67 protein-coding genes, 1 other RNA gene, 1 pseudogene and 1 riboswitch (2 of these 70 only partly in view) are annotated in these 55,291 nt (G+C 42.9%); of the genes and pseudogenes, 51 read left to right on the top strand and 18 right to left on the bottom strand.

All coding sequences use genetic code 11. The annotated features are described in order from the left end of the window. The 8 genes and pseudogenes from dinG to AC0OMA_RS11265 form a co-directional block, all read left to right on the top strand. Positions 1 to 673 (top strand): annotated as a pseudogene (dinG, locus tag AC0OMA_RS11300) (ATP-dependent DNA helicase DinG) (it extends 2,122 nt beyond the left edge of the window). A 142-nt stretch (positions 674 to 815) separates the two neighbouring features. Beyond that, positions 816 to 986 carry a YpmA family protein gene (locus tag AC0OMA_RS11295; RefSeq protein ID WP_003225588.1) on the top strand — a complete coding sequence of 57 codons (171 nt, stop codon included), beginning with the start codon at positions 816 to 818 and terminating at the stop codon, positions 984 to 986. A gap of 8 nt (positions 987 to 994) precedes the next feature. Beyond that, the gene (tseB, locus tag AC0OMA_RS11290; protein ID WP_015383951.1) at positions 995 to 1,480 is read left to right on the top strand and encodes a cell wall elongation/penicillin-binding protein regulator TseB; all 486 of its coding nucleotides are present in this window, start codon (positions 995 to 997) and stop codon (positions 1,478 to 1,480) included. A 22-nt stretch (positions 1,481 to 1,502) separates the two neighbouring features. Next, positions 1,503 to 2,684, top strand: coding sequence for an aspartate transaminase AspB (gene aspB, locus AC0OMA_RS11285; RefSeq protein ID WP_015383950.1), 1,182 nt, complete (start codon positions 1,503 to 1,505; stop codon positions 2,682 to 2,684). A gap of 143 nt (positions 2,685 to 2,827) precedes the next feature. After that, the gene (gene asnS / locus AC0OMA_RS11280; RefSeq protein WP_004398777.1) at positions 2,828 to 4,120 is read left to right on the top strand and encodes an asparagine--tRNA ligase; all 1,293 of its coding nucleotides are present in this window, start codon (positions 2,828 to 2,830) and stop codon (positions 4,118 to 4,120) included. Between the two features lie 91 nt (positions 4,121 to 4,211). Then, a complete protein-coding gene (gene dnaD / locus AC0OMA_RS11275) occupies positions 4,212 to 4,910 on the top strand; it encodes a DNA replication protein DnaD (protein WP_004398499.1) in 699 nt (232 codons plus the stop codon). A gap of 18 nt (positions 4,911 to 4,928) precedes the next feature. Beyond that, the gene (nth, locus tag AC0OMA_RS11270) at positions 4,929 to 5,588 is read left to right on the top strand and encodes an endonuclease III (protein ID WP_015483371.1); all 660 of its coding nucleotides are present in this window, start codon (positions 4,929 to 4,931) and stop codon (positions 5,586 to 5,588) included. After that, positions 5,585 to 6,079, top strand: a complete 495-nt coding sequence (locus AC0OMA_RS11265) for a YpoC family protein (RefSeq protein WP_015383948.1) — start codon at positions 5,585 to 5,587, stop codon at positions 6,077 to 6,079. Before nth ends, AC0OMA_RS11265 begins: the two co-directional genes overlap by 4 nt. A gap of 75 nt (positions 6,080 to 6,154) precedes the next feature. Here AC0OMA_RS11265 and AC0OMA_RS11260 read toward each other — a convergent pair whose 3' ends face one another. Both AC0OMA_RS11260 and recU read right to left on the bottom strand, forming a co-directional pair. Beyond that, on the bottom strand, positions 6,155 to 8,905 hold the full coding sequence (locus tag AC0OMA_RS11260) for a transglycosylase domain-containing protein (protein ID WP_181219666.1): 2,751 nt from the start codon (positions 8,903 to 8,905) through the stop codon (positions 6,155 to 6,157). 21 nt (positions 8,906 to 8,926) lie between these two features. Continuing rightward, the gene (gene recU, locus AC0OMA_RS11255) at positions 8,927 to 9,547 is read right to left on the bottom strand and encodes a Holliday junction resolvase RecU (RefSeq protein ID WP_004399067.1); all 621 of its coding nucleotides are present in this window, start codon (positions 9,545 to 9,547) and stop codon (positions 8,927 to 8,929) included. 40 nt (positions 9,548 to 9,587) lie between these two features. Between recU and AC0OMA_RS11250 the strand changes: the two genes are divergently transcribed. Further along, a complete protein-coding gene (locus AC0OMA_RS11250) occupies positions 9,588 to 10,550 on the top strand; it encodes a DUF2515 domain-containing protein (RefSeq protein ID WP_015383945.1) in 963 nt (320 codons plus the stop codon). Between the two features lie 24 nt (positions 10,551 to 10,574). Here the strand turns inward: AC0OMA_RS11250 and sspM are convergent, their stop codons facing one another. Then, positions 10,575 to 10,679 (bottom strand): acid-soluble spore protein SspM, encoded by a 105-nt coding sequence (gene sspM, locus AC0OMA_RS11245; protein ID WP_003225606.1) that lies wholly within the window; start codon positions 10,677 to 10,679, stop codon positions 10,575 to 10,577. A gap of 198 nt (positions 10,680 to 10,877) precedes the next feature. Between sspM and AC0OMA_RS11240 the strand changes: the two genes are divergently transcribed. Both AC0OMA_RS11240 and AC0OMA_RS11235 read left to right on the top strand, forming a co-directional pair. Continuing rightward, the gene (locus AC0OMA_RS11240; protein ID WP_021481526.1) at positions 10,878 to 11,123 is read left to right on the top strand and encodes a DUF5446 family protein; all 246 of its coding nucleotides are present in this window, start codon (positions 10,878 to 10,880) and stop codon (positions 11,121 to 11,123) included. Positions 11,124 to 11,168: 45 nt separating this feature from the next. Then, a complete protein-coding gene (locus AC0OMA_RS11235) occupies positions 11,169 to 11,540 on the top strand; it encodes a YppE family protein (RefSeq protein WP_021481525.1) in 372 nt (123 codons plus the stop codon). 38 nt (positions 11,541 to 11,578) lie between these two features. Here the strand turns inward: AC0OMA_RS11235 and AC0OMA_RS11230 are convergent, their stop codons facing one another. Next, positions 11,579 to 11,767 carry a YppF family protein gene (locus tag AC0OMA_RS11230; RefSeq protein WP_003230690.1) on the bottom strand — a complete coding sequence of 63 codons (189 nt, stop codon included), beginning with the start codon at positions 11,765 to 11,767 and terminating at the stop codon, positions 11,579 to 11,581. Positions 11,768 to 11,953: 186 nt separating this feature from the next. On the opposite strand from AC0OMA_RS11230, the gene AC0OMA_RS11225 reads away from it, so the two are divergent. Further along, positions 11,954 to 12,331, top strand: coding sequence for a YppG family protein (locus tag AC0OMA_RS11225; RefSeq protein WP_014477159.1), 378 nt, complete (start codon positions 11,954 to 11,956; stop codon positions 12,329 to 12,331). Between the two features lie 20 nt (positions 12,332 to 12,351). On the opposite strand, the gene AC0OMA_RS11220 is transcribed toward AC0OMA_RS11225, so the two are convergent. Beyond that, positions 12,352 to 12,771, bottom strand: coding sequence for an Hsp20/alpha crystallin family protein (locus AC0OMA_RS11220; protein WP_014477158.1), 420 nt, complete (start codon positions 12,769 to 12,771; stop codon positions 12,352 to 12,354). Positions 12,772 to 12,908: 137 nt separating this feature from the next. Between AC0OMA_RS11220 and AC0OMA_RS11215 the strand changes: the two genes are divergently transcribed. The 9 genes from AC0OMA_RS11215 to AC0OMA_RS11175 all read left to right on the top strand — a co-directional run bounded on the left by AC0OMA_RS11215 (position 12,909) and on the right by AC0OMA_RS11175 (position 20,275). Then, on the top strand, positions 12,909 to 13,415 hold the full coding sequence (locus AC0OMA_RS11215) for a PTS sugar transporter subunit IIA (protein WP_015483368.1): 507 nt from the start codon (positions 12,909 to 12,911) through the stop codon (positions 13,413 to 13,415). Between the two features lie 102 nt (positions 13,416 to 13,517). Next, on the top strand, positions 13,518 to 15,767 hold the full coding sequence (gene mrfA / locus AC0OMA_RS11210; RefSeq protein WP_003246149.1) for an ATP-dependent helicase MrfA: 2,250 nt from the start codon (positions 13,518 to 13,520) through the stop codon (positions 15,765 to 15,767). A gap of 15 nt (positions 15,768 to 15,782) precedes the next feature. Then, a complete protein-coding gene (gene mrfB, locus AC0OMA_RS11205; RefSeq protein WP_015383940.1) occupies positions 15,783 to 17,024 on the top strand; it encodes a metal-dependent exonucleaseMrfB in 1,242 nt (413 codons plus the stop codon). Positions 17,025 to 17,124: 100 nt separating this feature from the next. Further along, positions 17,125 to 17,253, top strand: a complete 129-nt coding sequence (locus AC0OMA_RS11200) for a hypothetical protein (protein ID WP_003230707.1) — start codon at positions 17,125 to 17,127, stop codon at positions 17,251 to 17,253. An 83-nt stretch (positions 17,254 to 17,336) separates the two neighbouring features. Next, entirely contained in the window at positions 17,337 to 17,564 is a 228-nt protein-coding gene (cotD, locus tag AC0OMA_RS11195) for a spore coat protein CotD (protein ID WP_010886551.1), read from the top strand. Between the two features lie 88 nt (positions 17,565 to 17,652). Beyond that, the gene (locus AC0OMA_RS11190; RefSeq protein WP_015483367.1) at positions 17,653 to 18,198 is read left to right on the top strand and encodes an SLOG family protein; all 546 of its coding nucleotides are present in this window, start codon (positions 17,653 to 17,655) and stop codon (positions 18,196 to 18,198) included. Between the two features lie 75 nt (positions 18,199 to 18,273). Next, on the top strand, positions 18,274 to 18,570 hold the full coding sequence (gene gpsB / locus AC0OMA_RS11185) for a cell division regulator GpsB (RefSeq protein ID WP_003225629.1): 297 nt from the start codon (positions 18,274 to 18,276) through the stop codon (positions 18,568 to 18,570). 65 nt (positions 18,571 to 18,635) lie between these two features. Further along, an RNA gene (gene rnpB / locus AC0OMA_RS11180) (RNase P RNA component class B) lies at positions 18,636 to 19,017 on the top strand. Between the two features lie 100 nt (positions 19,018 to 19,117). Then, a complete protein-coding gene (locus AC0OMA_RS11175; RefSeq protein ID WP_015483366.1) occupies positions 19,118 to 20,275 on the top strand; it encodes a THUMP domain-containing class I SAM-dependent RNA methyltransferase in 1,158 nt (385 codons plus the stop codon). Positions 20,276 to 20,327: 52 nt separating this feature from the next. On the opposite strand, the gene AC0OMA_RS11170 is transcribed toward AC0OMA_RS11175, so the two are convergent. Further along, positions 20,328 to 20,480 carry a YpzG family protein gene (locus tag AC0OMA_RS11170; RefSeq protein ID WP_010327933.1) on the bottom strand — a complete coding sequence of 51 codons (153 nt, stop codon included), beginning with the start codon at positions 20,478 to 20,480 and terminating at the stop codon, positions 20,328 to 20,330. A gap of 163 nt (positions 20,481 to 20,643) precedes the next feature. Here AC0OMA_RS11170 and AC0OMA_RS11165 point away from each other — a divergent pair, with 163 nt between their 5' ends. Both AC0OMA_RS11165 and AC0OMA_RS11160 read left to right on the top strand, forming a co-directional pair. Further along, positions 20,644 to 20,835 (top strand): hypothetical protein, encoded by a 192-nt coding sequence (locus AC0OMA_RS11165; RefSeq protein ID WP_003246090.1) that lies wholly within the window; start codon positions 20,644 to 20,646, stop codon positions 20,833 to 20,835. Between the two features lie 102 nt (positions 20,836 to 20,937). Continuing rightward, on the top strand, positions 20,938 to 22,863 hold the full coding sequence (locus AC0OMA_RS11160; protein WP_474222121.1) for an ATP-dependent DNA helicase: 1,926 nt from the start codon (positions 20,938 to 20,940) through the stop codon (positions 22,861 to 22,863). Positions 22,864 to 22,904: 41 nt separating this feature from the next. On the opposite strand, the gene kduD is transcribed toward AC0OMA_RS11160, so the two are convergent. Continuing rightward, on the bottom strand, positions 22,905 to 23,669 hold the full coding sequence (gene kduD / locus AC0OMA_RS11155; RefSeq protein ID WP_047182786.1) for a 2-dehydro-3-deoxy-D-gluconate 5-dehydrogenase KduD: 765 nt from the start codon (positions 23,667 to 23,669) through the stop codon (positions 22,905 to 22,907). A 1-nt stretch (position 23,670) separates the two neighbouring features. Next, the gene (gene kduI / locus AC0OMA_RS11150) at positions 23,671 to 24,498 is read right to left on the bottom strand and encodes a 5-dehydro-4-deoxy-D-glucuronate isomerase (RefSeq protein ID WP_181219659.1); all 828 of its coding nucleotides are present in this window, start codon (positions 24,496 to 24,498) and stop codon (positions 23,671 to 23,673) included. A gap of 221 nt (positions 24,499 to 24,719) precedes the next feature. Here kduI and kdgR point away from each other — a divergent pair, with 221 nt between their 5' ends. The 14 genes from kdgR (at position 24,720) to exnP (ending at position 39,357) form a co-directional block, all read left to right on the top strand. Beyond that, complete coding sequence (kdgR, locus tag AC0OMA_RS11145) at positions 24,720 to 25,739, top strand: pectin utilization transcriptional regulator KdgR (RefSeq protein ID WP_047182784.1); 1,020 nt, start codon at positions 24,720 to 24,722, stop codon at positions 25,737 to 25,739. A gap of 37 nt (positions 25,740 to 25,776) precedes the next feature. Then, positions 25,777 to 26,751, top strand: coding sequence for a 2-dehydro-3-deoxygluconokinase (gene kdgK, locus AC0OMA_RS11140; RefSeq protein WP_047182783.1), 975 nt, complete (start codon positions 25,777 to 25,779; stop codon positions 26,749 to 26,751). Position 26,752: 1 nt separating this feature from the next. After that, positions 26,753 to 27,343, top strand: a complete 591-nt coding sequence (gene eda, locus AC0OMA_RS11135; RefSeq protein ID WP_015383933.1) for a bifunctional 4-hydroxy-2-oxoglutarate aldolase/2-dehydro-3-deoxy-phosphogluconate aldolase — start codon at positions 26,753 to 26,755, stop codon at positions 27,341 to 27,343. A 44-nt stretch (positions 27,344 to 27,387) separates the two neighbouring features. Then, positions 27,388 to 28,380, top strand: coding sequence for a 2-keto-3-deoxygluconate transporter (gene kdgT / locus AC0OMA_RS11130; RefSeq protein ID WP_015483365.1), 993 nt, complete (start codon positions 27,388 to 27,390; stop codon positions 28,378 to 28,380). A gap of 111 nt (positions 28,381 to 28,491) precedes the next feature. After that, the gene (gene ypwA / locus AC0OMA_RS11125; protein ID WP_047182781.1) at positions 28,492 to 29,997 is read left to right on the top strand and encodes a carboxypeptidase; all 1,506 of its coding nucleotides are present in this window, start codon (positions 28,492 to 28,494) and stop codon (positions 29,995 to 29,997) included. Between the two features lie 141 nt (positions 29,998 to 30,138). After that, positions 30,139 to 30,238, top strand: a riboswitch (purine riboswitch). Positions 30,239 to 30,328: 90 nt separating this feature from the next. After that, entirely contained in the window at positions 30,329 to 30,913 is a 585-nt protein-coding gene (gene xpt, locus AC0OMA_RS11120) for a xanthine phosphoribosyltransferase (protein WP_032726019.1), read from the top strand. Continuing rightward, complete coding sequence (gene pbuX / locus AC0OMA_RS11115; protein ID WP_474222120.1) at positions 30,910 to 32,226, top strand: xanthine permease PbuX; 1,317 nt, start codon at positions 30,910 to 30,912, stop codon at positions 32,224 to 32,226. The genes xpt and pbuX overlap by 4 nt, the downstream gene beginning before the upstream one ends. A gap of 72 nt (positions 32,227 to 32,298) precedes the next feature. Further along, on the top strand, positions 32,299 to 33,396 hold the full coding sequence (bpsA, locus tag AC0OMA_RS11110; RefSeq protein WP_474222119.1) for a type III polyketide synthase BpsA: 1,098 nt from the start codon (positions 32,299 to 32,301) through the stop codon (positions 33,394 to 33,396). A gap of 3 nt (positions 33,397 to 33,399) precedes the next feature. After that, a complete protein-coding gene (gene bpsB, locus AC0OMA_RS11105; protein WP_004398552.1) occupies positions 33,400 to 33,906 on the top strand; it encodes an alkylpyrone methyltransferase in 507 nt (168 codons plus the stop codon). A 70-nt stretch (positions 33,907 to 33,976) separates the two neighbouring features. Further along, positions 33,977 to 34,066, top strand: coding sequence for a Fur-regulated basic protein FbpC (gene fbpC, locus AC0OMA_RS11100; RefSeq protein WP_100069434.1), 90 nt, complete (start codon positions 33,977 to 33,979; stop codon positions 34,064 to 34,066). A gap of 175 nt (positions 34,067 to 34,241) precedes the next feature. Continuing rightward, positions 34,242 to 37,823 (top strand): dynamin GTPase, encoded by a 3,582-nt coding sequence (gene dynA, locus AC0OMA_RS11095; RefSeq protein ID WP_474222118.1) that lies wholly within the window; start codon positions 34,242 to 34,244, stop codon positions 37,821 to 37,823. A 64-nt stretch (positions 37,824 to 37,887) separates the two neighbouring features. Then, a complete protein-coding gene (locus AC0OMA_RS11090; RefSeq protein ID WP_015383925.1) occupies positions 37,888 to 38,145 on the top strand; it encodes a YpbS family protein in 258 nt (85 codons plus the stop codon). A gap of 74 nt (positions 38,146 to 38,219) precedes the next feature. Beyond that, on the top strand, positions 38,220 to 38,366 hold the full coding sequence (locus AC0OMA_RS11085; RefSeq protein ID WP_003230761.1) for a hypothetical protein: 147 nt from the start codon (positions 38,220 to 38,222) through the stop codon (positions 38,364 to 38,366). Positions 38,367 to 38,466: 100 nt separating this feature from the next. Next, positions 38,467 to 39,357 carry a 5'-3' exonuclease ExnP gene (gene exnP, locus AC0OMA_RS11080; RefSeq protein ID WP_015383924.1) on the top strand — a complete coding sequence of 297 codons (891 nt, stop codon included), beginning with the start codon at positions 38,467 to 38,469 and terminating at the stop codon, positions 39,355 to 39,357. Positions 39,358 to 39,364: 7 nt separating this feature from the next. Here the strand turns inward: exnP and sspL are convergent, their stop codons facing one another. From sspL to AC0OMA_RS11065, 3 genes are read right to left on the bottom strand one after another with little or no spacing between them, the layout of a single operon-like run. After that, a complete protein-coding gene (gene sspL, locus AC0OMA_RS11075; protein ID WP_003218255.1) occupies positions 39,365 to 39,493 on the bottom strand; it encodes a small, acid-soluble spore protein L in 129 nt (42 codons plus the stop codon). 41 nt (positions 39,494 to 39,534) lie between these two features. Beyond that, the gene (locus tag AC0OMA_RS11070) at positions 39,535 to 39,933 is read right to left on the bottom strand and encodes a reverse transcriptase-like protein (RefSeq protein WP_047182777.1); all 399 of its coding nucleotides are present in this window, start codon (positions 39,931 to 39,933) and stop codon (positions 39,535 to 39,537) included. After that, on the bottom strand, positions 39,933 to 40,622 hold the full coding sequence (locus AC0OMA_RS11065; protein ID WP_047182776.1) for a queuosine precursor transporter: 690 nt from the start codon (positions 40,620 to 40,622) through the stop codon (positions 39,933 to 39,935). Before AC0OMA_RS11065 ends, AC0OMA_RS11070 begins: the two co-directional genes overlap by 1 nt. An 82-nt stretch (positions 40,623 to 40,704) precedes the next feature. On the opposite strand from AC0OMA_RS11065, the gene AC0OMA_RS11060 reads away from it, so the two are divergent. Both AC0OMA_RS11060 and AC0OMA_RS11055 read left to right on the top strand, forming a co-directional pair. Beyond that, entirely contained in the window at positions 40,705 to 41,385 is a 681-nt protein-coding gene (locus AC0OMA_RS11060) for a ribonuclease H family protein (RefSeq protein WP_015483362.1), read from the top strand. Further along, the gene (locus AC0OMA_RS11055; protein ID WP_004399003.1) at positions 41,378 to 41,560 is read left to right on the top strand and encodes a zinc-finger domain-containing protein; all 183 of its coding nucleotides are present in this window, start codon (positions 41,378 to 41,380) and stop codon (positions 41,558 to 41,560) included. Before AC0OMA_RS11060 ends, AC0OMA_RS11055 begins: the two co-directional genes overlap by 8 nt. A gap of 27 nt (positions 41,561 to 41,587) precedes the next feature. Here the strand turns inward: AC0OMA_RS11055 and AC0OMA_RS11050 are convergent, their stop codons facing one another. After that, positions 41,588 to 41,857: a DUF2564 family protein gene (locus AC0OMA_RS11050; protein ID WP_474222117.1), complete on the bottom strand. Its 270-nt coding sequence runs from the start codon at positions 41,855 to 41,857 to the stop codon at positions 41,588 to 41,590. A gap of 155 nt (positions 41,858 to 42,012) precedes the next feature. On the opposite strand from AC0OMA_RS11050, the gene degR reads away from it, so the two are divergent. Further along, positions 42,013 to 42,195, top strand: a complete 183-nt coding sequence (degR, locus tag AC0OMA_RS11045; RefSeq protein ID WP_003230774.1) for a transcriptional regulator DegR — start codon at positions 42,013 to 42,015, stop codon at positions 42,193 to 42,195. 51 nt (positions 42,196 to 42,246) lie between these two features. Here degR and cspD read toward each other — a convergent pair whose 3' ends face one another. From cspD to metA, 4 genes are all read right to left on the bottom strand, one after another. Then, entirely contained in the window at positions 42,247 to 42,447 is a 201-nt protein-coding gene (gene cspD, locus AC0OMA_RS11040; protein WP_003230776.1) for a cold-shock protein CspD, read from the bottom strand. 15 nt (positions 42,448 to 42,462) lie between these two features. Further along, entirely contained in the window at positions 42,463 to 42,609 is a 147-nt protein-coding gene (locus AC0OMA_RS11035; RefSeq protein WP_144052042.1) for a hypothetical protein, read from the bottom strand. Between the two features lie 80 nt (positions 42,610 to 42,689). Beyond that, positions 42,690 to 43,838 (bottom strand): diglucosyl diacylglycerol synthase, encoded by a 1,149-nt coding sequence (locus AC0OMA_RS11030; protein ID WP_015483359.1) that lies wholly within the window; start codon positions 43,836 to 43,838, stop codon positions 42,690 to 42,692. A gap of 229 nt (positions 43,839 to 44,067) precedes the next feature. After that, entirely contained in the window at positions 44,068 to 44,973 is a 906-nt protein-coding gene (metA, locus tag AC0OMA_RS11025) for a homoserine O-acetyltransferase MetA (RefSeq protein ID WP_004398721.1), read from the bottom strand. Positions 44,974 to 45,314: 341 nt separating this feature from the next. On the opposite strand from metA, the gene AC0OMA_RS11020 reads away from it, so the two are divergent. The 11 genes from AC0OMA_RS11020 (at position 45,315) to AC0OMA_RS10970 (ending at position 54,368) form a co-directional block, all read left to right on the top strand. Then, positions 45,315 to 45,797, top strand: a complete 483-nt coding sequence (locus AC0OMA_RS11020) for a glutathione peroxidase (RefSeq protein ID WP_015383916.1) — start codon at positions 45,315 to 45,317, stop codon at positions 45,795 to 45,797. A gap of 15 nt (positions 45,798 to 45,812) precedes the next feature. After that, positions 45,813 to 46,430 (top strand): Mn(2+)-dependent (deoxy)ribonucleoside pyrophosphohydrolase, encoded by a 618-nt coding sequence (gene hdhQ / locus AC0OMA_RS11015; RefSeq protein WP_015383915.1) that lies wholly within the window; start codon positions 45,813 to 45,815, stop codon positions 46,428 to 46,430. Between the two features lie 59 nt (positions 46,431 to 46,489). Beyond that, positions 46,490 to 47,623, top strand: coding sequence for a conserved virulence factor C family protein (locus AC0OMA_RS11010; RefSeq protein ID WP_042976329.1), 1,134 nt, complete (start codon positions 46,490 to 46,492; stop codon positions 47,621 to 47,623). A gap of 288 nt (positions 47,624 to 47,911) precedes the next feature. Beyond that, complete coding sequence (ilvD, locus tag AC0OMA_RS11005; protein WP_015483355.1) at positions 47,912 to 49,588, top strand: dihydroxy-acid dehydratase; 1,677 nt, start codon at positions 47,912 to 47,914, stop codon at positions 49,586 to 49,588. 106 nt (positions 49,589 to 49,694) lie between these two features. Further along, a complete protein-coding gene (gene brxA / locus AC0OMA_RS11000; RefSeq protein ID WP_003230794.1) occupies positions 49,695 to 50,129 on the top strand; it encodes a bacilliredoxin BrxA in 435 nt (144 codons plus the stop codon). Positions 50,130 to 50,170: 41 nt separating this feature from the next. Then, a complete protein-coding gene (locus tag AC0OMA_RS10995) occupies positions 50,171 to 50,944 on the top strand; it encodes a class I SAM-dependent methyltransferase (RefSeq protein WP_047182772.1) in 774 nt (257 codons plus the stop codon). A 259-nt stretch (positions 50,945 to 51,203) separates the two neighbouring features. Continuing rightward, complete coding sequence (locus AC0OMA_RS10990; RefSeq protein WP_009967559.1) at positions 51,204 to 51,815, top strand: YpjP family protein; 612 nt, start codon at positions 51,204 to 51,206, stop codon at positions 51,813 to 51,815. A gap of 17 nt (positions 51,816 to 51,832) precedes the next feature. Further along, positions 51,833 to 52,366 (top strand): phosphatidylglycerophosphatase A family protein, encoded by a 534-nt coding sequence (locus tag AC0OMA_RS10985; RefSeq protein WP_003230797.1) that lies wholly within the window; start codon positions 51,833 to 51,835, stop codon positions 52,364 to 52,366. Positions 52,367 to 52,449: 83 nt separating this feature from the next. Then, positions 52,450 to 53,244 carry a thymidylate synthase gene (locus AC0OMA_RS10980; protein ID WP_015483353.1) on the top strand — a complete coding sequence of 265 codons (795 nt, stop codon included), beginning with the start codon at positions 52,450 to 52,452 and terminating at the stop codon, positions 53,242 to 53,244. Beyond that, positions 53,241 to 53,747, top strand: coding sequence for a dihydrofolate reductase DfrA (gene dfrA, locus AC0OMA_RS10975; protein ID WP_015383909.1), 507 nt, complete (start codon positions 53,241 to 53,243; stop codon positions 53,745 to 53,747). Before AC0OMA_RS10980 ends, dfrA begins: the two co-directional genes overlap by 4 nt. Beyond that, positions 53,748 to 54,368 (top strand): lysophospholipid acyltransferase family protein, encoded by a 621-nt coding sequence (locus AC0OMA_RS10970; protein ID WP_015483352.1) that lies wholly within the window; start codon positions 53,748 to 53,750, stop codon positions 54,366 to 54,368. 39 nt (positions 54,369 to 54,407) lie between these two features. Here AC0OMA_RS10970 and trhA read toward each other — a convergent pair whose 3' ends face one another. Both trhA and AC0OMA_RS10960 read right to left on the bottom strand, forming a co-directional pair. Continuing rightward, positions 54,408 to 55,049: a PAQR family membrane homeostasis protein TrhA gene (gene trhA / locus AC0OMA_RS10965; RefSeq protein ID WP_047182770.1), complete on the bottom strand. Its 642-nt coding sequence runs from the start codon at positions 55,047 to 55,049 to the stop codon at positions 54,408 to 54,410. Between the two features lie 20 nt (positions 55,050 to 55,069). Next, positions 55,070 to 55,291, bottom strand: partial view of a sigma 54-interacting transcriptional regulator gene (locus tag AC0OMA_RS10960; RefSeq protein ID WP_047182769.1) — the end only. Its footprint extends 774 nt past the window's final position; the window shows 222 of its 996 coding nt (coding positions 775-996); its start codon lies off the right edge, out of view — the gene reads right to left on this strand; its stop codon occupies positions 55,070 to 55,072.

Below are 55,291 nucleotides of genomic sequence, written 5' to 3'. Positions count from 1 at the left end.
GAATTGAGTCACCCTTTTCTTACGATGAGCGTATGCAGGTGATGATTCCAAAGGATATGAAATCAATTCAGGATACAGGGCAACCTGAATTTATACAGGATACAGCCCGTTATATCGAACTGATGGCCAAGGAAAAACAGCCTAAAATCCTTGTGCTGTTTACATCCCATGATATGCTGAAAAAGGTTCACCAGGAGCTTAAGCATAACATGAGTGCTTCCGGCATTCAGCTCTTGGCACAAGGGATTACAGGCGGAAGTCCCGGCAAACTGATGAAGACTTTTAAAACATCCAATCAGGCGATCCTGCTCGGAACAAATCATTTTTGGGAAGGCGTTGATTTCCCTGGTGATGAGCTGACAACAGTAATGATCGTGAGGCTCCCATTCCGGCCCCTGATCACCCGCTTCATGCTGCAAAATGTGAGCTTGCCCGCAAAAAAGGAAAGAATCCGTTTCAAACAGTGTCATTACCGGAAGCTGTGCTGACCTTCAGGCAAGGAATCGGACGCTTGCTGCGTTCTGCGGGAGACAAAGGAACGATTATTATATTGGACAGACGGATTAAGACCGCTGGTTACGGCCGGCTGTTTCTTGATGCCTTGCCGACAACCTCAGTATCCGAAATGACTGACAGCGAGCTTGAAGCTTATGTTGCAGGGGAAAAAGATTAAAAGCCGCTTAAAGCGGCTTTTGCGGTGTGGGAGTAGGATGGTGTTTTATTTAAAAGCGGATTTCCCGCTCTGTGATACTAGTATGGCGTGTCCTGAAATGGAGTATGACTAACAATATTTGTTCAAACTGGAGGATGAAAAAATGGAAAGTAAAATCGAAATTCTTTCAACAATTAATGTAGAGCATTCTGATGATCTGTATAAAATTGTGGACACATTGAATCGTACACTGAAAAGAGATAATCTGATGTTCGGCCTTGCGCTGGATGAAGAAAACAAAAACCAAGCCGTTTTTACCATTTATCGTACGTAGGTGAGAAGATGAGAAAAAAAGCATTAATATTTACCGTCATTTTTGGTATTATTTTTTTAGCAGTACTTCTTGTCTCGGCAAGCATTTATAAATCAGCCATGGCACAAAAGGAAGAGGGGCATGAAGCAGCAGCAGCTGAAGCTAAAAAAGAAACCGATCTCGCCAATGTTGATCAAGTCGAAACATTTGTCGGAAAAGAAAAATATTATGTTGTAAAGGGAACGGATAAAAAAGGCACTGCAATATATGTCTGGGTTCCTGCTGATAAAAAAGCAAAAATTCTCTCAAAAGAAGCGAAAGAGGGAATCTCTGAAGACAAAGCGGCGAAAATCATAAAGGATGAAGGGCTGGTTTCAAAGCAAAAAGAGGTTCATCTGGCAAGAGAAGGAAACGTCCTGCTTTGGGAAGTGACGTACTTAGACAAAGAAGGGCAATACAGTTTAAGTTATGTGGACTTTACAACTGGAAAGATTCTTAAAAATATCACGCCTTAAGACGAATTAGGGGGAGTTCAAGTTGAAACTGGCAAAAAGAGTATCCGCATTAACACCATCAACCACACTGGCAATCACAGCGAAAGCGAAAGAACTGAAAGCCGCAGGCCATGATGTCATCGGCTTAGGAGCAGGAGAACCTGACTTCAATACACCGCAGCATATTATTGATGCCGCTGTACGTTCGATGAACGAGGGCCATACGAAATACACGCCTTCCGGTGGTTTGGCTGAACTGAAAAACAGCATTGCAGAGAAATTTAAACGCGACCAGAATATTGAATACAAACCGTCTCAAATTATTGTCTGCACTGGTGCCAAACATGCTCTGTATACCCTTTTCCAAGTGATTTTGGATGAAGAAGATGAAGTTATTATTCCAACGCCTTACTGGGTAAGCTATCCGGAGCAGGTGAAACTCGCTGGCGGAAAGCCTGTTTATGTAGAAGGGCTTGAGGAAAATCACTTCAAAATTTCGCCTAAGCAGCTGAAAAATGCAATTACGGAAAAAACAAAAGCAATCGTTATTAACTCTCCAAGCAACCCGACTGGTGTCATGTATACGGAAGAAGAACTATCTGCACTCGGTGAAGTGTGCCTTGAACATGATATCTTGATTGTGTCAGATGAAATTTATGAAAAACTTACATACGGCGGAAAGAAACATGTTTCCATTGCACAGCTGTCAGACAGACTGAAAGAACAAACGGTCATTATAAACGGCGTATCGAAGTCCCACAGCATGACAGGCTGGAGAATCGGTTATGCGGCAGGCTCTGAAGACATTATTAAAGCGATGACGAACCTTGCAAGCCACAGCACGTCAAACCCGACATCAATCGCACAGTACGGAGCGATTGCGGCTTATAACGGGCCTTCTGAGCCATTGGAAGAAATGAGAGAAGCATTTGAACATAGATTAAATACGATCTATGCAAAGCTCATAGAAATCCCAGGGTTCAGCTGTGTGAAGCCGGAAGGTGCTTTTTACTTGTTCCCGAATGCAAAAGAGGCAGCTCAATCTTGCGGTTTCAAAGATGTAGATGAATTTGTTAAAGCGCTTCTCGAGGAGGAAAAAGTTGCGATTGTTCCAGGATCCGGATTTGGCTCTCCTGAGAATGTCCGTCTTTCTTATGCAACATCGTTAGATCTTCTTGAAAAAGCCATTGAAAGAATCAAGCGTTTTGTAGAAAAACATAGCTAACAGATCAAAAAGCGGCTGACAGAAAAGCCGCTTTTTATCTGCATTGACCCGGTTAGTTAAGAGCGGGTATAATAAAGTGATGATAAAAGAGTTCGCGGGGCATTGAGCTTCCGAATGTCTTTCTTGTTTTGGAGGGAAATATGTTGAAAACAACAATCAACCAAGTGTACAAGCACGTAGGTGAGGAAGTAACGATCGGAGCTTGGGTCGCTAATAAGCGTTCAAGCGGGAAAATTGCGTTTTTACAGCTTCGGGACGGTACCGGTTTTATTCAGGGTGTCGTAGTAAAAGCGGAAGTGGAAGAAAGCATTTTCCAAACAGCTAAATCAGTGACGCAGGAAACGTCGCTCTATATAAAAGGGATTGTCAAAGAGGACGAGCGTTCTCCGCTTGGATATGAACTTGCTGTGACAGATATTGAAGTCATTCACGAAGCGACCGATTATCCAATTACACCAAAAGAACACGGAACGGAATTTTTGATGGATCACAGACATTTATGGCTGCGTTCAAAGCGCCAGCATGCGATCATGAAAATCCGTAATGAAATCATTCGCGCGACTTACGAATTCTTTAATAACGAAGGCTTCGTAAAAGTGGATCCGCCGATTCTGACTGGAAGCGCACCTGAAGGAACAACAGAACTCTTTGCGACAAAGTACTTTGATGAAGATGCATATCTGTCTCAAAGCGGCCAGCTCTACATGGAAGCTGCGGCAATGGCTTTAGGAAAAGTATTCTCTTTCGGACCGACATTCAGAGCGGAAAAGTCTAAAACAAAGCGTCACTTAATCGAATTCTGGATGATCGAACCTGAAATGGCGTTTGTAGAATTTGAAGAAAACCTTCAAGTACAGGAAAATTACGTTTCTTTCATCGTGCAATCAGTTCTTAAAAATTGTAAAATTGAATTAAACACATTGGGAAGAGACACGTCAAAACTTGAGCAAATCAAAGCCCCGTTCCCAAGAATCACGTATGATGAAGCGATTGAATTTCTGAAAGAAAAAGGCTTTGACGATATCGAGTGGGGAGATGATTTCGGAGCGCCTCATGAAACAGCGATTGCTGAACACTATGACAAACCGGTATTCATCACTCGCTATCCGACGTCCTTAAAACCGTTCTATATGCAGCCGGCTTCTGATCGTGAGGACGTTGTGCTTTGCGCTGACTTGATTGCGCCGGAAGGCTATGGAGAAATCATCGGCGGGTCTGAACGGATTCACGATATGGAACTTTTGGAATCGCGTCTTAAAGAACATGGACTGGATTCTGACGCATATAAATGGTATGCTGAACTTAGAAAATATGGATCAGTTCCTCATTCCGGCTTCGGCCTTGGATTAGAGCGGACAGTAGCTTGGATCAGCGGAGCACCTCACGTTCGTGAAACGATTCCGTTCCCAAGACTGTTAAACCGTCTGTATCCGTAATACATTCAAATGAAACAAAAAAGAGTCTCCTGTAAGGGAGACTTTTTACAGTAAAGGGGCAATACAATCCTTTACAGTAAGAGGTGTGACGATGAAAAAACAGCAATTTATTGATATGCAGGAGCAGGGAACATCAACCATTCCCAATCTTCTGCTCACGCATTATAAACAGCTTGGGCTTAATGAAACAGAACTTATTCTGCTGTTAAAAATTAAAATGCATTTAGAAAAAGGATCATATTTTCCTACACCGAATCAACTGCAGGAAGGTATGTCAATTTCTGTTGAAGAATGCACAAACAGATTGCGGATGTTTATTCAAAAAGGCTTTCTGTTTATTGAAGAATGCGAGGATCAAAACGGCATCAAATTTGAGAAATATTCTCTTCAGCCTTTATGGGGGAAGCTGTACGAGTATATTCAGCTTGCACAGAATCAAACACAGGAAAGAAAAGCAGAAGGGGAACAAAAAAGCCTTTATACCATTTTTGAGGAAGAGTTCGCAAGGCCGTTATCGCCTTTGGAGTGTGAAACGCTGGCGATCTGGCAGGACCAAGATCAGCATGATGCACAACTGATCAAACACGCGTTAAAAGAGGCTGTACTATCAGGAAAACTCAGTTTCCGCTACATTGACCGCATTTTGTTTGAATGGAAGAAAAACGGGCTTAAAACTGTGGAGCAGGCAAAAATACACAGCCAAAAATTCCGGCGTGTACAAGCAAAGCAGAATGAACCGCAAAAAGAGTATAAAAGGCAGGTTCCTTTTTACAATTGGCTTGAACAATAAAGTGAAAAGGTGACAATCGTGTTAAATCTAAAACAAATTGAATTCTGTTTAGACAAGATAGGTGACATGTTTCCTCATGCGGAGTGTGAACTGGTTCATTCCAATCCTTTTGAATTAGTGGTGGCTGTTGCTTTATCTGCGCAATGTACAGATGCACTTGTAAACAGAGTGACCAAAACATTATTCCAAAAATACAAACGGCCGGAAGACTATTTGGCTGTTCCGCTGGAAGAGCTTCAGCAGGATATTAAATCAATCGGTTTATATCGTAATAAAGCGAAAAATATTCAAAAGCTGAGTAAAATGATTATTGAAGATTACGGCGGAGAAGTACCGAGAGACCGCGATGAGCTTGTCAAACTGCCAGGGGTCGGGAGAAAGACCGCAAACGTAGTGGTATCCGTTGCGTTTGGCGTGCCGGCCATTGCCGTAGATACCCATGTGGAGAGAGTCACCAAACGATTGGGCATTTGCCGGTGGAAGGACTCGGTGCTGGAAGTTGAAAAGACGCTGATGCGCAAGGTTCCCAAAGAAGACTGGTCCGTTACGCATCACCGGCTTATTTTCTTCGGCAGATATCACTGTAAAGCCCAATCTCCGCGCTGTGCGGAGTGCCCGCTGCTTTCTTTGTGCAGAGAAGGGCAGAAGAGGGATAAAAAAGGACTGGTGAAACGATGACGCAAGCAAAAGAAGTGTTGGCTTCCTATGAGCAATACTTGCGCAGTCTTGACCAGAAGAGTTCCTCGGATATGAAGAAAACCTTGCAGACCAATCCCGTGTATTTTGATTTCTGCACGGAATTACAAGGCGATTTGCCATGGGAAGACAGCGGGAAATACGTTCCGCTTTTATTTGAAGTGTGGGATGACATCAAAGCATCACTTCTCCCAGTCTTTCAAACACGAAAATCGAGATGTGACCAAAACGAAATGTTAAAGGGCATTGTGTGTTTGCTGGCTTCGTTACATTGGACAGCAGGTGAGCCGGTGAAATCACTCGATTGGCAAGAACTGAGGGAGAAATCATATCCCGCAAAGCCGATTAATTGGGCTGAACGAGTGGAATTTATTCTTCTTAAGCCGACCCAATACCATTGCTTTATTCAGCTTGATGAGCTGATTACCGAAATGAAAAAGCATTTTTATAAATATCATGCGATGAATCGATAAAACCTCCTCTTAAAACGGGAGGTTTTTTATTGTGTACCAAAAAAGCCATCACCCCAAAGGTGACGGCTTTTTTGTTTAATTTGTTTTTTCAATTGATGATGAGTTTGTTTGTGTTTTATTAGATGTGTCTGTTTTATTTTTATTCGTGTCAGAACCTGTTGAATCATTCTTGCCAGAGTTCGAATCACCATCCGACGTATCCTGGTTGTTACTGTTGTCGTTATCGTTATCGTTTGATTGGTCTTGGTTATTGTTGTCGGACGGATTGGTGTTCGTATTGTCTTGTTTTTTGTCTTGATCTTTTGTTGAATCATCTGTCTGATCTTGATCCGTCTGACCGTCATCTTTTTGAGAATCATCAGTTTGTGTATCATCCTGAGTCTTCTCATCATCTTGTTTTTCATCATCCGTTTGTTGCTGGTCTTTTTTATCTTCATCGTCTTCAGCTTTTGGCACCTCATAGGATGTGGAAGCTGTACTTTTGCCATCATCACTGACGGCTGTTACTTCGAATTTGTACACAGATCCTGGCTGCACACCCGAAATGACTGCCTCTTTTGCAGAGCTGTTTTGAATTTCTGAGTAGCTGCCGCCATCAACAGATTGCTTAACAGCAAAGGTCGCATCTCCGTCGTAATTCCAGCTTAACGTTAAAGATTGATTGTCTTTATCGTATTTCACGTTTAAACCAGACAATTTAGCTGTTTCCTCTTTTTCTTCTTTCTCATATGTTTTAGAAACAGTAGAAGGAGCTGTGCCTTTAACAAAGTACTCTGTGAGCTTCTTATCGCTTGGCGTATTTGGCCCTGCCAGTTTTGCAGGATTTGAGCCTTTTTCTACAGAGGCTTCCACTACGCTGTCAGGTTTCTCAAATGATCCACTTCCGTCATCGACATCGGCGATGAGCTGGGCGAAGATGCGCTTTGCAATCTGTTGCTCTGTTTTATTTAAAGATTTTTTTCCTATCTTATTTTGAGAATCTACACCTGTCCAAACAGCAGCGGTATATTGAGGTGTATATCCTACAAACCAAGAATCTGGTACCCCGCCTTGTGCGATATTGTATTTTTGCATATCCGCTTCATCAAAGTTTGTTGTACCTGTTTTACCTGCAACTTCCACTCCCGGAACTTGTGCAAGCTGTCCAGTACCTGTTTTAACAGCTGTTTTCAGCATATCTGTAATCATAAACGCAGTATAATCGCTCATTGCTGACTTTGATTTTGGTGTTAAATCAAGCTTTGTGCCATCGTTAAATTCAATAGACTTTACAAAATGCGGTTCGTTATATGTTCCGTTATTTCCGAATGCACTGTATGCTCCAGCCATAGTTAGAGTAGAGACACCGGGATTACCTTCTCCGAATCCTCCGATAGAATATGATTCATACACTTTTTCTTTATTTAATCCGAGCCCCAGTCCATTAGCAAAATCAACTGCTGCATCTTTTCCGACTGCTTGGAATGCTTTTAGAGCCGGAATGTTACGTGATTGGGCGAGGGCTTCACGCATAGACATGACCCCTTTATAGGAACGGTCAAAGTCTCGAATAGGTGTTCCATCTGAATACGTGTAAGCTGAGTCATCAATTTGCTCGTAAGTTGACCATTTTTTATTTTCAATCACTGGACCGTAGTCGAGAATAGGTTTAATGGTAGACCCAGGCTGTCGCTGGGCTTGGGTCGCGTAATTATAGCCACCAACCGTAGAATCTCTTCCGGAGCCAATCGCCCGCACTTCTCCGGTTTTCGTATCGAGAAGGGTAACGCCGCCCTGCATGCCTTCAGTAAATCCGACGGTGTCTCCGTCCATTAATTCATCTAGTTTATCTTGTGCTTTTGTATCTAATGTCGTATAGATCTTTAATCCGTCAGCAGATGGATCGACATCAGATTTTTCATCAATTTCCTTCATAACCTCTTCAACAAATGCGCTGTATTTGTTTGTACTTGCTTTTTCATATTCCTTCTGTGACACGACGCCTTCGTCTTTCACTGCCACTTTTTTCGCTTTGTTATATTGAGAATCAGAAATAAATCCTTGTTTTTTCATCAGACTGAGTACGATGTTCCGTCGTTTTTCCGCTTTATCCGGGTTTTTAACGGGATTGTACGCTGTCGGGCTTTGCGGCATTCCTGCAAGCGTCGCAGCCTGTTCGACAGTCAATTTGCTTAAATCTGTAACGCCGAAAAATTCTTCCGCCGCTTTTCCGATACCGTATGCTCTAGGAGAAAAATAAATCCGGTTTAAATACATTTCTAAAATTTCATCTTTAGAGTAATTGCGCTCCAGCTGAATCGAAAGCCATACTTCCTGCACCTTCCGTTTCAACGTCTTCTGATGTGAAAGAAGGGAGTTTTTGACGACCTGCTGGGTGATCGTACTTCCGCCTTCAGCCCCGAAGCCGTCTTTAAAGTTGGCAACTAAAGCACCGCCGATACGGACAGGGTCAATCCCGTGGTGCTCATAAAAACGAGCGTCTTCTGTCGCGATAAAGGCTTCTTTTACAACATCGGGAATTTCATCTATCGAGACGTAGGTACGTTTTTCGGCGCCGACTTCGGCGATCTCTTTTCCATTTTTATCATAAATCGTTGATGAATAAGGCGTCTTCAATTTGCTTTCATCAAGGGACGGCGCATCAGAAACCATGACGGCAAATGTAACAGCACCGCCGACTACGCCTAAAACAAACAGAATGAGTAAAGTGAAAAGGGTCTTTTTAAACAATCCGCCCTTTTTTCGTTTCTTGCCTTTTTTCGGTGAAGGACTCGACTTGCTGTTCGCTTTTCGTCGAGCTTCACGGCTGTTAAATTGATCTGACATAACATCTCAACCTTTCGTTAATCAACCTTTCGCACCAGATGATGGCGAAAAATAAAGCTGTTCAATAATACTAATATAATCAATTCTGGGTGCGTATCCAAGAGAAATCGGATAAGCTGTTTCTTCCAACTCATCTTTTCGAATTGATTTTCTGCCGTTTTTTTCTTTTCTGTCCCAGAAATAAAACAGCTTATCGGCTTCCAAAAAATAAACCTGGTCGAAAGCGGATATAATAACAAAACAAATACCGTCTTGAGCCTTTACCTGCTTCATATGCTCGATTTGATGGTCATGAAAATTCTGCAGGGGGAAAGAGGTCTTGTTTTTCGTTTCTTTCGCCTCAAAATCAATATACCGCCCTTTGTAAATCCCATTGTAGTCTGTTGTCGATGATTGTTTAAAGTAAGCTTCTTTAATCACTGCGGCACTTCTTTTTGGATAATGGACATTTACAATTTGAACAGGTGTCGGCTTTTTGTGTATAACGGCAATTTGGTTTGTCAGATAATACTTATTCGTTTCGTTTAAGTCATCTTCGAGGGTCATTCCGCGATTACTGTAAGACGGGGCCCTTTTCTGACTGTTTTGGGATGAAACCGAATGTTTCGGCTGAAATGTTTTTCCGTTAGGATACCGAATCACTTTCTCATCCTCCTTATTAAACTAATCATGACGGAAGTGAATGAACGTGCAAGAACAACAGACCATCAGAAAGCTTCTGAGCCGGATTGAGCGGCAGACAAAAATAAAAAACGCGGATAACATTTCAAGAACAAATGCTTATAAAGCATTTTACGACCGTCATCCGGAAATCAAATGGTCGCTTTTGGCTTCTTTCGTTTCTCGTAATGCCGGCTGGTCAATGACTGACTTAAAAGGCAGTCTGTTTCAGCTTGGACTCCGTGAGAGACAGCAAGAATGGTTCTTTTTAGCCTATGAAAGAGCGAACTGGCTTATTTTTTCGGATGCCTATCCGCAGCTTCTTTTATACCACTGGTCAAAAAGAGTCGGGAAACCGCTGTTTCATCTTCTGCATGTGTTTGGCGTCTCACAATTTATGTCGGAAGAATGGACCCGTTTTTGGCATGAGCGAAATACGGAGCGGCTAATGTATGCCCTCATTATAAATGAACAAAACACTATCCAAACACCTATTATACAAAATCCTTCGTTTAAAAAGAATGTTTTTGACACGATTCCTTTTTATTTAAGTGACTGGTTTCATTTTAACACCGTTATTTTTCCTTCCTCAAATGGGTTTCTTTACGGCATTTCAGTGAAACGCTTTTCAAAGGCGGAGGAAAGGATAAGGCTGGGAAAGCAGCTGTCTCAATTGCTGTTCAAGCCAGAATTGTTCTCCTCTTTTTATCACTTTTTGCACACAGTGCCGCACTCAGGTTCACGTTTTGATATGGAAAAGATGATCGGGATTACAAAAAGAACATCTCCTATGCTAAGGACATGCTACCCTGAGTTAATCCACTCATTAGACGGAACGAAAACAGATTGGTTTCATGGAAAGATAAAGAAAACGTTCTTTAGGCGCGAGGAATTGCCGAAGCAGATTGAATTGACAGACTGGTATTTACATAAAAAGCGCCAGCTTCATGCGCTTTTCGCGGTGGAGCAGTGGCTGAAAAAATAAAGAAGCAAGGAAATTCCTTGCTTCTTACGTAGAAGGGCGGTTCGGGCCGCCTAATTTTTTATCTAAAGAATCGATTGCCTTTGATTCAGTCTTTTTTTGCTGGCCGGCTTTTTTCGGTCTTGTTTTCATACGGCACCTCCTCACAAGTATCGTTTGCATTAAGGAGGAGGATCATACAATTTTTGCGGGTGTTTTTGTCGAAAACTTCAGCTTTTCGTGGAATACCTGTTTGTTTGGCGATTTGCTTCTAGTTTTGTCATGAGGAAGGAAAGAGCCTTGAGAGCAAAGAATGTTAACCGGGAGAGACGAGGAAAGGGAGGTACACGAATGTCCGGTTATGTTAGCAAGACAGATATTCTCCGTATGCTTTCTGATATAGAAGATGAATTAACGCGAGCTGAGCAAAGCCTGAATCATTCTGTAAATGCATTAGAGGCTGAGATGCGGGAAACGGAAAACGATCGCCTGAGTGTGCTTGAAGAAGAAATCATAGATCTTCATATTTGTATAAATGAGCTGTATCAATCGCCTGAACACAGGTATGCGTTTGAGAAAGTATACCGCATCGGCTGAATTTGTGAGTGAAATTTGGTACGATAGGCATTGAGGTGAAAGGTATTGCTATCACAAACATTGCTGGAAATGACCGAGCAAATGATTGAAGTTGCTGAAAAAGGCGCTGATCGGTATCAGGAAGGAAAAAACAGTAATCATTCTTATGATTTTTTTGAGACGATAAAGCCTGCAGTTGAAGAGAATGATGAACTGGCGGCTCGCTGGGCAGAGGGTGCTCTTGAATTGATAAAAGTCCGCCGGCCAAAATATGTGCATAAAGAGCAAATTGAGACCGTAAAGGATAATTTCCTGGAATTGGTCCTTCAATCATATGTTCATCATATTCATAAAAAACGGTTCAAGGACATCACTGAATCAGTCCTTTATACTTTGCACGCAGTAAAGGATGAAATTGCAAGAGAAGACAGCCGGTAAAAGGCTGTCTTCTTTTCGTTTTTATAGAGGGCCGGACGTTAATTCATCTCATATGCCGGGCTTTCTGCTCCATTTGCTTCGAGAACCTTCATACTGTTACGAAACTCAGTTATGCTGAGATGTCCTTGAATATAGAGGAACTTGGCAAAGTCCATCAGTTTATTCATACAGTCTGTTTCATATTTCTTCATTTCTGCAAAACGTTTGCTTAAGTATGATACGTTCATTATGGTGCATCCCCTCTCATCTGTATTGAAAATATGGTACCATAATGATTCGACTTTTTTCTGTTTTTAAAAAATTTAAACTTTCGACACAATTTGACAAATGCTAATCATCACTTGTGACACAAACAATAGAAGTCATTCATACATATATAGAAGAGAAATATGTTGTGTTTAGGGGGAATCGCAATGAACAGGAGCTCTCGAAGCTATCCTCGGCAAATGGGCTATTATTATCCTCAGCAAATGCAAGGATATTATCAGCAGGCTGCACCCGGTTATTTAGAGCAACAACTGCCTCAGCAGCATTATGGACAGCAGGATTATTATCAGCCCTATGCTCCGATCCAGCCTATGCCTATGCAGCCGCCTGTATTTTCTAACCCTTATCCTATCCCAAGGCCTAATCAACAGCAGCCTTCGCAATTTCAAAGCATTATGTCGCAGTTCAAAAAAGCCAATGGGCAATTTGATTTTAATAAAATGATGGATACGACAGGTCAAGTAATGAGTGCAATGAATCAGGTCGGATCTTTAATAAAGGGATTTACCAGCTTTTTTAAATGATAGAAGCATGAATGAATCGTTCATTCATGCTTATTTTTTGGAAAGAAAAGTGTCATTGTCTGCTCGTTCCAAGACGTTTCCATATCTTCTTGGCGAACTTCATAAGGCAGCTGAACCGTTCTTGTCATGCTTGTAAAGGTAGCCTCATTTTGGTGTTTCTGTTTTTCTTGGAGTGTTACATGGAGATACCTCGATTTAACATCAACGACGATCTCGCCATCTCGAAACGTCGCCGGAATGGTAATATCGATATACAGCCCAGTATCTTTTTCTCTGACATGTATGGTCGTCTGCACATCCTTTAAACTCGAGTTGATCAGGTTCTGAAATCCGTTTATAAGGTTGCCGAACGCTGAGGATTGAAAAAGAGTGTCGATTGCCTCCGTTATGATTTCTTCTTTCTTTTGCAGTTCGTTCTTTTTGTCATCATGGAATTCCAATTTCGCCACCGCCTTTTATAACCAGATTATGCGTCTATGCCAGATGTTGTTATAAATTGAAGCAAAATTGAAAGTGTGGTTAAATAGTGGTGAATGAAGGGATAACGGTTGAAGTGAATGAGAAGGGAGAAAATACATTGCTGAAAAAATTATTCGGAATGGGCAAAACTCAGGAAAAGGTGACAGAAGAGGTTATTTATTCTCCGGCAGACGGTACAGTAATGGACCTGTCAGATGTGCCGGACCCTGTTTTTTCACAGAAAATGATGGGAGAAGGAATAGCGGTGGAACCTTCTAGCGGTGAAATCGTTTCTCCCGCTGAAGGTGAAGTCATTCAGATTTTCCACACCAAACACGCCGTTGGAATTCGGACTCGCTCGGGAATTGAGCTTTTAATTCATGTCGGGCTGGAGACAGTCAATATGAACGGAGAAGGATTTACTGCCCACATTAAAGAAGGGGATAAAGTGAAGGTCGGTGACCCGCTGATTACATGTGATTTGGAATTAATAAAAGAAAAAGCGAGCAGCACAGTCATCCCAATCGTTATAATGAATGGTGAGGCTGTAGGATCAATTGTGCCGGCAGGCGAAAAGGCTGCTCGTAAAGGCGAATCAAAGCTCCTTACAATAAAAGCGAAATAAGCAGGGCGTATGCCTTGCTTTTTTTATTCAACTGTATAAAATTTGCACCTAGCCATGCAAACAAATATTCGGTAAACTGTACTTGACAAAGAGGTGTAAAGAATGAAAAAGAAATCACTGACTGAACTCATTTCTGATTTAAAAGGAAATGAAAACGTTGTGAATTGGCATGAAATTGAGCCTCGGGAAGCAAAAACAAGGCCTATGCCCGAAAGTATAGACGAGAGAATCAAAGCGGCCCTTTCGAAAAGGGGCATTGATGAACTATATACTCACCAATATTCCGCTTTTCAATATGTGCAAAAAGGAGAAAGCATCGTTACCGTAACGCCAACAGCATCAGGAAAAACGTTATGCTACAACCTCCCAGTCCTGCAGTCCATCGCCCAAGATGAAACAAACCGGGCGTTATATTTATTTCCGACTAAAGCGCTGGCACAAGACCAAAAGAGCGAGTTAAATGAAATTATTGATGAAATGGGCATTGATATTAAAAGCTTTACATATGACGGGGATACGTCTCCGGCAATCAGACAAAAGGTGAGAAAAGCAGGTCATATTGTCATTACAAACCCCGATATGCTGCATTCTGCCATTCTACCGCATCATACGAAATGGGTCAGTTTGTTTGAAAACCTTAAGTATATCGTCATTGATGAGCTTCATACGTATCGAGGTGTGTTCGGAAGCCATGTGGCAAATGTGATCCGGCGGCTAAAGCGGATCTGCCGGTTTTATGGAAGTGATCCGGTTTTTATTTGTACTTCCGCAACAATTGCCAACCCAAAGGAATTGGGAGAGCAGCTGACAGGCAAACCGATGCGGCTGGTCGATGACAACGGCGCACCGAGCGGACGCAAGCATTTTGTGTTTTACAATCCGCCAATTGTGAACAAACCGCTGAATATTAGAAGAAGCGCAACCGCAGAAGTGAATGAACTGGCGAAAGAGTTCCTTAAAAACAAAGTGCAGACCATTGTTTTTGCCAGAAGCAGAGTTCGGGTGGAAATTATTTTAAGCCATATTCAGGAGCTTGTGAAAAAAGAGATTGGAACAAAATCAATCAGAGGCTATCGGGGAGGCTATCTGCCGAAAGAGCGAAGAGAAATCGAAAGAGGCCTGAGAGAAGGCGACATTTTAGGAGTGGTCAGTACGAATGCCTTAGAGCTTGGTGTTGATATCGGCCAGCTGCAAGTGTGTGTAATGACGGGGTATCCAGGAAGTGTTGCAAGTGCTTGGCAGCAGGCCGGACGAGCCGGCAGAAGACACGGTGAATCTTTGATTATCATGGTAGCCAATTCAACACCGATTGACCAATATATTGTGCGGCATCCTGAATATTTCTTTAATCGTTCGCCGGAATCTGCAAGAATCAATCCGGAGAATTTGATTATTTTAGTAGACCACTTAAAGTGTGCGGCTTATGAGCTTCCTTTTAGAGCTGATGAAGAATTTGGAGCCATGGAAGTCAGTGATATTCTTGAGTATCTTCAGGAAGAGGCTGTTCTTCACCGCAACGGCGAACGGTACCATTGGGCAAGTGAGTCGTTTCCTGCTTCAAACATCAGTTTGCGTTCCGCCTCCCAGGAAAATGTCGTTATAGTTGATCAGTCGGATATTGCAAATGTAAGGATTATCGGTGAAATGGACCGTTTTAGTGCGATGACGCTTTTGCATGATGAAGCGATTTATTTGCATGAAGGCGTTCAGTATCAAGTTGAGAAGCTCGATTGGGACCATAAAAAGGCGTATGTCAGAAAAGTCGATGTCGAATATTATACGGATGCAAACCTGGCAGTTCAGCTGAAGGTATTAGAAATCGATAAAACGAAAGAAAAAAGCCGTACGTCATTGCACTACGGAGACGTCACTGTCAATGCCCTGCCGACCATTTTTAAAAAAATAAAAATGACCACTTTTGAAAATATTGGGTCTGGACCTATTCATTTGCCGGAAGAAGAACTGCATACAAGTGCAGCTTGGCTCGAAATCAAAACAGCGGATGAAGACATCGGGGAAAAGACACTGGAACAGCTGCTTCTTGGCATCTCGAATGTGCTGCAGCATATTGTCCCTGTGTATATCATGTGTGATCGAAATGATGTTCATGTTGTTTCTCAAATTAAAGCAGCCCATACCGGATTGCCAACCATATTTTTATATGATCATTATCCGGGCGGTATCGGTTTGGCGGAGGAAGTCTTTAAACGTTTTTCAGACATTAATGAAGCGGCGAAACAACTGATTACACATTGTCCTTGTCATGACGGCTGTCCGTCTTGTATAGGTACGGAAATAGAAGGGATAAAAGCAAAGGAAAGAATTTTGCAGCTGTTGGATCAAATGTCGTAAGGAGGGAGGCCGGATATGTCATTAAAAGGGAAACTCCAGCGGATGAAAAAGCACATGGTGCTCGACGAAGGAGAACAAAAAATAGAAGCAGGCAAACAAGAAAACCACATTGATGACATCCCGTTTTTAGAAGAGTGGGAGGCTTTTGGCATGAAGCCTTTCATCTTCGAAGATGAATATTGCCTCATCAGAGAAGTAGAATATCCGCTTTCTCACCGCCATGGGTTATACAGCTTTTCTGAACTTGAGGAAGTGATCACACTGTGGAATCAAAGCGGCCTATCGCATACATTGTCAGCAAAAGGGTATAACAAAAACAACCTCTTTTTCTTTGATACAGAAACAACCGGTCTTGGGGGTGGAGCTGGGAATACCATTTTTTTGCTTGGGCATGCGAGAGTATATGAAGACCGAGTGACAGTCAAACAGCATCTTTTGCCCAAACCGGGGAACGAAGTCGCCTTGTACCAAAGCTTTTTAAGCGAGGTTGACATTACATCACTTGTGACCTACAACGGCAAAGCTTTTGATTGGCCGCAGGTGAAAACAAGGCACACCTTGATCCGTGACAGACTTCCGAAGCTTCCGGAGTTTGGCCACTTTGATCTTTTGCATGGAGCTAGACGCCTGTGGAAACACAAAATGGACCGCGTATCTCTTGGCACGGTTGAAAAAGAGGAGCTCGGCATCCGCAGACTAGAAGACACACCGGGCTACTTGGCGCCAATGCTTTACTTTCATTTTATAAAGGCGCAAGAGCCGGATCTTTTAAAAGGTGTCCTGCATCATAATGAAATGGATGTGTTATCACTCATTTCATTGTACATCCATATGTCTAAAAAAATCCTTTCAGAATCACATGCGCCAAAAGAACACAGTGAAGCCTATGCTATGGCGAAATGGTTTATGGCTCATAAAGAAACGGACCAAGCGATCAAGCAGTTGGAAAGGCTTATAGAAAAATCGTTTGAGGACCAGGATAGTGCACGGCTAGATTTATCGCTCCTGTACAAAAAACAAAACCGCTTGGAAGAAGCAGTGGCGCTTTGGGAAAACCTGTCCCGCTCGCAAAACCAGAAGTGCAGATACGCTGCTGTAATAGAGCTCGCGAAATATTTTGAGCATAAGAAAAAAGCATTCGGAAAAGCATTGCAAATAGCAGAACAATTGCTTAGCGATGCGGCATGCTTAACAGAGAAAGAAACTGAAAAACTGGATGTGAGAATTGCCCGGCTTAAGAGGAAATATTCCTCTTAAATATTCCCCGGGAAAGCGCAAAAGACGACTTGTTTCGCCATGGATTTTTTTTGCTGAATTCACATTGATTTTGTTGTAGAATAGCGGCGAATCCTGTAAAATGACGTTAGTTATTTTTAAAGGGAGAGTTGGTATGTATAAGGGTGTTTTTTACTTGTTCTTTGTTGTGGTATTTTTGATTGCTTTTGTGTTTTCAAACTTTAAAGACAGCTTAATTGCACACTTTTAAAATAGGTCTTTGCATCAGAACATGTACCCCTTATTTTTCATAGCTTAGTATTGTAATAAAGTTTATGGAAAGGGGATTTTATCATGCATCACTGCAGACCGCATATGATGGCGCCAATTGTCCATCCTACTCATTGCTGTGAACACCATACGTTTTCGAAGACTATCGTGCCGCACATTCACCCACAGCATACAACAAACGTAAACCACCAGCATTTTCAGCACGTTCACTACTTTCCACACACTTTCTCAAATGTTGACCCGGCTACGCATCAGCATTTTCAAGCAGGAAAACCTTGCTGCGACTACTAGTATGGAAAACGTGCAGCTTGATGGTGTAAACAATGCAGCACAACAAATGGGGCCCACGGGAGCCCCATTTTTTAAAGCAGGTGAAATGATGAAAGTATTGGCAATAACGGGCTATAAACCGTTTGAACTCGGGATATTTAAGCAGGATGACAAGGCACTGTATTACATAAAAAAAGCCATTAAGAACCGGCTGATTGCTTTTTTGGATGAAGGATTAGAATGGATTTTAATTTCGGGCCAGCTTGGAGCGGAGCTGTGGGCGGCAGAAGCTGCATATGATTTGCAGGAAGAATACCCTGACTTAAAGGTAGCTGTCATCACACCATTTTACGAGCAGGAAAAGAACTGGAAAGAACCGAATAAGGAACAGTATGAAGCAGTTCTGGCTCAGGCAGACTATGAAGCAAGCCTGACTCACCGTCCTTATGAAAGCCCGCTTCAATTCAAACAAAAAAATCAGTTCTTCATTGATAAGTCCGACGGGCTTCTGCTTTTATATGACCCGGAAAAGGAAGGCTCCCCTAAGTATATGCTTGGGACAGCGGAAAAAAGGCGCGAAAAGGATGGCTATCCCATCTACTTTATTACAATGGATGACTTGAGAGTGACAGTAGAGGAAGACAGCTACTCATAGCAATAAGAGAAATTTGACAACCGTACAGATTTCTGAAAAAATATATGTGATGATTCACGATACGAGGTGAAAAAGATGCTTGCTGATAAAGTAAAGCTTTCTGCGAAAGAAATTTTGGAAAAAGAATTTAAAACAGGCGTTAGAGGCTACAAGCAAGAAGACGTTGACAAATTTTTAGATATGATTATTAAGGATTATGAAACCTTCCATCAAGAAATTGAAGAACTGCAGCAGGAAAATCTGCAGCTGAAAAAACAGCTTGAAGAAGCCAGCAAAAAACAGCCTGTGCAATCTAACACAACAAACTTTGATATTTTAAAACGGCTGTCTAACTTAGAAAAACACGTTTTTGGCAGCAAGCTTTATGATTGATCACGCTTGAAAAAAATGGCGCTTGTAAATTGTAATCAGTTGTTATATAATAATTCATGTTCTTAACGTTCGGGTAATCGCTGCAGATCTTGAATCTGTAGAGGAAAGTCCATGCTCGCACGGTGCTGAGATGCCCGTAGTGTTCGTGCCTAGCGAAGTCATAAGCTAGGGCAGCCTTTAGAGGCTGACGGCAGGAAAAAAGCCTACGTCCTTCGGATATGGCTGAGTATCCTTGAAAGTGCCACAGTGACGAAGTCTCACTAGAAATGGTGAGAGTGGAACGCGGTAAACCCCTCGAGCGAGAAACCCAAATTTTGGTAGGGGAACCTTCTTAACGGAATTCAACGAAGAGAAGGACAGAATGCTTTCTGTAGATAGATGATTGCCGCCTGAGTACGAGGTGATGAGCCGTTTGCAGTACGACGGAACAAAACATGGCTTACAGAACGTTAGACCACTTACATTTAAAATGATGAAAACAAGCTCTCCCGTATAAGGAGAGCTTTTATCTTGAAAAGAGAAAAGTTTTAAAAGACAGGGTGATACGATGAAGAAGTATACACTAATTGCAACGGCGCCAATGGGCATTGAAGCTGTTGTCGCAAAGGAAGTACGAGATTTAGGATACGAATGCAAGGTTGATAACGGGAAAGTTATTTTTGAAGGTGATGCACTTGCCATCTGCCGTGCGAACCTTTGGCTTAGAACAGCCGACCGCATAAAGGTTCAGGTTGCTTCTTTTAAAGCGAAAACATTTGATGAACTGTTTGAAAAAACGAAAGCGATTAACTGGCGCTCATTTATACCTGAAAACGGGAAATTCCCTGTCATCGGAAAATCGGTAAAATCAACACTTGCAAGCGTTCCCGACTGTCAGCGGATTGTCAAAAAAGCAATTGTCGAAAAGCTCAAGCTGCAGTCCGGCAAAGCCAATGATTGGATTGAAGAAACAGGTGCCGAGTATAAAGTCGAAATTTCTTTATTGAAAGATCAGGCTTTGATTACACTGGACTCATCAGGGACAGGCCTTCACAAACGAGGTTACCGTGTCGATCAGGGCGGTGCGCCGATTAAAGAAACACTTGCTGCCGCTTTGGTGCAATTAACCAATTGGACGCCGGACCGCCCGTTTGTTGATCCTTTCTGCGGCTCCGGAACAATCGCGATAGAAGCGGCGCTAATCGGCCAAAACATCGCCCCGGGATTCAACCGCGATTTTGTATCAGAGGATTGGGAATGGATCGGTAAAGATCTGTGGAACAAAGCGCGGCTTGAAGTCGAAGAAAAGGCAAATTATGACCAGCCGCTTACAATTTTCGCAAGCGACATAGACCACCGCATGGTTGAAATCGCAAAAGAAAATGCAGAGGAAGCAGGGTTGGGAGATTTAATCCAGTTCAAGCAGATGCAGGTCAAAGATTTTACCACCAATCTGGAGTTTGGCGTAATTGTCGGCAACCCGCCATATGGAGAGCGTCTCGGCGAGAAAAAAGCCGTTGAGCAGATGTACAAAGAAATGGGGAAGGCGTTCGAGCCGCTTGATACTTGGTCTGTGTATATGCTGACATCAAATGAAAACTTTGAGGAAGCATATGGCAGAAAAGCAACGAAGAAACGAAAGCTCTTTAACGGGTTTATTAAAACGGATTATTATCAATATTGGTCAAAAGTAAGACCGCAGCGCAAGAAAACAGAAAACGCATAAAAAGAAGACGCTCTGCATGCGTCTTCTTTCATCTTTCAGCCCTATTCTATCGTTACCAACGGTGAGCTTTCGCGTTGCTTCTCAATATAATGTTGGTTTGGGACATTTCAGTGTGACCGTTTACTTGAGACTTAGAACGTTTAGGCCGCGTCCAATTGTGATGAAACAGTTCAGAATGCTGATCTAATCGGTTTCTATAACTCATGTCAACATCACTCCCTGATAGAATATTGTTGATAAGACGGATAATCCGGAGACGGAATATCAAGTGTAGTTTGTGCATGTTTCGGTGATAACATGCGGTAAAGCATGTATATAAAATGAAAAGTTCGCATACAATGATGATTATTTCCATCAGAGGTGATCTCATGCTGAACAGCGAACATTTTAATCTTATTCAAAGGGCGCTTGACGCAACAGCAAACGAGCTGAAGGAGCTCGGGACTGATTCGTCTCCGTCTGTGATTTCGCATGCGCAAACTGATTTAGAAAAAGCGGTAGAACATATTTATTCAACAGATCATCCTTTTTTATCGTCGCATGTGATCAATCGTAAGTAAACTGCAAAAAACTTGGCAATGCCAAGTTTTTTTATTGTATTCATCAGCGGAAAATGATATTATTGGTGGTCTGAATGTCGAATAGTTGGGGGTTGGAACTAGGTGACAACATCACGTTTGCCTTTTTCTTTAACGAAAACAAAGAATTTTTATGAAGAATTGAACAATTGGATTGGTGACGTGTTTTACGATATCCTTCCCGAAAAAGGGTTTGATCTTCGGGACGAGCAAGTATTTATGGCTTTTCAGCTGGAGCGGGCGTTTAAAGAGAAAAAAGTCATGTTCGCCGAAGCTGGAGTGGGAACGGGGAAAACGCTGGTTTATCTTCTTTTTGCAATCAGCTATGCAAGGTATGTCGGAAAACCCGCCATCATCGCTTGTGCAGATGAAACATTAATTGAACAGCTGGTGAAAAAAGAGGGCGATATTTCTAAGCTGGCTGAGCATCTTGATCTGAAAATTGATACAAGGCTGTCAAAATCACATGAGCAATATTTATGCTTGAAGAAGCTTGAAAAAACAATGCAGCGTTCTGATGATGATAAATGGCTGGATCTTTATGAGTCGTTACCGTCATTTGTCCACGAGTCACAGGCGATGCAGCGCTTTTATCCGTATGGCGACCGTAAGCAGTACGCAAATCTATCGAATGAAGAGTGGTCTGACGTAAGCTACGACTCGTTTCAGGACTGTCTGACTTGTGATATGAGACACAGATGCGGTCTGACACTTTCCAGAGATTACTACCGCAAGTCAACGGACTTAATCATTTGTTCCCATGATTTTTATATGGAGCATGTGTGGACGGAAGAATCACGCAAACGAGAGGGCCAGCTGCCGCTCTTGCCTGATCATAGTGCAGTTGTATTTGATGAGGGGCACTTGTTAGAGTTTGCTGCGCAAAAAGCGCTAACCTATAGAGTGAAGCAGTCTACTCTTGAATTGTTTTTAGAACGATTGCTGCAAAATGACATCAGAGAAGAGTTTGCAGAATTGATTGAAGATGCGCTTCTCGCAAACGACGAATTTTTCTATGTTCTTTCTGAAGAATCAAAGGAAGTAGCCGGTTCACACCGTTTAGAAATAAAAAATGACCAGCGTGTCAAAAAGGCGGCGGACGAGCTTTGCCGTTTACTTGATAAAATCGGTGAGGCACTTGTATTTGAGTCTGAAATGTATACGATTGATCAATACGAGCTGTCAGTAGTGGAAGAATATGTTGAACAAATGGCGTATTCATTATCTCTATATCAAAAGGATGCGATCAGCTGGCTGGAGAAAAAGGAAGCAGAATCAACTTTTGTCGTGATGCCGAGAACGGTAGCAGAAGTACTTGGCGAAAAAGTGTTTTCTAAGAAAATTCCTTATATCTTTTCTTCTGCTACGCTGTCAGAAGGCGGTTCGTTTGATTATATTGCCGACAGTCTTGGGATTCATGATTATTTGTCATTAACTGTTGATTCCCCTTATGATTATGACGAGCAAATGAGTATTAATCTATACGCAAAAACAGATATGGCCGCTGAACAAAAAACGGCTGAAACGATTGAAACAATCAAACGTTACAAAGGAAGAACGCTGGTGCTTTTCCCTTCTTTTGAAGAATTAAACGAGTTTAAAGAGCTGTCGGCGGCATGGGAGCTGTCGTATCCAATTTTCTTCGAAGGTGATGAGGAAATCAGCAGCTTAGTAGAGAAATTCCAAGAGGAAGAGGAAACAGTACTTTGTTCAGTTCACTTATGGGAAGGACTCGACATTCCCGGTGACGCATTGAAGAATGTTACCATTTGGTCATTGCCGTTCCCGCCACACGATCCTGTATTTACAGCGAAGCGCAACGGAGCGAAAAAAGATCCGTTCGAAGAAGTTGATCTGCCATATATGTTGTTACGTGTACGGCAGGGCATCGGGCGCCTGATTCGCTCGAATCAAGACAGCGGCTCGATTCACATTTACGCTGGCGGAGAAAATGAACGCATCATTGATGAGGTCAAAAAGGTCTTGCCTGTTGAACCGCACATGATGTAATGGAAAAAAGCTGACGATCGTTCGTCAGCTTTTTTTATTTGTCAGCGGGATAGCCAGCCGCCATCAACTGCTAAAATATGTCCATTTACATAATCTGAAGCACGTGATGCCAAAAAGACTGCAGTCCCCCCGATATCATCCGCTTGGCCCCAGCGACCGGCAGGAATTCTCTTTAAAATGTCCTCATTTCGCTTTTCATCATCCCGAATAGGCTTTGTATTCGCAGTAGAAATATAGCCTGGGGCGATTGCGTTGACCTGAATACCAGACGCTGCCCACTCATTTGCAAATGATTTTGTCAAACCGGCAACAGCATGTTTGCTCGCGGTGTAAGCCGGAACGAGGATCCCGCCTTGAAAAGACAGGAGAGAGGCAATATTAATAATCTTTCCATGACCTCTTTTCAGCATGTGCCTGCCAGCAAGCTGTGTCAGAATAAACAAGCTGTTTAGATTGACATTCAGTACGTGCTGCCAGTTCTCTTCTGAAAAATCTTCCGCTTTTTCCCGATGAATAATGCCGGCATTATTGACAAGGATGTCGATCTGCCTGTTTTCAAACAGCTCAGCTGCAGAATCCTTTATCGCTTCCGGCTTGCTCATGTCCAATGTAAAAGATGTAAATGTCCGGCCTTCCTGTTCCACAAGCTGCTGTGTTTCAGACAGGCTGCTTTTATGTGATGTGCCGATAATATCAGCGCCAGCTCCGGCTAGGGCTTTGGCAATTCCTTGACCGATCCCTGTTCCTGGGCCTGTCACCAGCGCTGTTTTTCCTTCTAATGAAAAGGCGTCATGTAGATAACCCATCTTATTTCAGCCCATCCATCGGAATGAGATCCATGTCCGTAAATGTGTAATTTTCTCCAGCCATCGCCCACACAAAGCTATAGTTTGATGTTCCTGCGCCAGAATGAATAGACCAAGCGGGAGAAAGGACAGCCTGCTCATTTCCAACAACAAGATGGCGTGTTTCGTCCGGCTGGCCCATGAAATGAAATACCTTTGAGTCCTTTTCAAGATCCAGGTAAAGATAAGCCTCCATCCGACGGTCATGAACGTGTGCTGGCATGGTATTCCAGTTGTTGTTTTGATCTAACATCGTTATTCCCATCATCAGCTGACAGCTTTTAATGCCATCCTGATGAATGACTTTGTACAGACTTCTGACATTAGACGCTGCATCATCACCAAGGCGGTCCGGCGTCAGTTCAGCTAGGGCGGCTTTTTGTGTCGGATAGCTTTTGTGGGCGCAAGCGGAGACGAAGTAAAACTTCGCTTTTTCCCCGTTCAGGCTTGAAAATGCTACATCCTGATTGCCCATTCCGATATAGAGAAAATCCTTTGTTTGAAGCACATATTCATCATCGCCGACTCTAACAGCGCCAGGCTGGCCGACATTAATAATCCCGATTTCACGCCGTTCCAAAAAGAAGTCTGTTTTTAGAAAATCACCTGCATCAAGCTTCAGTTCACTTTGCCCTGGAGCCGCTCCGCCGATGACAACCCGGTCTTCATGTGAGTAATACATCGTAAGTTTGTTTTCTGTAAATAAAGGATCCATTAAGAAATGACTGCGAAGCTCCTCTGTTGTAAAGCGTTTTACTTGTTCAGGATGTACAGAATAACGATTTTCCATTATATTTCCCCCTTGGTTAGGATTTCAGCATCACTTGAATGAAAATATTTTGGTAACGGTTTCAAAGAAAATTTTAGGATAAATAGTGAAAAGAGTCAACGAAAAAATAATGAATTGACACATTATTAAAAAAACTCTTTCCAAATTTTAAAATTATGGTATCCTTTTGTTGTAACGGTTTTGAAATCGGTTTCAAATATATGAGATACAGGAGCACTTGAATGAAAAAGAAAACAACAGGCCATACAACCATCAAAGATGTAGCTGAATGTGCAGGAGTTTCGAAATCGACAGTTTCCCGCTATATTAACGGAAAAATTGACGCGATTTCTCCTGAAAAAGTGAAAAACATTAAAAAGGCAATCGCAGAATTGAATTATCGGCCGAGTAAAATGGCACAAGGTTTGAAAATAAAAAAAAGCAAGTTAATCGGATTTGTTGTGGCTGACATTACAAATCCTTTTTCGGTCGCTGCTTTCAGGGGAGTCGAAGAGGTTTGTGATCAATATGGATACAGCATTATGGTGTGCAACACAGATAACAGTCCTGAAAAAGAGCGGGAAATGCTCTTAAAGCTAGAAGCCCATTCGGTTGAGGGCCTGATTTTAAACGCAACAGGGGAAAACAAGGATGTACTGCGCGCTTTTGCTGAACAGCAAATTCCAACAATCTTAATTGACCGGAAACTGCCGGATCTGAAACTGGATACCGTAACGACTGACAACAGATGGATCACAAAAGAGATTCTTCAGAAGGTGTACAGCAAAGGGTATACTGATGTCGCGCTGTTTACCGAACCGATTTCCTCTATCAGCCCTCGTGCAGAAAGAGCAGCTGTGTATCAGGAAATGGCTTTGGTTCAAAATGTGAACGGGCTTGTCAGATTGCATGAAATTGACGTAAAGGACAAGGAGCAGCTTAAGGCGGCGCTTCGTTCTTTTCACAAGGAAATGCCGGAGCAAAAAAAAGCGATTCTGGCTTTGAATGGCTTGATTATGCTGAAAATCATCAGCTGTATGGAAGAGCTTGGCCTGCGCATCCCTCAAGATATAGGGATTGCAGGATTCGATGATACGGAGTGGTACAAACTGATCGGTCCAGGCATTACAACGATCGCCCAGCCGTCACATGATATGGGCAGGACGGCGATGGAACGTGTATTAAAAAGGATTGAAGGTGACAAAGGAGCGCCTCAAACCATTGAATTAGAGGCAAAAGTCATCATGAGAAAGTCACTTTAATCCTAGGTGCCCTCAACTAAGAGGAGGTTGGGAAGAGATGAAGCTTGATGCGGTGACATTCGGGGAATCAATGGCCATGTTTTACGCAAATGAGTATGGAGGCCTTCATGAAGTATCCACTTTTTCTAAAGGGCTTGCCGGAGCAGAAAGCAATGTCGCCTGCGGCCTTGCCAGACTCGGATTCCGAATGGGATGGATGAGCAAGGTCGGCAATGATCAGCTCGGAACGTTTATTGTACAGGAACTTAAAAAAGAGGGAGTGGATGTGTCCCGCGTGATCCGCTCGCAGGACGAAAATCCCACCGGGCTGCTGCTGAAGTCAAAAGTGAAAGAAGGCGACCCGCAAGTTACCTACTATAGGAAAAACTCAGCTGCAAGCACATTAACTTCAGCTGAATATCCGAGAGATTATTTTCAATGCGCAGGCCATTTGCATGTGACAGGTATTCCGCCTGCCTTGTCAGCCGAGATGAAAGACTTCACGTATCATGTCATGAACGACATGAGAAACGCAGGGAAGACCATTTCATTTGACCCTAATGTAAGACCTTCGCTTTGGCCTGATCAAGCAACAATGGTACACACAATTAATGATCTGGCTGGGCTTGCAGACTGGTTTTTCCCGGGTATCGCAGAGGGAGAGCTATTGACCGGAGAAAAAACACCTGAAGGCATTGCCGACTATTATTTGAAAAAAGGTGCCAGCTTTGTTGCTATTAAACTCGGAAAAGAAGGCGCTTACTTTAAAACGGGGACAAGTGAAGGATTTCTAGAAGGCTGCCGGGTCGACCGGGTGGTTGATACGGTCGGCGCCGGAGACGGATTTGCAGTCGGTGTAATCAGCGGTATCCTAGACGGTTTGTCGTACAAGGATGCGGTGAAAAGGGGAAATGCGATTGGAGCTTTACAAGTGCAAGCACCGGGGGATATGGACGGTTTGCCGACCAGGGAGAAATTAGCTTCTTTTTTATCTGCTCAAAGAACGGTTCACCAAAAGAAAGGGGATTATTAATATGGAGTCCAAAGTCGTTGAAAACCGTCTGAAAGAAGCAAAGCTGATTGCAGTCATTCGTTCAAAGGATAAGCAGGAGGCCTGTCAGCAGATTGAGAGTTTATTAGATAAAGGGATTCGTGCAGTTGAAGTGACGTATACGACCCCCGGGGCATCAGATATCATCGAATCCTTCCGTAATAGGGAAGATATTTTAATTGGCGCGGGCACGGTCATCACCGCGCAGCAAGCTGGGGAAGCTGCTGAGGCTGGCGCGCAGTTTATTGTCAGTCCGGGTTTTTCAGCTGATCTTGCTGAACATCTATCTTTTGTAAAGACACATTATATCCCCGGCGTCTTGACTCCGAGCGAAATTATGGAAGCGCTGACATTCGGTTTTACGACATTAAAGCTGTTCCCAAGCGGTGTGTTTGGCATCCCGTTCATGAAAAATTTAGCGGGTCCTTTCCCGCAGGTGACCTTTATTCCGACAGGCGGGATACATCCGTCTGAAGTGCCGGATTGGCTTAGAGCCGGAGCTGGCGCCGTCGGAGTCGGCAGCCAGCTGGGCAGCTGTTCAAAAGAGGATTTGCAGGCTGTTTTCCAAGTGTAAGTGGAATTGTTTTTTCATAACCGGAGGATGGGAGAATCCACAATATGAAAATCAAGGCGACAATTGAACGGGTACCTGGCGGAATGATGATTATTCCGCTATTTCTTGGAGCGGCGCTCAACACGTTTGCCCCTGGAACAGCGGAGTTCTTTGGAGGGTTTACGGGTGCTTTGATTACCGGAACGCTGCCGATACTGGGTGTTTTTATCTTTTGCGTAGGAGCAACGATTGATTTTCGTTCTTCAGGCTATATCGCAAGAAAAGGAATCACGTTATTATTGGGAAAGGTCGGATTTGCGGCGCTGCTCGGCGTGATCGCAGCGCAATTTATACCTGACGAAGGCATACAATCCGGCTTTTTTGCAGGCCTTTCTGTTTTAGCAATTGTCGCGGTAATGAATGAAACGAACGGCGGACTGTATTTGGCGCTCATGAATCACATGGGAAGAAAAGAGGATGCGGGCGCTTTCGCCTTTATCAGTACAGAATCTGGTCCTTTTATGACCATGGTGACGTTTGGTGTGACGGGACTTGCCGCATTCCCATGGGAAACGCTGGCAGCGACAGTCATCCCGTTTTTACTTGGATGTATACTTGGAAATCTGGATCACGATCTCAGAGACTTATTCAGCAAGGTTGTGCCGGCGATCATTCCATTTTTCGCCTTTTCGCTCGGCAATACCTTGAATTTTGGAATGCTGATCCAATCAGGGCTGCTCGGCATTTTTATCGGAGTTTCTGTCGTCATTTTATCGGGCAGTTCTTTGTTTTTGCTTGATCGTTTTATTGCGCGGGGAGATGGTGTCGCGGGAGTGGCCGCTTCTTCTACGGCGGGGGCGGCTGTAGCTGTGCCATACGCATTAGCTGAAGCGAATGCATCATTTGCGCCAGTTGCTGAATCGGCAACTGCAATCATCGCGACAAGTGTTATTGTCACCTCGCTCTTAACCCCGCTGGCAACAGTGTGGGTAGATAAAAAAATCAAGAAGAAAAAGCGGAGAACACCTCCGCCAAAAAATCAAATGACGATCAACTGAATAAAAAGGCTGCCGCCAAACATACCGGCAGCCTTTTATACAAACAATTTGACTTTCATACCCCCTTCCATTAGCCTGTAATGGAACGGCTAGAATAGGGAGGGAATGGATATGGAGATACATACATATGAAAAAGAATTTTTTGATCTTTTAAAAAGAATCTCACATTACAGCGAAGCAGTTGCGTTAATGCACTGGGACTCCAGAACAGGCGCGCCGAAAAACGGCTCAGAGGATCGTGCCGAAAGTATCGGCCAGCTTTCAACAGATATATTCAATATCCAAACATCAGATCGAATGAAGGAGCTTATCGATGTCCTGTATGAACGATTTGATGACTTGTCGGAAGATACGAAAAAAGCAGTGGAACTGGCGAAAAAAGAGTATGAAGAGAATAAGAAAATCCCTGAGGCTGAATACAAAGAATACGTGATTCTGTGTTCAAAGGCAGAAACAGCGTGGGAGGAAGCGAAAGGAAAATCTGATTTCAGCTTGTTTTCTCCTTATTTAGAACAGCTGATTGAATTCAATAAACGTTTTATTACGTATTGGGGATATCAAGAGCATCCTTATGATGCATTGCTTGATTTGTTTGAGCCCGGCGTCACGGTAAAGGTGCTTGATCAGCTGTTTACTGAGCTGAAGGAAGCGATTATCCCTCTTGTTAAACAGGTGACAGCTTCCGGAAATAAACCAGATACAAGCTTTATTACAAAAGCGTTCCCGAAAGAAAAGCAAAAAGAGCTCAGTCTGTATTTTTTACAGGAGCTTGGCTACGATTTTGATGGCGGAAGACTTGATGAAACCGTTCATCCGTTTGCAACTACGCTGAACCGAGGAGACGTTCGGGTCACGACGAGATATGATGAAAAAGATTTCCGGACGGCGATCTTTGGCACCATTCATGAGTGCGGGCACGCGATATACGAGCAAAATATTGATGAAGCACTCAGTGGCACGAATTTGTCAGACGGCGCATCAATGGGAATCCATGAATCGCAATCATTATTTTACGAGAATTTTATCGGCCGCAACAAGCATTTTTGGACACCGTACTATCAGAAGATTCAAGAAGCATCACCTGAACAGTTCAAGGACATCTCCCTGGATGATTTTGTCCGGGCAATCAATGAATCAAAACCTTCATTTATCAGGGTTGAAGCGGATGAATTGACGTATCCTCTTCATATCATCATCCGTTATGAAATTGAAAAAGCGATTTTCAGCAATGAAGTGTCTGTGGAAGATCTGCCGTCGCTTTGGAATCAAAAATACCAAGATTATTTAGGGATTACACCGCAGACCGACGCAGAGGGGATTTTACAGGACGTCCATTGGGCAGGGGGAGATTTCGGCTACTTCCCATCCTATGCGCTCGGCTACATGTATGCGGCTCAGCTGAAACAAAAAATGCTTGAGGATCTCCCTGAATTTGACGCTCTCTTGGAAAGAGGAGAGTTCCATCCGATAAAGCAATGGCTGACGGAAAAGGTGCACATTCACGGAAAACGGAAAAAGCCGTTAGACATTATTAAAGATGCAACAGGAGAAGAGCTGAATGTTCGCTATTTAATTGATTATTTATCAAACAAATATTCAAATCTCTATCTGTCATAATCAAAAGCCTGGCGGCGCGGTCGTCAGGCTCTTTTATATCGTATACCCTTGAAATACGAATGATATCTAAAAAAACAAAAATAAAGTTCGGGAATTTTTATTTTCAGCCTATGCAAGAGATTAGAATCTTGATATAATTTATTACAATATAATAGGAACACTCATATAATCGCGTGGATATGGCACGCAAGTTTCTACCGGGCACCGTAAATGTCCGACTATGGGTGAGCAATGGAACCGCACGTGTACGGTTTTTTGTGATATCAGCATTGCTTGCTCTTTATTTGAGCGGGCAATGCTTTTTTTATTCTCATAACGGAGGTAAGACAGGATGGAAGCACTGAAACGGAAAATAGAGGAAGAAGGCGTCGTATTATCTGATCAGGTATTGAAAGTGGATTCTTTTTTGAATCACCAAATTGATCCGCTGCTTATGCAGAGAGTTGGTGACGAATTTGCGTCCAGGTTTGCAAAAGACGGTATTACCAAAATTGTGACAATCGAATCATCAGGTATCGCCCCCGCTGTAATGACGGGCTTGAAGCTGGGTGTGCCAGTTGTCTTCGCGAGAAAGCATAAATCGTTAACACTCACCGACAACTTGCTGACAGCGTCTGTTTATTCCTTTACGAAGCAAACAGAAAGCCAAATCGCAGTGTCTGGGACCCACCTGTCGGAACAGGATCATGTGCTGATTATCGATGATTTTTTGGCAAATGGACAGGCAGCGCACGGGCTTGTGTCGATTGTGAAGCAAGCGGGAGCTTCTATCGCGGGAATTGGCATTGTTATTGAAAAGTCATTTCAGCCGGGAAGAGAAGAACTTGTAAAACTGGGCTACCGAGTGGAATCTTTGGCAAGAATTCAGTCTTTAGAAGAAGGAAAAGTGTCCTTCGTACAGGAGGTTCATTCATGAGAAATGGATTCGGCAAAACGCTGTCTTTAGGGATTCAGCATGTTCTCGCCATGTATGCCGGCGCCATTGTCGTTCCTCTGATTGTCGGAAAAGCAATGGGACTGACCGTCGAGCAGCTGACTTACTTAGTATCAATTGATATTTTTATGTGCGGTGTGGCTACACTTCTGCAAGTGTGGAGCAACCGATTTTTTGGGATCGGGCTTCCGGTAGTGCTTGGATGTACCTTTACAGCTGTATCGCCAATGATTGCGATTGGATCTGAATATGGGGTTTCAACAGTTTACGGCAGCATTATCGCTTCAGGCATTCTTGTCATTCTTATTTCATTTTTCTTTGGAAAGCTCGTATCGTTTTTTCCGCCGGTCGTGACAGGCTCTGTTGTTACGATTATCGGTATTACACTGATGCCGGTTGCCATGAATAACATGGCCGGCGGAGAAGGAAGTGCAGATTTCGGAGATCTCTCCAACCTTGTTCTTGCTTTTACCGTGTTGAGTATCATTGTGCTTCTGTACCGTTTTACAAAAGGCTTTATCAAGTCCGTCTCGATTTTGATCGGTATTTTGATTGGCACCTTCATCGCTTATTTCATGGGGAAAGTTCAATTTGATAATGTTTCGGACGCGGCAGTTGTTCAAATGATTCAGCCATTTTACTTCGGCGCGCCGTCTTTTCATGCAGCGCCTATCATTACGATGTCCATCGTTGCAATTGTCAGCCTTGTGGAGTCAACTGGTGTTTACTTTGCTTTAGGTGACCTGACAAACCGCCGTTTGACAGAGAAAGATTTGTCTAAAGGCTATCGAGCTGAAGGACTGGCTGTGCTTCTGGGAGGTATTTTTAACGCTTTTCCTTACACGGCATTCTCTCAAAATGTCGGGCTTGTTCAGCTCACAGGGATCAAAAAAAATGCCGTCATTGTGGTCACAGGTATGATCCTAATGGCATTTGGGCTGTTTCCAAAGATCGCTGCTTTCACGACCATTATTCCATCCGCTGTTTTGGGCGGTGCAATGGTGGCGATGTTTGGAATGGTGATTGCTTACGGAATTAAAATGCTCAGCCGCATTGATTTTGCGAAACAGGAAAATCTGCTGATTGTTGCTTGCTCAGTGGGATTGGGGCTCGGTGTGACCGTTGTGCCGGATATTTTCAAACAGCTTCCGAGTGCCTTAACGCTGCTTACAACGAATGGCATTGTGGCGGGCAGCTTTACTGCAGTCGTCTTAAATATTGTATATAACGTTTTTTCTAAAGCTAAAAAAACAGAACAAGAAGCTGACCTCGCTGAACAAAAAACAGCAGTCTAACTCCGCCGCGGCGGAGTTTTTTTGCATATAAAAAAGATTGTTGCGGCACAATGTATGCAAAGAGGTGATCGCATGGCGTTTATTTTATCCATTGGAACAAGTCTTCCTGCGTATAATGTAAACCAAGAGAAAGCGGCCGAGTTCGCCCGCTATATGTTTCAGCATTCTTTTAAGGATATTGACCGGCTGTTATCCTCCTTTAAAAACGGGCAAATCCATTCGAGACAGTTTGTTAAGCCGATTGAATGGTATAAAGAGGGGCACAGCTTTGAAGAAAAAAATCAAATATACATAGAAGAAACACTTAAACACAGCAGAGCGGCTGTTCGTGAGTGCCTCTCTCATCCGGAATTTTTTCAAGAAGCCATTCCTTATGAGAAAGTGGAAGCTGTTTTTTTCGTCTCCAGTACAGGTCTTTCCACACCGAGTATCGAGGCGCGGCTTATGAATGAACTTCCGTTTTCTCCATATACGAAGCGGATCCCGATTTGGGGGCTTGGCTGTGCAGGAGGAGCCAGCGGACTTGCGCGTGCAGCCGAATACTGCAAAGCGTATCCTGAGGCTTTTGTGCTTGTCATTGCTGCCGAGCTGTGCAGCCTGACATTCCAGCCGGAAGATAAAACAAAAAGCAATCTGATCGGCACCTCGCTTTTTGGTGACGGCATTGCCGCAGCTTTATTATGCGGAGAGAAGGCGTACCGCAGGATGTCAAAGCTGAAGCTTGCGCCGAAGATAATGGACGCCCAATCTGTTTTGATGAAACAATCAGAAGATGTCATGGGCTGGGACTTTACCGATCAAGGATTCAAAGTCATTTTCTCACGAGACATTCCGACCTTGGTGGAAAAATGGCTCAAAACAAATGTACAGATTTTCTTGGACAAACATAAGCTGTCATTCCATGATATCAGTGTTTTTTTGGCTCATCCAGGCGGAAAAAAAGTGATCGATGCATACATCAAAAGTCTCGGGCTGTCGTCAGAAAAGCTTTCATCTGCGCAAACCATTTTGCAAAAGCACGGAAATATGTCTTCAGCCACAATCTTGTATGTGATAAAAGACCATCTGCAGAACGGACATAAAAAGGAAGCTGAACGAGGAATGATTGGCGCATTAGGGCCGGGTTTCTCATCAGAGTTGCTATTATTCAGCTGGGAAAAGGGGGCCTGACTCATGTTTTGGTTGTTGATCGCCATTCTCATTGTTCAAAGAGCAGCAGAAATGGCAGTGGCCAGGCAAAACGAACAAAAGGTAAAGAAGCAAGGAGCAATTGAATTTGGCGAGAGCCACTATCCGTATATCATTACGATGCATATCCTTTTTTTCCTGTCCTTAATTGCCGAAGTGCTGCTGATGAATAAACAGCCGTCCAGCTGGTGGCTCGGTATCGCTGCAGTTATTTTAAGCGTACAGATCGTACGGTATTGGGCGCTTTGTTCCTTAGGGGCATATTGGAATACGAAAATCCTTGTTGTTCCAGGTGTAGAGCTTGTAAAAAAAGGTCCATATAAATGGATGAAACATCCAAACTATGCCGTTGTTATACTCGAAATTTTGTTGATTCCGCTGCTTTATCAAGCATACGTCACCATGTGTCTGTTTTCCATTTTCAATGCCGTGTTGTTAAGCGTCAGAATTCGCGCAGAAGACAAAGCATTACAGGAATACAGCGTAAAATAGCGATTGAAAATCATTCTCAACCATGTTAAAATGAATTTGAAAAAGATTCTCAATCAGGATGGTGAAGCAAATGACAATGCTGTTTTTGCTTGGAGCGGTTTGTACATATAGTGTATTAATTGGTTTTGTATTAAAAGGAATCTCTAATAAATCTGTTTGATGAATCTGGAACTTGTAAAAGTTGCAGATTTTCTTTTATAGAAGCTGCCGTAATGGCGGCTTTTTTCTATTCTCCTAAAGAAATTTGGTTTATTCTTGTGTAAAATGAAAAGGGAATGAATTCAGATCTTTCGAAAAAGGTTCACAATTGAAACGGCACAAAGGGGTTCAGACTTATGACAGATCAAAACAGAAAAGAGCTTTTGCATAAAACTGGGGAACTTTATAAGCAATTTATTGAGAATCAAGATGAACAAAGGGCTGTTAAACTGGCTGCGGTCATGAAAAAAGCGGCTGATGAAGAGGTTTATATCGCGTTTACCGGGCATTATTCAGCGGGGAAATCGTCACTGCTGAACTGCCTGTTAATGGAGAATATTTTGCCGACAAGCCCGATTCCGACAAGCGCTAACCTTGTTGTGATCAGAAACGGGGAAAAGCGAGTTCGGCTTCATACAACAGACGGAGCGTGTGCTGAGCTGGAAGGGGCTTACCAGAAAGACAAGGTGCAGCAATATTGTAAAGACGGGGAACAGATTGAAAGCGTCGAAATTTTTGACAGATATACTGAGATCGATTCCGGGGTTGCGTATATTGATACTCCAGGGATAGATTCAACAGATGATGCGCATTTTCTATCGGCTGCTTCTATTCTTCACCAAGCGGATGCGCTGTTTTACGTCGTTCACTATAATCACGTGCACTCTGAGGAAAATGTAAAGTTTCTCAGATCAATAAAAGAAAGCATTCCGAATGTGTATTTTATCGTCAATCAAATTGACCGCCATGATGAGACGGAGACGAAATTTGGAGACTATAAAGCGCAGGTAGAGGAGATGCTTTGCAATGAAGGGATTTCAAAGGAAGCGCTCTATTTTACGTCAGTAACAGAACCGGACCACCCGTTCAATCAGATGGGGGCCCTGAGAGAAGAGTTAAGAAGAATAGAACAGCAATCAAAAAGCAATATGCAGGCTTTAACCGAACAAAAAGTCCGTAATCTGCTAAAGGAACATACGGAAATGCTGAAGAAAGACGAAACAGGCGCTCCGAGTTTCGCTGAACAGCTTAATATCCAAACTGGACTGGTCCAATCGCTGCGTGATCAATTGGATGAGGCCGAAAAACAAACGACTGAGGCAGAGAAGAGGATGCAGGAAGAAATCAATCGTATTTTAAAAAACGCCAACCTGACGCCTTTTGAAATGCGTGAATTGGCGGCTGCATTTTTAGAATCACAAGAGCCTTCCTTTAAAACCGGCTTTTTCTTTTCTAAAGCGAAAACTGCACAGGAAAGAGATAAAAGGCGGAATGCTTTTTTCTCTGATGTGGCAAAACGAACAGAGGCCGAAGCGGATTGGCATATAATAGACACGCTTCATAAACTCGCCAAGGCATTTGATGTCTATACCGCTGAAAGTGAAAAGCTGATTCAGGCCTATCGCACACCGCTTGATATAAGCATCATTGAACGCGCGGTCAAGCATGGTGCAGCCTTTTCTTCTGAATATGTATTGCAATATACAAAAGACTTGGCAGAGCTCATCCGGAAAGAGGCGAAAAGAGAAGCCGCAGACATCATAAAGGTGCTCTCCGCTATGGTGAAAGAGCGTGTTTCCAAAGACATGCAAACGATTAACGACCGGCTCGTCCAAGAATCAGAAAAACTTGTCTTTCTTCAAGAACAAGCTCGTTTAGAGAATCATGCCCGAGAGAAAACCGATCGCCTTTGGGCCATTTGGGAAGAAGAGTCCGCATGCCCAATGCATATAGACACAGAATGGTTTAAATCGAAGAAAACAAGAGTGGCGGCTCCAGAGCAGAAACAAGGCCGAAGCCAGCTGACGGCGCAGCCGATGCCGAAATCAGAAATCAAAATGGAACAAGAAATGCCGCTTCAAGACCAAATCAAACGCTTTTACACTTTGTCTGACCTTTTAGGCGAATGCAGCATGTTGTTAAAGCAAACTTCAGCGTTTCGTGAAAGGGTGAAAAGGCTTGAGGAACGGAAATTTACACTCGCTCTTTTTGGAGGCTTCAGCTCGGGGAAATCATCATTTGCCAATGCGCTTGTCGGCGAAAGAGTGCTGCCATCCTCACCAACTCCAACCACAGCGACAATTAACAAGATCACAAAGCCAATCAATGGAAACTTAAACAAAACAGCGGATGTAGTGTTTAAGACAGAGGATGACATAACGGCTGAAATTTTACAGCTCACCGGAATACCAAAGGAACCGGCAGGCCGTTCCTTCACAGAGAAGTGGGAAAAGGCAGTCAAAAAAAACAGGCTGCAGGAAGAACACGTGAAATTGATCAGCAATTTTCTGCTTGCATACGAGAAGTATCAGCAGTATATACAGGAACAGAAGAAATTAACGATTCCGCTCTCTGAATTAAAGCCGTATGTAGCAGAGGAAACAACGGCCTGTGCTGTGAAAGAGGTAACGGTCTACTATACATGTCCGCTTACTGAAAAAGGGATTACGATCGTTGATACACCCGGCGCGAGTAGCATGAATAAACGGCATACAGAACTGGCATTCCAATATATCAAAGATGCTGATGCATTTTTTTATATGACTTACTATCAGCACTCTTTTTCAAAAGGAGACCGTTCATTTTTGCGAAAGCTTGGACTTGTGAAAGAATCGCTCAGCATGGATAAAATGTTTTTTATTATTAATGCTGCAGACCTTGCAAAAGATAAAACAGAGCTCGAAACAGTGACCGATTATGTCAGCGCAGAGCTTGTAAAAGAAGGGGTTTATGAGCCGCAGCTCTTTACCGTATCAAGTAAGGAGGAACTGATGGGAAAACCGGAGTCATTTTACAATCAGTTCTCGAAAGTAAGAAAACACTTAGACCGGTTTATCGAAGTGGATGTAAAAAAAGCGTCAGCAGCGCAGCTCAGTTCGGAGGCAGACAAACTATGCGAAACTGTTTTTCAGCTTCACCAATCCCAGCATCAGTCCCGAGAAGAGAAGGAAGCGCAGAAACAGCGCCTTATGCTGTCATTTGAGCGGACAGCGGCCGATATCGAGAAACGGATGAACTCAGAAACCATCATTGAAAAAGTAAAAAAAGATACAAGAGAGCAACTATATCACATTACACAGCGATTATCATATTTTGCAAATGATTTATTAAAATCGGCATTTCATCCCGGGCTGCAAAACGGGGATTGGAAAAAGAACGTCAGTAAGGCGATGACAACAGCCTTACATGAATATCAATTTGAATATATTCAGGAAATCAAAACGCTTGATGTTCGCATGAGCGGTTTCATCGAAAGGCATATCAATGAAGAATGGCTGGATCAATTTCAAAAAACATTAAACGAGGACGGTTATTTTTCCGTTTATGCGGGTGATCAGCATTCGAACGGCATACAGTTGAAGGAAGTTGAACCAGAAATAGAAGAACGTGCTTTTGAGCAGGAACTAAAAGAGGTCAAATCACCGAAGCAGTTTTTTGAGCAGAAAGGAAAATCGGCCTTTATCGAAGCTGTACGGATGAAACTTACGAAAATCACAGAGGCATGGATAAAAAATGAAGAAGAAAGCCTGATCTCTCATTACACTGCTCACCTCAGACGCTTACAGGAAGATATGGGTGAAAAAGCAATCGCGCAAATAACGGATCAAAAAGAGACATATTTAAGAGGATATGCGGAAGGGGAACATGCGAAAGAGATTGAAATAGCGTACCAGGCGTGCATCTCCTGGAAAAATTCAGACAATACAATAAAAATGTAAAATTCAGTTGGCTTGTATTTCAAGTCATGATAGACTAAATAGAAAAAAGCGAGATGAACGATTAATGTCAGAGGTACATAAAGCAATTTCAGCACATTCATCAAAACAGCACGAGCATATCAAAGCATTTATGCGTCTTGAAAATTTGCGTGAATTGGCGATTGAAGAAGCTGTTGCTAAATGCAAAAACGATGAGCCTTATACTACAGATGCAATTAATGAAATTACCGAGCAAATGAATCAGCTCGCTAAAAAAGGCATCGTCCCGACAAGACGGCTTGTATCAAAAGAAATGGTCAGAGAATACGTAAGCCGCATGTAAGCTGGATGATCCTGTCGCGAGTGAATCTCCTGCCGGAAGCATATACTATATGCATCCGACGTAAGGGGGGATTCATGTTGGGCAGAACAAAGCTCGGAAACAGAAATGCACAGGCGAATAACAATGCCAAAAAGAAAAACGGATTTCAAACCCATTTTGACTCTTACGCAGGACGCGAAGCTGAAAAGCTGATCGCAAGCAACAAAAGACACAACGATTGATAAATATCCAAACAGTATCTCTCATTAAAGAGATACTGTTTTTTATTTTTGGGCTGCTTTATGATAAAATAGAAGGAATGAAAGAAAAGGGAGTTATTTGATGAATAATAATAAACTATTGCTGGTTGACGGCATGGCTCTTTTATTCCGGGCCTTTTTTGCCACGGCCGTACATCGCAACTTTATGATAAATGACAGCGGGGTGCCGACGAACGGCGTCAACGGCTTTTTAAAGCATTTGATTACAGCTGTGGAAACATTCCAGCCGACACACGTCGTCTGCTGCTGGGACATGGGGAGCAAAACGTACCGAAATGACTTGTTCCAAGATTATAAGGCCAACCGCAGCGCGCCGCCTGTGGAGCTGATTCCGCAGTTTGATTTGGCAAAGGAAGCAGCCGCAGAGCTTGGAATCATGAATATTGGCTTTGCCGGCTATGAAGCGGATGACTGTATCGGTACTCTTGCCGATTTATTTGCGAATGAAGCGGACATTACGGTCGTAACAGGGGACAGAGATTTACTTCAGCTGTTAACGGATAAAGTAAGCGTTGCTTTGCTTCAAAAAGGAATCGGAAATTATAAAGTCTATACAAAAGAGATTTTTTATGAAGAAACAGGCGTAATGCCGAAGGCTTTGATTGATATTAAAGCGCTTATGGGAGATTCCAGTGATAACTATCCCGGAGTCAAAGGGATTGGAGAAAAAACAGCCTACAAACTGATTCGTGAATACGAAACGATTGACCGTTTATTGGAAAATCTTGCTCTTCTTCCAAAAGGACAGCAGGGAAAAATTCAGCAAGGTTTAAGCGATTTGGAGATGTCGAGGAAGCTTGCGGAAATTCATTGCTCAGTGCCGCTGGCCTGCACACTGAAAGACGCTTTATTTAATTTGCAAATGGAGCAGGCGGCTGACATGCTTCGCCGCCACCAAATCAAAGGAATTGAGCGTATGCTTGAAAAGCTGAACGCTAGAGAGATCGTTTAGATCTTCTCTAGCGTTTTGTATTGCTTTTTTTTGCTCTTTCCTCAAGCTCTGTTTTAGGGTCATTATGTGTATTGCCTTCCAGGTCGCCTTGCGGAGTAACACCGCCGGTCAGCCGGCCTTTATCTTTCTTTTTCATGTTAGTTCACCTCGCCATTAGGATGAACCAATAATCAAGATTTAATTCTTTTCATTCAGCCGAATCGCTTCTTTTGCCAGAAGATCGGCTTTTTGGTTTTGCTTGCCCGGTATCCATTTGATGAAAAAAAGAGGGAATGCCGCTTTTAATCGGATAATTTCTTCTACGAACGGTTGAAACGTTTTATTTTTAACCATTTCAAGCTCAGTGGCGCGTTCCACAATATCTGAATCGGTTCGAAAGGAAACCGATTGATACCCGCGCGTTGCACATAGCTTCATCCCTTCAATTAATGCAAGAAATTCCGCTTCCTGATTTGTATGCACTCCGATTGGAATAGAGAAGGATTCTGCTATTCCCTCATGTTTGATAAAAATGCCGATACCGGAAGGCCCGGGATTACCAGCGCTTGCTCCGTCTATGTATATTTCTGTAGGCATTATGAACTCCTTTCATCTTTAGGTATCATTTTTTTGGCTGCATATGCATAAGGCAATGAAATCAAAGATACCGCAAACTTAATCAAATATGTAGAAATAAAAATATGAAGCCACACGCCTGCCGGATAAATGCCGAGAAAGGCGACTGCAGTGAATATGAATGTATCAAACAGCTGGCTGACTGCTGTACTGCCGCCGTTTCTGAGCCATAAAAGCCGATCAGAAGGAAATATCCTTCTAATTGCCGAATATACATAAACATCCAGCGTTTGGCTGAAGATAAAGGCAAGCAGACTTCCTAACGCAACTCGCGGAAGGAATCCGAAGATCGTTTCCAGCGCTGGTTGTGATATGTCGCTGGAAGCCGGTTCGAAAAGCAGCACGCCCTGCATGACAAACGTCAGCGTCAGGAGCGTTGAGAATCCGAGCCATACCGCTTTTCTGGCTTCAGCTGGTCCGTATTTTTCATTCAGCACATCTGTCGCAAAAAAGATTGTGCCATACATCACATTCCCGAGTGTCGCTGTTAAGCCAAACAGTTCGACTGTTTTGACGACTTGGAGGTTGGCGCAGACTGTCGCAAAACCGATCCAAACAAACAGTCCCATTTTGCCAAATCCTTTATAAAATAAAAGAACAATGATAAAATGAATGATCGCAAAAAAGATCCAAAACGAATTATTAAACAAGATGAAAAAGCTTCCTTTCCGGGGTAAGATTGGTTTGATTATAGCATAAGCCCGGCAACTAATGAATGGTAAGGTGATTGTAATGAAGCTCAGACCGCATTTGAAAATAGAAGCAAAAGGAACGGGATCCGTCTCATTTTTTAGCGAAGACTGGCTGACAGCACAGCAGGCACGTATGCTCGCCAGAGAACTTGGCCGTTTTCCATACATGAAGGAGCTAGAGTTCGAAGACGAGAAAGGCGGCAGCTGGACGCTGAAGGAATTGGAAAAGCTGACAGAGGAGCTTGCTCAAGAGCCTGATGACATTACTGTTTATTTTGACGGCAGTTTCGATAAGGAGAGCGAATTGGCCGGTCTCGGGATCGTCATCTATTATTCATTGGGAGGAACCCGGCATCGCTTGAGAAAAAATAAAAGCTTCCGGCTGAAAACCAATAATGAAGCTGAATACGCAGCGCTTTATGAAGCAATAAGAGAAGTAAGAGAGCTTGGGGCAAGCAGAAATTCAATTACAATCAAAGGGGACTCGCTTGTTGTGCTGAATCAGCTTGACGGCAGCTGGCCTTGTTATGATCCATCTCATAATGAATGGCTCGACAAAATAGAAGCACTCCTTGAATCGCTGAAGCTTACTCCAACCTACGAAACGATACAACGAAAAGACAATCAGGAAGCTGACGGCCTCGCTAAAAAAATTCTATCCCATCAATTCGTAGAAAGCCACACGAAATTAGACCGTAACGGAGATGACGAAATTGGATAAGAAAATGATCTTTAAAGAACTGACAGAACTGCACGATGAATATTGCAAGGACTGTTTTATTAAGAAGCAGTTTCGCAAAGAATTTGGCAAAACTTATGCGCATTCATTTTGTATCAATAAATGTACGGTTGGTGAAAAGCTGAAACAATACGGAGATGTCTTAACCAATCACTAAAAATAAAAACCGCAGAAGCTGCGGTTTTTATTCTTTGAATTCATCGAGCTGATGCTCGCTGTCATCTAGCAGCTGCTGTTGCTGCTTTACAAATTCAGGATCATCGAGAACTGCCAGCTCTTCAGATTGTGACAGTTCTCTAGCATCCTCAATGACTTGGTATGCAGAGTCGACTAATGTTTTGCTTTGGCCTCTCGTCGCAGCTCCTGTTGTTTTCTGCGCTGTTTCCACCGCTAGTTCCAGCTGCCGCTTATCCGTAAAGCCAGTCTGATCCTCATTATGAAATTCTGAAGTCACCAAAAACACCTCCGCCATTATTTTGCAGAGTTTTTTTGAAATTTATGTACCAAAATAGAAAAGAAAATAAAAATAAGCCGATATAACTATTGAACCAGAATAAATAGGACTGTTTTACTATTTGAGGTATCTTGATAGAGAAGGGGAACGCAGCTATGGATGATAAAGACTTGAAGTTGATCCTTCACAAAACATTTATAGAAATATACAGTGATTTAGAAGAACTGGCGGATATCGCGAAAAAAGGAAAACCGTCAATGGAAAAGTATGTTGAAGAGATTGAACAGAGGTGCAAACAAAACATTTTGGCGATTGAAATCCAGATGAAAATCAAATAGGAGAGGCGAATGCCTCTCCTCTATTTGTCATCTCATCATCATGTATTGAATTTAGAGTTTTACAACATTAGAAGCTTGAGGTCCACGATTACCTTCGACAATTTCAAAAGAAACTTCTTGTCCTTCTTCTAATGATTTGTATCCATCTCCTTCGATAGCTGTGAAGTGAACAAATACATCGTCTCCGCCTTCAACTTCAATGAAGCCGAATCCTTTTTCGTTGTTGAACCATTTTACTTTACCGTTTTGCATATTGCTTAATTCCTCCTAGTACTGTAGCACCCGTGTGCTAAAAAAAATTTTGTCACCATTTAACGTTGATTCATTGTTAAATGATGGTTCAACTATACACCATCTGGGAGCACCCGTCAAGTTGTGAAACGGCTTATTTTTCAAAAGAAGGGCAAGTTTCATAAAAAAATGTAACCGCTTTTATTAATGGCTGAATATAAATAAAAAGAGCACACGATTTTCGTATGCTCTCTAGTACGCCATTATGATAGTGCTTTGGCTTTTTGTTTGGCAGTCATCATTTCTGATTCCTTCAGGATATCCTCTAAAATCACTTCAGAGGAGTTTGCTAAATGAAGGTCCTTAATGTTTTTCTTCATGCGATGCAAGGTATCTTCATCTGCAAGAAGGGAAGTGACTGACTCGAGAATCTCTTCATGGCGGTTCACGACGATGGCAGCTCCGCGGTCTTCAAAGAAGTTTGCATTTTCTTTTTCCTGGCCAGGCACGGGTTTGTACAGAATGACAGGCACACCAATGGCTGTGGCTTCTGTCAAAGTAATGCCGCCAGGCTTGGTAATCATGCAATCTGTGATCCGGAATAGCTCATCAATGCGCTCCACATAGCCCAGAACTTTTAATTTGTCACCATTTTCCGCCTCAAGCGCACTCAAAGATTCTTTTAAAGCCGTATTTTTCCCGCACACGACAACCACTTGCACTTGGTCATCTTTGACAAGGTTTTCGCACAGCTCTTTTACGTTCTTTAATACACCGTGAGCACCTGCCATGATCAGAAGCACTTTTTTGTTTGGTGAAAGATTGTACTTTTTATATATCGGGCCAACCGGCATGGATTCTTCAAATTGCGGCCTGATTGGAATTCCTGTGATTTTTACGTTGCTTGGATGAGTGCCGATCTCCAGCAGTTTTTCCTTCACGTAATCTGTCGCCACATAATATTTATCCACGTTTTCGTGAACCCAAATTTTATGAAGACAAAAATCAGTCATAACGTTGAAGGTAGGAATGACTCTTCCGGTTCGGCGTCTGTATTCAGGCACGACGATCATCGGAAATGTATTAATAATAATATCGGGCTGATGTTCATCGACAAGTTCGCCCAATCTTTTATTACCCATTTTAAAGTAAATATTGAATTTGCGTTTATTATAGATTTTGTCAACTCCGTAATAAAACAAACGATAAAACTGTTTCCCGATTGAGAAGCTTTTTAAATAAAGGTATTGAGTTACCTCTGAAACAATCGGATTTGACTCTTGGTACAAATTAGAAACTGTTACATGCTGAAAGCCGAGCCGTACACATTGTTCATAAAGTGTTTTGGCTACCTGCACATGTCCATTTCCGTAATTTGCAGTCAAAATTAATACTCTTTTATTGGTATTCAAGTAAATTCACCTCAATGTAATCAACAACAAGCAAGCTTCATGCATCGTAAGGAGTTATTGTCTATACATAAACATAACACAAATACATAATCGAATTATTAATGCAGTGAAAAAGTTAAGCTAATTTTAAATGATTTGGATTCCAGTATTTTAAATTTTTGTTATACGCAGACTGAATCAGATGTATTTTATCATATTTTTTGCTCAGCGTATCACTAAAAAAGAAAAATTAGTCCCATTCATAAGGAGTTTCTTGGTAAACGTAATAATTCAGCCAATTCATAAACAATAATGTGGCATGCGCTTTCCAGCGATTCACTGGCTCGTTGCTGCCTTTTGCAAAATAATGTTTAGGTGCCTCGACAGTAGAAAGGTTTCGTTCCAAATCTCTTTCATACTCTTGAAGGAGCGTATTTGTATCATATTCAGGGTGCCCTGTCAAAAAGACTTGTTTTTCGTCTTTAGACACAATTAAGCAAACCCCGGCTTCCTTTGATGCGGTAAGAATGTTTAACTCGGGCACTGCTTGAAGCTGTTCCATATTTATATCTGTATGCCGGGAATGCGGCACGTAGTATAGCTCGTCAAAACCTCTTACCAATCTTTCGTGTTTTGAAAGAACGGTATGTTCGAACACACCGAAGATTTTTTTCGGCATTTGAATTTTTTCCACACCGTAATGGTAATACAAACCTGCTTGAGCACCCCAGCAAATATGCAAGGTTGAAGTGACATTTGTTTTGCTCCACTCCATAATTTCCTTGAGCTCTTCCCAATATGAAACCTCTTCAAACGCCAAATGCTCGATCGGCGCACCGGTGATAATCATGCCGTCAAACCTCTTGTGACGGATATTGGAAAAAGTCGTGTAAAATTCGTCAAGGTGTTCTCTCGCAGTATTTTTCGGCGTGTGTGTGCTTGGGATTAAAAATGTGAAATGAACCTGTAAAGGCGAATTTCCAAGCAATCTGAGAAGCTGAGTCTCTGTTTGGATTTTTTTCGGCATCAAATTTAATATAATAATTTTTTGCGGCCGGATATCCTGATGAAATGCTCTGCTTTCATCCATTACAAATATATGTTCACTTTCAAGCACCTGTTTTGCCGGCAGGTGTGTAGGTATATTAATAGGCAACGTGCCACCTCCATTATTTCCCCGTTTAATTTTCTTCATTATAGGAATTTTCACGCCAATTTTCAATCTATCTATACGTGTTGAGGGGGAAACAACAGAAAACTCTTTAAATAAAACGCACTGACATGCCTTTTGGTTTCACAGTAAAATGATTTTCAAAGATGTCAGAGGGAATTGTAATGTTTTATAGAATGATAAGATAAAAAATGAGCCATATGAATTGATAATGAACGGACGCTCATATCGTTAAGTTTCTTATGAGTTCTTAATTGATGTTTACATTTTGGATTGCGATTTAAAAAAGGTAAAATAATCAGCACCAGGGAATAGGAGGGACTTACATGTCTATTTATCATATGAAGGTACGTACAATCACAGGGAAAGACATGACACTTCAGCCTTTCGCGGGAAAGGTACTGATGATCGTGAATACAGCAAGTAAGTGCGGTTTTACTCCCCAATTGAAGCAGCTGCAGGAATTATATGATACATATCAGCAGGAGGGGCTGGAGATCTTAGGCTTCCCCTGCAATCAATTCATGAACCAAGAGCCTGGTGAAGAGGCTGACATACAGGAATTTTGTGAAACAAATTACGGTGTTACATTTCCTATGTTTTCAAAAGTGGATGTAAACGGGAAAAACGCCCACCCGCTGTTTGTGTATTTGACAGAACATGCGAAAGGGATGCTGGGAACTAAGGCGATCAAGTGGAATTTCACGAAATTTATAGTGGATAGAAATGGAGAAATCGTTGGCCGTTATTCACCAAATACAAATCCGAAAGAGCTGGAAGACGATATCGTGAAGCTATTAGAGCAATAAAAAGAGGGTGCTTTTATGAAGGAATTGAAGCAGGAAGAGCAAATCAGGGCATGGGTTCAATCTATCCTGACTAAGGAAAGCTCTGGACATGACTGGCATCATGTATCAAGAGTAGCAGATCTTGCAGCGTATATTGGAGAAAAGGAAAAAGCGGATTTGTTCATTGTTGAAACGGCGGCTTTGGTTCATGATTTAATTGATGTGAAGCTGCCTGACACGGTCAGGCTTTCTGTGAGCGAAGTATATGATCAGCTCGTTTTTTTCGGAGTAGGAAAAGAGAATGCAGACAGAGTGATTCATATTATAACAAGGATGTCCTTTCGAGACAGGGAAAAGCTGGCGAACGAGCCGCTCTCAATTGAGGGAAAAGCCGTACAGGATGCTGACAGACTTGATGCGATTGGTGCTGTCGGCATTGCGAGAGCTTTCATGTTTGCGGGCGCAAACGGGCATGGCCTTTATGGAGATGATCGAAGCGCCTACGCTCATTTTTTTCATAAGCTGCTGCGGCTGAAAGATATGATGAATACAGACACTGCACGGGAACTGGCAGAAGAAAGACACAATTTTATGCTTCAGTTTGTCCGCCAATTAGAAAAAGAAATACCCGGGATTGATGCCAAAACGTCGTAATAGAAGGCTTGGAGCGACTATGATAGAATAAGTCACAGATATGCTATAGGAGGACGATCATGAAGATAAAATCAATTGAACCTACACCAAGCCCGAATACAATGAAAGTCATCTTAACGGAAGAGCTTCCGGCGGGTAAAAGCAATAACTATAAACCTGAGCAAGCAGAAGGCGCACCGCCTGTTATAGCGGAAATCCTTAAAATAGATGGAGTTAAAGGGGTATATCACGTCGCAGATTTTCTTGCTGTTGAACGGAATGCAAGATACGACTGGAAAGACATTTTACCGCAAGTCCGCACTGCATTTGGGATGGAAAGTGCTGAAAGCGCAGAAGAAAATCGTTCTGATCAAGAATCTTTTGGAGAGGTAAAAGTTTTTGTGCAGATGTTCAGCGGCATTCCTATGCAAGTTAAATTAACCGATGGAGAGCGGGAAGAACGCTTCGGCTTACCTGAACGCTTTCAGCAGGCGATCTTAAAACTTAGATCTGAAGCTTCCAATGTTGTGTTTGAGCGGGCTTGGAAAGAACAAGGTGTCAGATTCGGTGACTTTGATGAAATCGGCCATGACGTGACAGAAGAGCTTCAGGCGGCATACAGTGATGAACGGCTGAAACGACTGACTGAAGCAGCCGCTCAAGGAAAGGGCGAAGCAAAACAAGCTGTACAGCGCAAAGCGTATAAAGTAACGCTTGACATGCTGGATGATGAGGACTGGAAAAAGCGTTATGCACACTTGGAACAGATGGATCCGAAAGAAGAGGATATCCCGGTTTTACAGAAGGCATTGGATGATCCAAAGGTGTCCATCAGAAGACAGGCTGTTGTGTACTTAGGAATGATTGAAACACCTGATGTTCTTCCTCTATTGTATAAAGCACTTGAGGACAAAGCTGTATCAGTCAGAAGAACGGCCGGAGACTGCCTGTCTGATATCGGCGATCCTCAAGCCATTCCTGCTATGATCAAGTCGTTAAGCGACTCCAGCAAGCTTGTTCGCTGGCGTGCGGCCATGTTCCTGTACGAAGTCGGCGATGAAAGTGCAATTGAAGCTTTGCGCGCTGCCGAAGATGACCCCGAATTTGAGGTCAGCCTTCAAGTCAAAATGGCGCTTGAACGTATTGAGCATGGAGAAGAAGCAAAAGGTTCTGTTTGGAAACAAATGACGGAAAGCAGAAAAAAAGGCGAATAAAGATAAAAAAGGTGCAGATCATGCACCTTTTTTATGTGAATTCACTTTTTATAAAAATTATTTCGAATATTGTTGAAAAATATCCGAAAACTATTTATAGTAAGTAACAATATTAATAGTTGGAGGGTTCAAATCGAAAGAAAGCTATATAAATATAAAAACATGAAAGAACAAAACAAGGTGAGGGCGGCCTGTATTTATCTTATTTGCAAAAACAGCCCATAAATAAACTGAAAATTGTCAAAATAAAATCCAATCAAACAATTGAAAGAATTTAGGAGGATCACCATGGCAGAATTACGCAGTAATATGATCACACAAGGAATCGATAGAGCTCCGCACCGCAGTTTGCTTCGTGCAGCAGGGGTAAAAGAAGAGGATTTCGGCAAGCCGTTTATTGCGGTGTGTAATTCATACATTGATATCGTTCCCGGTCATGTTCACTTGCAGGAGTTTGGGAAAATCGTAAAAGAAGCAATCAGAGAAGCAGGGGGCGTGCCGTTTGAATTTAATACCATTGGGGTAGATGATGGCATCGCAATGGGGCATATCGGTATGAGATATTCGCTGCCAAGCCGTGAAATTATCGCAGACTCTGTGGAAACGGTTGTATCCGCACACTGGTTTGACGGAATGGTCTGTATTCCGAACTGCGACAAAATCACACCGGGAATGCTTATGGCGGCAATGCGCATCAACATTCCGACGATTTTTGTCAGCGGCGGACCGATGGCGGCAGGAAGAACAAGTGACGGGCGAAAAATCTCCCTTTCCTCAGTATTCGAAGGGGTAGGCGCCTACCAAGCAGGGAAAATCAACGAAAACGAGCTTCAAGAACTAGAGCAGTTCGGATGCCCAACGTGCGGGTCTTGCTCAGGCATGTTTACGGCGAACTCAATGAACTGTCTGTCAGAAGCACTTGGTCTTGCCTTGCCGGGTAATGGAACCATTCTGGCGACATCTCCGGAACGCAAAGAGTTTGTGAGAAAATCGGCTGCGCAATTAATGGAAACGATTCGCAAAGATATTAAACCGCGTGATATCGTTACAGTAAAAGCGATTGATAATGCGTTTGCACTCGATATGGCGCTCGGAGGTTCTACAAATACCGTTCTTCATACGCTTGCCCTTGCAAACGAAGCTGGCGTTGAATACTCTTTAGAACGCATTAACGAAGTCGCTGAGCGTGTGCCGCACTTGGCCAAGCTGGCGCCTGCATCGGATGTGTTTATTGAAGATCTTCATGAAGCGGGCGGCGTGTCAGCGGCTCTGAATGAGCTTTCCAAGAAAGAAGGAGCGCTTCATTTAGATGCGCTGACTGTTACAGGAAAAACTCTTGGAGAAACCATTGCCGGACATGAAGTAAAGGATTATGACGTCATTCATCCGCTGGATCAACCATTCACTGAAAAGGGTGGCCTTGCTGTTTTATTCGGTAATCTAGCTCCGGACGGCGCTATCATTAAAACAGGCGGCGTACAGAATGGGATTACAAGACACGAAGGGCCGGCTGTCGTATTCGATTCTCAGGACGAGGCGCTTGACGGCATTATCAACCGAAAAGTAAAAGAAGGCGACGTTGTCATCATCAGATACGAAGGGCCAAAAGGCGGACCTGGCATGCCGGAAATGCTGGCGCCAACATCCCAAATCGTTGGAATGGGACTCGGACCAAAAGTGGCATTGATTACGGATGGACGTTTTTCCGGAGCCTCCCGTGGCCTCTCAATCGGCCACGTATCACCTGAGGCAGCTGAGGGCGGGCCGCTTGCCTTTGTGGAAAACGGAGACCATATTATCGTTGATATTGAAAAACGTATCTTGGATGTACAAGTGCCAGAAGAAGAGTGGGAAAAACGAAGAGCGAACTGGAAAGGTTTTGAACCGAAAGTGAAAACCGGCTACCTGGCACGTTATTCTAAACTTGTGACAAGTGCCAACACCGGCGGTATTATGAAAATCTAGATAGCTGGGGACACTTTCTTTTATTTTAAGGCGTGAACATTTGAAATCCGGCCCTCTCTATAGTATCCTTTACTTCAGATGAAGGATACTAGAGGGGGCTTTTTTTATGTCAATGGCTTATGAAGAATACATGCGCCAGCTTGTCGTACCGATGCGCCGCGAGCTGACTGGAGCAGGTTTTGAAGAGTTAACAACAGCGGAAGAAGTAGAAAACTTTATGGAAAAGGCAGAGGGCACAACTCTTGTAGTCGTTAACTCTGTATGCGGCTGCGCGGCAGGCCTTGCGCGTCCTGCGGCTACGCAGGCAGTCCTCCAGAATGACAAAACACCTGACAATACGGTGACTGTTTTTGCGGGCCAAGATAAAGAAGCTACTGCGAAAATGCGTGAGTATTTTACTGGCCAGGAGCCTTCATCACCATCAATGGCTCTTTTGAAAGGCAAAGAAGTCGTACATTTTATTCCGCGTCATGAAATTGAAGGACACGATATGGAAGAAATTATGAAAAACCTGACTGCTGCCTTCGATGCGCACTGCTAAATGCCCGTTTTCCGGGCATTTTCTTTTTGGGAGTACAGAAGATGATAACAACAAGCTATAGACCGTCTGAACACACCATAAAAACCGCAAAGCAGCTTTCTAAAGAGCTAAATATGCCATACTGCGGCCGGAATAAACAAACGGTTGAACACCTGCTGAAGTCAGCTGAACGTGATTTGCTTGTGGTCGGCAAAGAGCGGTTTGAGCTGTATACGAAACAAGGTGCCAAATTCTTTTTTCATCCGAATACAGCGATGTTCAGAGCCAAACGCTTTTTACGGGGCGAGCAAGAGCCTATGCTTCGGGCTGCCGGCTTATCTGAAGGAGATACGTTTTTAGATTGCACACTCGGGCTGGGGTCAGATGCCATTATCGCAAGTATGGCGGTAGGCGAAACGGGTTCTGTTGTTGGGATTGAAAAAAACCATCTTGTGTCTGTTTTAGTGAGGATGGGGCTGCATTCATGGGAAACGGGTATAGAAGAGCTTCAAGCTGCGATGAGAAGAATCCAGGTGAAGAATGGTGATTGCTTAGAATACATCAAGCAGCTTCCTGACAACTCTGTTGATGTGGTTTATTTCGATCCAATGTTTCATGAACCTGTAGAGACCTCTGACGGCATCGCGCCTTTACGTGATTTGGCAGAGGGTTCCGTTTTGCACGAAGGATGTATCAATGAAGCGGTACGAGTCGCCAGAAAAAGCGTTGTGCTAAAAGACCACTGGAAAAGCCCGCGGTTTGAACAGTTTGGTTTTAACGTCATGAAAAGAAAGACAGCACTGTTCCATTATGGCGTCATTCAAACAAGCCCGTGATTCATATCACGGGCTTTCTGTTAATCGGTGACCTCCATGACGACAAAGTATAACAATGTTAAGAGTGAAACTGTGGCAAACAGAGCGTCAATCATGCGGAAAGCCTCCTTTCATGGAATATTGTAAGCGTTTTTACACAAAGTGCATAGCAACGAATCTCCTAATTTGCATTTCAGTTTCATATAGTACATGACTTGCATGTTTTGGATGTGCTAAAATAAGAGAAACATGACAATAAAATAGAGAGGAATAAGCAGTCATGAAATTGTGGATGAGAAAGACCCTTGTGGTTTTATTTACCATTGTAACGTTCGGGCTCGTATCTCCTCCGGCTGCCCTTATGGCGGACAAGCCTTCCGGACAGCCGAGCAGTCTTGAGCAGAATGATTACACCGCTTTTTATGATGAGCATGACCTGTACGATGATGAGTCGGATGACAGGCGAGATCCTGAACTGCTTTTTCAATCGTACAAGGAACAGCTCCTTGACAGCGCTGAGGATCAGTCCTTTTTAAAATTCGGCAGCAGAATCGCTCCGGTCATTGAGGATGACTATCGGAAAGAGATCCTGCCAAAAATCGAAAATGTGATTAGTGATTATTTAGCGACATTGCAAGATGATGAGGCGTACCAAGATGTTGTGATCTCAAGCATGCCTTCAGCGGGCAAAACGGAAAAAATTTTCAACGTTTACAATCGGACAACTGGAGAAGATCTTCTCAGATTCCATGTGCGAAGAGACCACCCGCCTCATGACGGCTACTGGTTTAATTTTCATTATCATACAGCAGAAGATGGATTTCAATCACATCATGAGCTTGGGAGCATTTACTGGGACCGCAACACGCCTCCCAACTGGATGAGTGCCTAAAGGAGATGCCATTAGACATGAAAAAGTACACAATGAATGAAATGGTCGATATAACAAAGGATATGCTGAACAAACGGGGCGTTATGATAGAAGATATTGCGCGGATTGTTCAAAAACTTCAGGAAAAATACAATCCAAATCTGCCGCTCAGTGTTTGCATGGAGAATGTAGAAAAAGTCCTGAACAAACGTGAAATTATTCATGCTGTTTTGACAGGCCTTGCACTCGATCAGCTTGCAGAACAGAAGCTTCTCCCCGAGCCCCTGCAGCACCTTGTTGAAACGGATGAACCGCTTTACGGCATAGATGAAATTATCCCGCTTTCAATCGTTAATGTGTACGGGTCGATCGGTTTGACCAATTTCGGTTATTTGGATAAAGAGAAGATTGGAATTATTAAGGAACTTGATGAAAGTCCAGACGGTATTCATACCTTTTTGGATGATATTGTGGCAGCTCTTGCTGCAGCAGCGGCGAGCAGAATTGCACATACGCATCAGGATCTGCAAGATGAAGAAAAAGAACAGGATGAAAAGCCTGTCGTCAGCTGACTATAAAAAAATCATTTCTGGGTTCAGAAATGATTTTTTATTGTGTTACACTACTAGAAGACTACTTTTAAAGGATGAAAAAAATGAAACAGTATAAGGATTTATGCAGACATGTTTTAGAGCATGGTGAGAAAAAGGGAGACCGGACAGGGACCGGAACAATCAGCACTTTCGGATATCAAATGAGATTTAATTTACGGGAAGGCTTTCCGATGCTCACCACTAAAAAACTCCACTTTAAATCAATTGCGCATGAACTGCTGTGGTTCTTAAAAGGAGATACGAATGTACGCTATCTGCAGGAAAACGGAGTGCGGATCTGGAATGAGTGGGCTGATGAAAACGGTGAACTTGGACCTGTATATGGCTCCCAATGGCGTTCTTGGCGGGGAGCTGATGGAGAAACCATTGATCAAATTTCCCGTCTTATTGAAGATATTAAGACAAATCCGAACTCCAGACGCTTAATCGTCAGCGCCTGGAATGTTGGTGAAATTGATAAAATGGCGTTGCCGCCGTGCCATTGCCTGTTCCAATTCTATGTGTCTGACGGCAAGCTGTCCTGTCAGCTTTATCAGCGCTCTGCCGATGTTTTCTTAGGTGTGCCGTTTAATATTGCATCTTATGCCCTGCTAACCAAGATGATTGCTCATGTGACTGGGCTTGAACCGGGCGAGTTCATCCATACATTTGGTGATGTTCATATCTATCAAAATCATATTGAACAAGTCAATTTGCAGCTGGAAAGAGATGTTAGACCGCTTCCGAAGCTTCGTTTCGCCAGAAAGGTTGATTCTATTTTTAACTTTGCATTTGAGGACTTTATCATCAAGGATTATGATCCGCATCCTCATATAAAAGGGGCGGTCAGCGTATGATTTCATTCATTTTTGCGATGGATGCCAACAGGCTTATCGGCAAAGACAATGATTTGCCGTGGCATTTGCCCAATGATCTTGCATACTTTAAGAAAGTAACATCGGGCCATTCAATCATTATGGGCCGGAAAACATTTGAATCGATCGGACGTCCGCTTCCAAATCGGAAAAATATTGTCGTTACCTCAGCGCCGGCTTCAGAATTTCCGGGATGCACGGTTGTCAGTTCATTAAAGGATGTACTGGACATTTGTTCAGGCCCTGAAGAATGCTTTGTGATCGGAGGAGCTCAGCTCTATACGGACCTGTTCCCTTATGCGGACAGACTGTATATGACGAAAATTCATCACGAGTTTGAGGGTGACCGTCACTTCCCTGAATTTGATGAATCCAATTGGAAGCTGGTTTCTTCTGAGCAGGGGATCAAAGACGAAAAAAACCCGTATGATTACGAATTTCTAATGTATGAAAAAAAGAATTCTTCTAAAGCGGGAGGATTTTAATTGGTTCGCTACAGCCTTCTAGTGGTTTATATTGTGTATATGCTGTTAAAAAATATGAAACAATTATTTAATCAAACAATGCTCGATCCCCGTCTGTCATACAAAAAACAGATGACTCTTGTGTACGAACAGCCAAAGGCGTTTTTGGAAGGCTGTATCGGCATCTCCGGTTCAGTTGTGACGATCCATCAGCCAGAGCCAATACCACACGGTCCTGTTTTGTATGTGCATCCCCGTTTGCGTTTGGCTGAACTGGCCTTAATTGCTGGATATATTGAGGAACCGGCCGGCTTTATCGCCAACCCAAAAGTGTTCCGCTTGCCTTTTATCGGGCAATGGCTGGATCGGATGGATGTGATTTCAGACGGTGATTCAGAAAAGGTATATGAAGATGTGAAAAAACAGCTGGAAAAGGGACAAAGCCTGATTCTTTCACTAGATGGTTCTATTGATCCTGTAGAGCTTGCGGCCCGCTATCATCTTCCGTTGGTGATGGTGGAAACGAAAGGAACAGATAACATGCAAAAGGGCTCGTTTTTTAAACGCTTAAAACCGGCAGACATTGAATTGTCCTTTTCAAAAGCTTATATACCTGCCAATGAAAAACAATTACGTGCATAAAAAAAGCGCAGTCGTGAAGACTGCGCTTTTCTGTTACTGTTACGAAAGGAACGGCACCTTTACACAATAGAAGAGCACGCAGAAAAACATAGCAGCGCTTCCGCCCAATACAAAGCTGTGCCAAATGGCATGATGGAAGGGGATCTTTTTCCAAATGTAAAAGATGGTTCCGACAGAGTATAAAATGCCGCCGAGAAAAAGGAGGCTGAATCCTGCTCCGCTCAGTGAAGCATATAAAGGTTTAACTGCAATAATCATCAGCCACCCCATGACTAAATACACGAAGGTTGACAATAGGATAAACCGTTTCACGAAGAAAATTTTAAAAACGATTCCGCCTAGGGCAAGTGACCATACGATAACCAACAGGGTATAGCCGAGTGTGCCTTTCAGCGGCCCAAGCAAAAAAGGCGTGTAGGTTCCGGCGATGAGTACGTAAATCGCGCTATGATCAATAATCTCCAAAATGTCCTTCGTTTTTTTATGTGTGATGCTGTGAAGCAGGGTGGAGCTCAAATATAACAGCAGCATAGAGACACCGAATATTGTAAAGCTGACAATGTCCCATGCAGACCCGTAATTAGCCGCAAATATGATTAGAAACACTAATGCTGGGATGGATAAGAGGACACCGATGCCGTGTGTAATCGCATTGGCGATCTCTTCTTTGATTGTAAACAAGTACATTCTCCTTTCGATCGCTAGATCATTTGATTTTTTAACGTCTCTATAAAGCTCAAGCCCTCAAAGGTAATTTTTGTGCCTGCGCGTCCGCGGCTTTTGGTGACATAATCTTTTTTCTCCAAATAGTCGAGACGGCTTCTGACCTGCTGAGGAGTTAACGAGGTTTGGGTATTTTTGCTGTGTTCAGAAATGATCCGTCTGCTGGCAGGTTCTCCTTTTTCGTTCAATACTTTTATTGT

The sequence above is a fragment of the Bacillus sp. AMCV2 genome (assembly GCF_056033925.1).
This window is presented reverse-complemented; position numbering and strand designations above follow the sequence as displayed.

Excerpts from the sequence above, each read along its gene's own strand:
- AC0OMA_RS11295 (WP_003225588.1), top strand. The coding sequence starts at position 816 with ATGGAAAGTAAAATCGAAATTCTTTCAACAATTAATGTAGAGCATTCT.
- tseB (WP_015383951.1), top strand. The coding sequence starts at position 995 with ATGAGAAAAAAAGCATTAATATTTACCGTCATTTTTGGTATTATTTTT.
- dnaD (WP_004398499.1), top strand. The coding sequence starts at position 4,212 with ATGAAAAAACAGCAATTTATTGATATGCAGGAGCAGGGAACATCAACC.
- AC0OMA_RS11265 (WP_015383948.1), top strand. The coding sequence starts at position 5,585 with ATGACGCAAGCAAAAGAAGTGTTGGCTTCCTATGAGCAATACTTGCGC.
- AC0OMA_RS11260 (WP_181219666.1), bottom strand. The coding sequence starts at position 8,905 with ATGTCAGATCAATTTAACAGCCGTGAAGCTCGACGAAAAGCGAACAGC.
- AC0OMA_RS11250 (WP_015383945.1), top strand. The coding sequence starts at position 9,588 with ATGAACGTGCAAGAACAACAGACCATCAGAAAGCTTCTGAGCCGGATT.
- sspM (WP_003225606.1), bottom strand. The coding sequence starts at position 10,679 with ATGAAAACAAGACCGAAAAAAGCCGGCCAGCAAAAAAAGACTGAATCA.
- AC0OMA_RS11240 (WP_021481526.1), top strand. The coding sequence starts at position 10,878 with ATGTCCGGTTATGTTAGCAAGACAGATATTCTCCGTATGCTTTCTGAT.
- AC0OMA_RS11230 (WP_003230690.1), bottom strand. The coding sequence starts at position 11,767 with ATGAACGTATCATACTTAAGCAAACGTTTTGCAGAAATGAAGAAATAT.
- AC0OMA_RS11225 (WP_014477159.1), top strand. The coding sequence starts at position 11,954 with ATGAACAGGAGCTCTCGAAGCTATCCTCGGCAAATGGGCTATTATTAT.
- mrfA (WP_003246149.1), top strand. The coding sequence starts at position 13,518 with ATGAAAAAGAAATCACTGACTGAACTCATTTCTGATTTAAAAGGAAAT.
- mrfB (WP_015383940.1), top strand. The coding sequence starts at position 15,783 with ATGTCATTAAAAGGGAAACTCCAGCGGATGAAAAAGCACATGGTGCTC.
- AC0OMA_RS11200 (WP_003230707.1), top strand. The coding sequence starts at position 17,125 with ATGACGTTAGTTATTTTTAAAGGGAGAGTTGGTATGTATAAGGGTGTT.
- cotD (WP_010886551.1), top strand. The coding sequence starts at position 17,337 with ATGCATCACTGCAGACCGCATATGATGGCGCCAATTGTCCATCCTACT.
- AC0OMA_RS11190 (WP_015483367.1), top strand. The coding sequence starts at position 17,653 with ATGAAAGTATTGGCAATAACGGGCTATAAACCGTTTGAACTCGGGATA.
- gpsB (WP_003225629.1), top strand. The coding sequence starts at position 18,274 with ATGCTTGCTGATAAAGTAAAGCTTTCTGCGAAAGAAATTTTGGAAAAA.
- AC0OMA_RS11175 (WP_015483366.1), top strand. The coding sequence starts at position 19,118 with ATGAAGAAGTATACACTAATTGCAACGGCGCCAATGGGCATTGAAGCT.
- AC0OMA_RS11170 (WP_010327933.1), bottom strand. The coding sequence starts at position 20,480 with ATGAGTTATAGAAACCGATTAGATCAGCATTCTGAACTGTTTCATCAC.
- AC0OMA_RS11165 (WP_003246090.1), top strand. The coding sequence starts at position 20,644 with ATGCTGAACAGCGAACATTTTAATCTTATTCAAAGGGCGCTTGACGCA.
- kduD (WP_047182786.1), bottom strand. The coding sequence starts at position 23,669 with ATGGGTTATCTACATGACGCCTTTTCATTAGAAGGAAAAACAGCGCTG.
- kduI (WP_181219659.1), bottom strand. The coding sequence starts at position 24,498 with ATGGAAAATCGTTATTCTGTACATCCTGAACAAGTAAAACGCTTTACA.
- kdgR (WP_047182784.1), top strand. The coding sequence starts at position 24,720 with ATGAAAAAGAAAACAACAGGCCATACAACCATCAAAGATGTAGCTGAA.
- kdgK (WP_047182783.1), top strand. The coding sequence starts at position 25,777 with ATGAAGCTTGATGCGGTGACATTCGGGGAATCAATGGCCATGTTTTAC.
- eda (WP_015383933.1), top strand. The coding sequence starts at position 26,753 with ATGGAGTCCAAAGTCGTTGAAAACCGTCTGAAAGAAGCAAAGCTGATT.
- kdgT (WP_015483365.1), top strand. The coding sequence starts at position 27,388 with ATGAAAATCAAGGCGACAATTGAACGGGTACCTGGCGGAATGATGATT.
- ypwA (WP_047182781.1), top strand. The coding sequence starts at position 28,492 with ATGGAGATACATACATATGAAAAAGAATTTTTTGATCTTTTAAAAAGA.
- xpt (WP_032726019.1), top strand. The coding sequence starts at position 30,329 with ATGGAAGCACTGAAACGGAAAATAGAGGAAGAAGGCGTCGTATTATCT.
- pbuX (WP_474222120.1), top strand. The coding sequence starts at position 30,910 with ATGAGAAATGGATTCGGCAAAACGCTGTCTTTAGGGATTCAGCATGTT.
- bpsA (WP_474222119.1), top strand. The coding sequence starts at position 32,299 with ATGGCGTTTATTTTATCCATTGGAACAAGTCTTCCTGCGTATAATGTA.
- bpsB (WP_004398552.1), top strand. The coding sequence starts at position 33,400 with ATGTTTTGGTTGTTGATCGCCATTCTCATTGTTCAAAGAGCAGCAGAA.
- fbpC (WP_100069434.1), top strand. The coding sequence starts at position 33,977 with ATGACAATGCTGTTTTTGCTTGGAGCGGTTTGTACATATAGTGTATTA.
- dynA (WP_474222118.1), top strand. The coding sequence starts at position 34,242 with ATGACAGATCAAAACAGAAAAGAGCTTTTGCATAAAACTGGGGAACTT.
- AC0OMA_RS11090 (WP_015383925.1), top strand. The coding sequence starts at position 37,888 with ATGTCAGAGGTACATAAAGCAATTTCAGCACATTCATCAAAACAGCAC.
- AC0OMA_RS11085 (WP_003230761.1), top strand. The coding sequence starts at position 38,220 with ATGTTGGGCAGAACAAAGCTCGGAAACAGAAATGCACAGGCGAATAAC.
- exnP (WP_015383924.1), top strand. The coding sequence starts at position 38,467 with ATGAATAATAATAAACTATTGCTGGTTGACGGCATGGCTCTTTTATTC.
- sspL (WP_003218255.1), bottom strand. The coding sequence starts at position 39,493 with ATGAAAAAGAAAGATAAAGGCCGGCTGACCGGCGGTGTTACTCCGCAA.
- AC0OMA_RS11070 (WP_047182777.1), bottom strand. The coding sequence starts at position 39,933 with ATGCCTACAGAAATATACATAGACGGAGCAAGCGCTGGTAATCCCGGG.
- AC0OMA_RS11060 (WP_015483362.1), top strand. The coding sequence starts at position 40,705 with ATGAAGCTCAGACCGCATTTGAAAATAGAAGCAAAAGGAACGGGATCC.
- degR (WP_003230774.1), top strand. The coding sequence starts at position 42,013 with ATGGATGATAAAGACTTGAAGTTGATCCTTCACAAAACATTTATAGAA.
- cspD (WP_003230776.1), bottom strand. The coding sequence starts at position 42,447 with ATGCAAAACGGTAAAGTAAAATGGTTCAACAACGAAAAAGGATTCGGC.
- AC0OMA_RS11035 (WP_144052042.1), bottom strand. The coding sequence starts at position 42,609 with ATGAAACTTGCCCTTCTTTTGAAAAATAAGCCGTTTCACAACTTGACG.
- AC0OMA_RS11020 (WP_015383916.1), top strand. The coding sequence starts at position 45,315 with ATGTCTATTTATCATATGAAGGTACGTACAATCACAGGGAAAGACATG.
- hdhQ (WP_015383915.1), top strand. The coding sequence starts at position 45,813 with ATGAAGGAATTGAAGCAGGAAGAGCAAATCAGGGCATGGGTTCAATCT.
- AC0OMA_RS11010 (WP_042976329.1), top strand. The coding sequence starts at position 46,490 with ATGAAGATAAAATCAATTGAACCTACACCAAGCCCGAATACAATGAAA.
- ilvD (WP_015483355.1), top strand. The coding sequence starts at position 47,912 with ATGGCAGAATTACGCAGTAATATGATCACACAAGGAATCGATAGAGCT.
- brxA (WP_003230794.1), top strand. The coding sequence starts at position 49,695 with ATGTCAATGGCTTATGAAGAATACATGCGCCAGCTTGTCGTACCGATG.
- AC0OMA_RS10995 (WP_047182772.1), top strand. The coding sequence starts at position 50,171 with ATGATAACAACAAGCTATAGACCGTCTGAACACACCATAAAAACCGCA.
- AC0OMA_RS10990 (WP_009967559.1), top strand. The coding sequence starts at position 51,204 with ATGAAATTGTGGATGAGAAAGACCCTTGTGGTTTTATTTACCATTGTA.
- AC0OMA_RS10985 (WP_003230797.1), top strand. The coding sequence starts at position 51,833 with ATGAAAAAGTACACAATGAATGAAATGGTCGATATAACAAAGGATATG.
- AC0OMA_RS10980 (WP_015483353.1), top strand. The coding sequence starts at position 52,450 with ATGAAACAGTATAAGGATTTATGCAGACATGTTTTAGAGCATGGTGAG.
- dfrA (WP_015383909.1), top strand. The coding sequence starts at position 53,241 with ATGATTTCATTCATTTTTGCGATGGATGCCAACAGGCTTATCGGCAAA.